Origin of the sequence: Saccharopolyspora galaxeae (assembly GCF_016526145.1) — a bacterium.
In the GTDB taxonomy this organism is placed as follows: domain Bacteria; phylum Actinomycetota; class Actinomycetes; order Mycobacteriales; family Pseudonocardiaceae; genus Saccharopolyspora_C; species Saccharopolyspora_C galaxeae.
Genome location: NZ_JADDUE010000003.1, coordinates 1 through 57,671 on the forward strand (window position 1 = coordinate 1; position 57,671 = coordinate 57,671).

50 protein-coding genes (1 of these 50 running past the window's edge) are annotated in these 57,671 nt (G+C 70.6%); 18 read left to right on the forward strand and 32 right to left on the reverse strand.

Features of this window, described 5'->3' with window-relative positions; translation table 11 throughout:
* From INP57_RS07735 to INP57_RS07765, 7 genes are all read right to left on the reverse strand, one after another.
* Positions 1–209, reverse strand: a 209-nt coding sequence (locus INP57_RS07735; RefSeq protein ID WP_200069420.1) for an adenosylhomocysteinase, incomplete at its 3' end; no start/stop codon positions are given.
* Positions 210–330: 121 nt separating this feature from the next.
* Positions 331–3,924 carry a methionine synthase gene (metH, locus tag INP57_RS07740; RefSeq protein ID WP_200069421.1) on the reverse strand — a complete coding sequence of 1,198 codons (3,594 nt, stop codon included), beginning with the start codon at positions 3,922–3,924 and terminating at the stop codon, positions 331–333.
* Between the two features lie 103 nt (positions 3,925–4,027).
* On the reverse strand, positions 4,028–5,002 hold the full coding sequence (locus INP57_RS07745; RefSeq protein ID WP_200069422.1) for a carbohydrate kinase family protein: 975 nt from the start codon (positions 5,000–5,002) through the stop codon (positions 4,028–4,030).
* 133 nt (positions 5,003–5,135) lie between these two features.
* Entirely contained in the window at positions 5,136–6,275 is a 1,140-nt protein-coding gene (gene metK / locus INP57_RS07750; protein ID WP_233627207.1) for a methionine adenosyltransferase, read from the reverse strand.
* A gap of 194 nt (positions 6,276–6,469) precedes the next feature.
* Entirely contained in the window at positions 6,470–8,176 is a 1,707-nt protein-coding gene (locus INP57_RS07755) for a glycine/sarcosine N-methyltransferase (protein WP_200069424.1), read from the reverse strand.
* A 621-nt stretch (positions 8,177–8,797) separates the two neighbouring features.
* A complete protein-coding gene (locus INP57_RS07760) occupies positions 8,798–9,667 on the reverse strand; it encodes an EamA family transporter (RefSeq protein ID WP_200069425.1) in 870 nt (289 codons plus the stop codon).
* 49 nt (positions 9,668–9,716) lie between these two features.
* A complete protein-coding gene (locus INP57_RS07765) occupies positions 9,717–10,067 on the reverse strand; it encodes a hypothetical protein (protein WP_200069426.1) in 351 nt (116 codons plus the stop codon).
* A 157-nt stretch (positions 10,068–10,224) separates the two neighbouring features.
* On the opposite strand from INP57_RS07765, the gene INP57_RS07770 reads away from it, so the two are divergent.
* Together INP57_RS07770 and INP57_RS07775 are read left to right on the forward strand one after the other, a co-directional pair.
* Positions 10,225–11,091 (forward strand): helix-turn-helix domain-containing protein, encoded by an 867-nt coding sequence (locus INP57_RS07770; protein ID WP_200069427.1) that lies wholly within the window; start codon positions 10,225–10,227, stop codon positions 11,089–11,091.
* Entirely contained in the window at positions 11,084–11,287 is a 204-nt protein-coding gene (locus tag INP57_RS07775) for a DUF397 domain-containing protein (RefSeq protein WP_200069428.1), read from the forward strand. The genes INP57_RS07770 and INP57_RS07775 overlap by 8 nt, the downstream gene beginning before the upstream one ends.
* Before the next feature lie 173 nt (positions 11,288–11,460).
* On the opposite strand, the gene INP57_RS07780 is transcribed toward INP57_RS07775, so the two are convergent.
* On the reverse strand, positions 11,461–13,179 hold the full coding sequence (locus INP57_RS07780) for an AMP-binding protein (RefSeq protein ID WP_307849957.1): 1,719 nt from the start codon (positions 13,177–13,179) through the stop codon (positions 11,461–11,463).
* A 292-nt stretch (positions 13,180–13,471) separates the two neighbouring features.
* Here INP57_RS07780 and INP57_RS07785 point away from each other — a divergent pair, with 292 nt between their 5' ends.
* From INP57_RS07785 to INP57_RS07795, 3 genes are all read left to right on the forward strand, one after another.
* Positions 13,472–15,211 carry a glycoside hydrolase family 2 protein gene (locus INP57_RS07785; protein WP_200069429.1) on the forward strand — a complete coding sequence of 580 codons (1,740 nt, stop codon included), beginning with the start codon at positions 13,472–13,474 and terminating at the stop codon, positions 15,209–15,211.
* A 59-nt stretch (positions 15,212–15,270) separates the two neighbouring features.
* Positions 15,271–16,323: an aldose 1-epimerase family protein gene (locus INP57_RS07790; RefSeq protein ID WP_200069430.1), complete on the forward strand. Its 1,053-nt coding sequence runs from the start codon at positions 15,271–15,273 to the stop codon at positions 16,321–16,323.
* A gap of 63 nt (positions 16,324–16,386) precedes the next feature.
* A complete protein-coding gene (locus INP57_RS07795; RefSeq protein WP_200069431.1) occupies positions 16,387–17,226 on the forward strand; it encodes an alpha/beta fold hydrolase in 840 nt (279 codons plus the stop codon).
* A gap of 42 nt (positions 17,227–17,268) precedes the next feature.
* Here the strand turns inward: INP57_RS07795 and INP57_RS07800 are convergent, their stop codons facing one another.
* Positions 17,269–18,204, reverse strand: a complete 936-nt coding sequence (locus INP57_RS07800) for an alpha/beta hydrolase (RefSeq protein WP_233627173.1) — start codon at positions 18,202–18,204, stop codon at positions 17,269–17,271.
* 118 nt (positions 18,205–18,322) lie between these two features.
* Here INP57_RS07800 and INP57_RS07805 point away from each other — a divergent pair, with 118 nt between their 5' ends.
* On the forward strand, positions 18,323–19,867 hold the full coding sequence (locus INP57_RS07805; RefSeq protein WP_200069432.1) for an acetolactate synthase large subunit: 1,545 nt from the start codon (positions 18,323–18,325) through the stop codon (positions 19,865–19,867).
* A 44-nt stretch (positions 19,868–19,911) separates the two neighbouring features.
* Positions 19,912–20,373, forward strand: a complete 462-nt coding sequence (locus tag INP57_RS07810) for a MarR family winged helix-turn-helix transcriptional regulator (RefSeq protein WP_200069433.1) — start codon at positions 19,912–19,914, stop codon at positions 20,371–20,373.
* A gap of 13 nt (positions 20,374–20,386) precedes the next feature.
* On the opposite strand, the gene INP57_RS07815 is transcribed toward INP57_RS07810, so the two are convergent.
* The 14 genes from INP57_RS07815 to INP57_RS07880 form a co-directional block, all read right to left on the reverse strand.
* The gene (locus INP57_RS07815; protein ID WP_200069434.1) at positions 20,387–21,883 is read right to left on the reverse strand and encodes a UbiD family decarboxylase; all 1,497 of its coding nucleotides are present in this window, start codon (positions 21,881–21,883) and stop codon (positions 20,387–20,389) included.
* Positions 21,884–21,973: 90 nt separating this feature from the next.
* The gene (locus INP57_RS07820) at positions 21,974–22,654 is read right to left on the reverse strand and encodes a LuxR C-terminal-related transcriptional regulator (protein WP_200069435.1); all 681 of its coding nucleotides are present in this window, start codon (positions 22,652–22,654) and stop codon (positions 21,974–21,976) included.
* Positions 22,655–22,763: 109 nt separating this feature from the next.
* Positions 22,764–23,372 (reverse strand): sensor histidine kinase, encoded by a 609-nt coding sequence (locus INP57_RS30270; protein ID WP_200069436.1) that lies wholly within the window; start codon positions 23,370–23,372, stop codon positions 22,764–22,766.
* Between the two features lie 119 nt (positions 23,373–23,491).
* Positions 23,492–24,625, reverse strand: coding sequence for a glycosyltransferase (locus INP57_RS07830; protein ID WP_200069437.1), 1,134 nt, complete (start codon positions 24,623–24,625; stop codon positions 23,492–23,494).
* The gene (locus INP57_RS07835) at positions 24,622–25,503 is read right to left on the reverse strand and encodes a LuxR C-terminal-related transcriptional regulator (RefSeq protein WP_200069438.1); all 882 of its coding nucleotides are present in this window, start codon (positions 25,501–25,503) and stop codon (positions 24,622–24,624) included. Before INP57_RS07835 ends, INP57_RS07830 begins: the two co-directional genes overlap by 4 nt.
* Before the next feature lie 52 nt (positions 25,504–25,555).
* Positions 25,556–26,914, reverse strand: a complete 1,359-nt coding sequence (locus tag INP57_RS07840; protein ID WP_200069439.1) for a glycosyltransferase family 2 protein — start codon at positions 26,912–26,914, stop codon at positions 25,556–25,558.
* A gap of 30 nt (positions 26,915–26,944) precedes the next feature.
* The gene (locus INP57_RS07845; protein WP_233627174.1) at positions 26,945–28,201 is read right to left on the reverse strand and encodes a glycosyl hydrolase family 18 protein; all 1,257 of its coding nucleotides are present in this window, start codon (positions 28,199–28,201) and stop codon (positions 26,945–26,947) included.
* Positions 28,202–28,211: 10 nt separating this feature from the next.
* Positions 28,212–29,186: an NAD-dependent epimerase/dehydratase family protein gene (locus INP57_RS07850; protein WP_200069440.1), complete on the reverse strand. Its 975-nt coding sequence runs from the start codon at positions 29,184–29,186 to the stop codon at positions 28,212–28,214.
* A complete protein-coding gene (locus tag INP57_RS07855; RefSeq protein WP_200069441.1) occupies positions 29,183–30,307 on the reverse strand; it encodes a glycosyltransferase in 1,125 nt (374 codons plus the stop codon). The genes INP57_RS07850 and INP57_RS07855 overlap by 4 nt, the downstream gene beginning before the upstream one ends.
* Positions 30,304–31,680, reverse strand: coding sequence for a sugar transferase (locus tag INP57_RS07860; protein WP_233627175.1), 1,377 nt, complete (start codon positions 31,678–31,680; stop codon positions 30,304–30,306). Before INP57_RS07860 ends, INP57_RS07855 begins: the two co-directional genes overlap by 4 nt.
* Positions 31,677–32,918 carry an NAD(P)-binding domain-containing protein gene (locus INP57_RS07865; protein WP_200069442.1) on the reverse strand — a complete coding sequence of 414 codons (1,242 nt, stop codon included), beginning with the start codon at positions 32,916–32,918 and terminating at the stop codon, positions 31,677–31,679. Before INP57_RS07865 ends, INP57_RS07860 begins: the two co-directional genes overlap by 4 nt.
* On the reverse strand, positions 32,918–34,240 hold the full coding sequence (locus tag INP57_RS07870; protein WP_200069443.1) for a carboxylate--amine ligase: 1,323 nt from the start codon (positions 34,238–34,240) through the stop codon (positions 32,918–32,920). Before INP57_RS07870 ends, INP57_RS07865 begins: the two co-directional genes overlap by 1 nt.
* 3 nt (positions 34,241–34,243) lie before the next feature.
* The gene (locus INP57_RS07875; RefSeq protein ID WP_200069444.1) at positions 34,244–35,614 is read right to left on the reverse strand and encodes a nucleotide sugar dehydrogenase; all 1,371 of its coding nucleotides are present in this window, start codon (positions 35,612–35,614) and stop codon (positions 34,244–34,246) included.
* A 124-nt stretch (positions 35,615–35,738) separates the two neighbouring features.
* Positions 35,739–36,506: a polysaccharide deacetylase family protein gene (locus tag INP57_RS07880; protein WP_200069445.1), complete on the reverse strand. Its 768-nt coding sequence runs from the start codon at positions 36,504–36,506 to the stop codon at positions 35,739–35,741.
* 226 nt (positions 36,507–36,732) lie between these two features.
* On the opposite strand from INP57_RS07880, the gene INP57_RS29980 reads away from it, so the two are divergent.
* Positions 36,733–37,509 carry a phosphatase PAP2 family protein gene (locus INP57_RS29980; RefSeq protein ID WP_200069446.1) on the forward strand — a complete coding sequence of 259 codons (777 nt, stop codon included), beginning with the start codon at positions 36,733–36,735 and terminating at the stop codon, positions 37,507–37,509.
* Positions 37,510–37,589: 80 nt separating this feature from the next.
* On the opposite strand, the gene INP57_RS07890 is transcribed toward INP57_RS29980, so the two are convergent.
* Together INP57_RS07890 and INP57_RS07895 are read right to left on the reverse strand one after the other, a co-directional pair.
* Positions 37,590–37,802 (reverse strand): DUF397 domain-containing protein, encoded by a 213-nt coding sequence (locus tag INP57_RS07890; protein WP_200069447.1) that lies wholly within the window; start codon positions 37,800–37,802, stop codon positions 37,590–37,592.
* Entirely contained in the window at positions 37,799–38,635 is an 837-nt protein-coding gene (locus tag INP57_RS07895; protein ID WP_255520793.1) for a helix-turn-helix domain-containing protein, read from the reverse strand. The genes INP57_RS07890 and INP57_RS07895 overlap by 4 nt, the downstream gene beginning before the upstream one ends.
* 91 nt (positions 38,636–38,726) lie before the next feature.
* Here INP57_RS07895 and INP57_RS07900 point away from each other — a divergent pair, with 91 nt between their 5' ends.
* Positions 38,727–39,032 carry a hypothetical protein gene (locus INP57_RS07900; protein ID WP_200069449.1) on the forward strand — a complete coding sequence of 102 codons (306 nt, stop codon included), beginning with the start codon at positions 38,727–38,729 and terminating at the stop codon, positions 39,030–39,032.
* A gap of 71 nt (positions 39,033–39,103) precedes the next feature.
* Here the strand turns inward: INP57_RS07900 and INP57_RS07905 are convergent, their stop codons facing one another.
* The 3 genes from INP57_RS07905 to INP57_RS07915 form a co-directional block, all read right to left on the reverse strand.
* Entirely contained in the window at positions 39,104–40,168 is a 1,065-nt protein-coding gene (locus INP57_RS07905) for a 2-oxoacid:ferredoxin oxidoreductase subunit beta (RefSeq protein ID WP_200069450.1), read from the reverse strand.
* Positions 40,165–41,991 (reverse strand): 2-oxoacid:acceptor oxidoreductase subunit alpha, encoded by a 1,827-nt coding sequence (locus tag INP57_RS07910; RefSeq protein ID WP_307850000.1) that lies wholly within the window; start codon positions 41,989–41,991, stop codon positions 40,165–40,167. The genes INP57_RS07905 and INP57_RS07910 overlap by 4 nt, the downstream gene beginning before the upstream one ends.
* A 1,195-nt stretch (positions 41,992–43,186) precedes the next feature.
* Positions 43,187–43,468, reverse strand: coding sequence for a hypothetical protein (locus INP57_RS07915; RefSeq protein WP_200069452.1), 282 nt, complete (start codon positions 43,466–43,468; stop codon positions 43,187–43,189).
* Between the two features lie 187 nt (positions 43,469–43,655).
* Between INP57_RS07915 and INP57_RS07920 the strand changes: the two genes are divergently transcribed.
* The 3 genes from INP57_RS07920 (at position 43,656) to INP57_RS07930 (ending at position 47,258) form a co-directional block, all read left to right on the forward strand.
* Positions 43,656–44,906: a helix-turn-helix domain-containing protein gene (locus INP57_RS07920; protein ID WP_200069453.1), complete on the forward strand. Its 1,251-nt coding sequence runs from the start codon at positions 43,656–43,658 to the stop codon at positions 44,904–44,906.
* A 152-nt stretch (positions 44,907–45,058) separates the two neighbouring features.
* The gene (locus tag INP57_RS07925) at positions 45,059–45,619 is read left to right on the forward strand and encodes a flavoprotein (protein ID WP_200069454.1); all 561 of its coding nucleotides are present in this window, start codon (positions 45,059–45,061) and stop codon (positions 45,617–45,619) included.
* Between the two features lie 133 nt (positions 45,620–45,752).
* Entirely contained in the window at positions 45,753–47,258 is a 1,506-nt protein-coding gene (locus INP57_RS07930) for a glycosyltransferase family 39 protein (protein ID WP_307849959.1), read from the forward strand.
* 7 nt (positions 47,259–47,265) lie between these two features.
* On the opposite strand, the gene INP57_RS07935 is transcribed toward INP57_RS07930, so the two are convergent.
* Together INP57_RS07935 and INP57_RS30190 are read right to left on the reverse strand one after the other, a co-directional pair.
* On the reverse strand, positions 47,266–49,041 hold the full coding sequence (locus tag INP57_RS07935) for a PrsW family intramembrane metalloprotease (protein ID WP_200069455.1): 1,776 nt from the start codon (positions 49,039–49,041) through the stop codon (positions 47,266–47,268).
* A gap of 145 nt (positions 49,042–49,186) precedes the next feature.
* Complete coding sequence (locus INP57_RS30190) at positions 49,187–49,657, reverse strand: response regulator transcription factor (protein WP_200069456.1); 471 nt, start codon at positions 49,655–49,657, stop codon at positions 49,187–49,189.
* A gap of 483 nt (positions 49,658–50,140) precedes the next feature.
* Here INP57_RS30190 and gad point away from each other — a divergent pair, with 483 nt between their 5' ends.
* On the forward strand, positions 50,141–51,448 hold the full coding sequence (gad, locus tag INP57_RS07945; protein WP_200069457.1) for a glutamate decarboxylase: 1,308 nt from the start codon (positions 50,141–50,143) through the stop codon (positions 51,446–51,448).
* A 107-nt stretch (positions 51,449–51,555) separates the two neighbouring features.
* Positions 51,556–52,491 (forward strand): nitrilase-related carbon-nitrogen hydrolase, encoded by a 936-nt coding sequence (locus INP57_RS07950; RefSeq protein ID WP_200069458.1) that lies wholly within the window; start codon positions 51,556–51,558, stop codon positions 52,489–52,491.
* Positions 52,492–52,550: 59 nt separating this feature from the next.
* Here INP57_RS07950 and INP57_RS07955 read toward each other — a convergent pair whose 3' ends face one another.
* Positions 52,551–53,360 carry a 5-oxoprolinase subunit PxpA gene (locus tag INP57_RS07955; RefSeq protein WP_200069884.1) on the reverse strand — a complete coding sequence of 270 codons (810 nt, stop codon included), beginning with the start codon at positions 53,358–53,360 and terminating at the stop codon, positions 52,551–52,553.
* A gap of 350 nt (positions 53,361–53,710) precedes the next feature.
* Between INP57_RS07955 and INP57_RS07960 the strand changes: the two genes are divergently transcribed.
* From INP57_RS07960 to INP57_RS07975, 4 genes are read left to right on the forward strand one after another with little or no spacing between them, the layout of a single operon-like run.
* Positions 53,711–54,607, forward strand: coding sequence for a 5-oxoprolinase subunit B family protein (locus INP57_RS07960; RefSeq protein WP_200069459.1), 897 nt, complete (start codon positions 53,711–53,713; stop codon positions 54,605–54,607).
* Entirely contained in the window at positions 54,607–55,587 is a 981-nt protein-coding gene (locus tag INP57_RS07965) for a 5-oxoprolinase subunit C family protein (RefSeq protein ID WP_200069460.1), read from the forward strand. The genes INP57_RS07960 and INP57_RS07965 overlap by 1 nt, the downstream gene beginning before the upstream one ends.
* A gap of 42 nt (positions 55,588–55,629) precedes the next feature.
* Entirely contained in the window at positions 55,630–55,869 is a 240-nt protein-coding gene (locus INP57_RS07970) for an acetyl-CoA carboxylase (protein ID WP_200069461.1), read from the forward strand.
* Positions 55,866–57,209 carry an acetyl-CoA carboxylase biotin carboxylase subunit gene (locus INP57_RS07975; RefSeq protein WP_200069462.1) on the forward strand — a complete coding sequence of 448 codons (1,344 nt, stop codon included), beginning with the start codon at positions 55,866–55,868 and terminating at the stop codon, positions 57,207–57,209. Before INP57_RS07970 ends, INP57_RS07975 begins: the two co-directional genes overlap by 4 nt.
* On the opposite strand, the gene INP57_RS07980 is transcribed toward INP57_RS07975, so the two are convergent.
* A protein-coding gene (locus INP57_RS07980; RefSeq protein WP_307849960.1) for a GNAT family N-acetyltransferase crosses the window boundary here: on the reverse strand, positions 57,210–57,671 show its 3' portion. It continues 69 nt past the right edge of the window; 462 of the gene's 531 nt are visible here — the last part of the coding sequence; the start codon falls outside the window, past its right edge; the stop codon is at positions 57,210–57,212.

Genomic DNA, 57,671 nt, shown 5'->3' on the forward strand with positions numbered 1-57,671 from the left:
ATGAGCACCGCCGTCTGCACCGTCATGTGCAACGAACCTGCGATCCGCGCGCCCTTCAACGGCTTCGAATCCGCATACTCCCGGCGAGTCGCCATCAAACCCGGCATCTCATGCTCCGCCAGCCGGATCTGGTGCCGACCGGACTCGGCCAGTCCCAGATCAGCGACGGCGAAATCGAGGCCATTGGCCGTTTGCAGCTTCGCGCTCATGATTTCCTTTCTTGATTTCCCTGCTCGGGCTTCATCCCTGTCACAGGCGATTTCCCTGCTCGGGTCGAGAGTCCTCCGGCGGGCGGGCCGCGATCAGCCAGCGCGGCCCGCCCGGCCGGGATCACGTGTTGAAGTACTTCGCCTCGGGGTGGTGGGCGATGATCGCGTCGGTGGACTGCTCCGGGTGCAGCTGGAACTCCTCGGAAAGCTCCACGCCGATCCGCTCGCTCTCCAGCAGCTCCACGATCTTGGCCCGGTCCTCGATCTCCGGGCAGGCGCCGTAGCCGAACGAGAAGCGGGCACCGCGGTAGCCGAGCTTGAAGAACTCGGTGACCTCGTCCGGGTCCTCCTCGGAGACCGCCCGGCCGCTGGAGAACAGCAGCTCCTGGCGCACCCGGCGGTGGAAGTACTCCGCCAACGCCTCGGTCAGCTGCACGCCCATGCCGTGGATCTCCAGGTAATCCCGGTAGGCGTCCTTCGCGAACAGCTGGTTGGCGTAGTCCGCGATCGGCTGGCCCATCGTGACCAGCTGCATCGGCAGCACGTCGACCTGCCCGGTCTGCTCGGCCTTCTCCCGCGAGCGGTAGAAGTCCGCCAGGCACAGCCGCCGGTCCCGCTGCTGGCGCGGGAAGGTGAACCGGGTGCGCTCCGGCGAGTCCGGCTCCTCCTTGTCCAGCACGATCAGCGAGTTGCCCTCGGAGACCACCGGGAAGTAGCCGTAGACCACGGCCGCGTGCTGCAGGATGCCCGCGGTGGACAGCTCGTCCACCCACGCGCGCAGCCGCGGGCGGCCCTCGGACTCGACCAGCTCCTCGTAGGTCTTGCCCTCGCCCTTCTTGGAGCCGCGCAGGCCCCACTGGCCGAAGAACGTGGCCCGCTCGTCCAGCAGCGCCAAGTAGTCGGCCGTGGGCACGCCCTTGATCACCCGGGAGCCCCAGAACGGCGGGGTCGGCACCGGGGAATCGGCGTCCACGTCGGAACGGGTGGACTCGTCGTAGAGGTCCGGGATCTCGCCTTCCTCGGCCTTGCGCTTCTCGGCGATCCGCAGCGAACGCTCGCGGCGCTCCTTGCGCTCGGCCTTCTTGGCCTGTTCCTTCTCGTCCTCCTCGGGGCTGTCGCCGCGCTTGATGGCCATCAGCCGGTCCATCAGGTTCAGGCCCTCGAAGGCGTCCTTCGCGTAGCGCACGTCGCCCTGGAAGACCTCGTCGAGGTCGTTCTCCACGAAGGAGCGGGTCAGCGCCGCGCCGCCGAGCATCACCGGGTACTTCTCGGAGATGCCCCTGGAGTTCATCTCCTCCAGGTTCTCCTTCATGATCACCGTCGACTTGACCAGCAGCCCGGACAGGCCGATCACGTCGACCTTGTGCTCGTCGGCGGCTTCCAGGATGGCGTTGACCGGCTGCTTGATGCCGATGTTGACCACGTCGTAGCCGTTGTTGGACACGATGATGTCCACCAGGTTCTTGCCGATGTCGTGCACATCGCCCTTGACGGTGGCCAGCAGCAGCTTGCCCTTGCCGCCGGTGTCGTCCTTGTCCATGTGCGGTTCGAGGTGCGCCACGGCGGTCTTCATGACCTCCGCGGACTGCAGCACGAACGGCAGCTGCATCTGCCCGGAACCGAACAGGTCACCGACGACCTTCATGCCGGCCAGCAGGTTCTCGTTGACGATCTGCAGCGGGGCCTTCTCCTGCATGGCCTCGTCCAGATCCGCTTCGAGCCCGTTGCGCTCGCCGTCCACGATGCGCTTCTCCAGCCGCTCGAACAGCGGCAGCTTCGCCAGCTCCTCGGCCCGCGAGGCACCGCTGGAGGCCGCCGTCTTGCCCTCGAACAGCGACATCAGCTTCTGCAGCGGGTCGTAGTCCTCGGTGCGGCGGTTGTAGACGAGGTCGAGCGCGACCTGCTTCTGCTCGTCCTCGATCTTGCTCATCGGCAGGATCTTGGAGGCGTTCAGGATCGCCGAGTCCAGCCCGGCTTCGCGGCACTCGTTGAGGAACACCGAGTTCAGCACCTGGCGCGCGGCCGGGTTCAGCCCGAACGAGACGTTCGACAGGCCCAGCGTCGTCTGCACGTCCGGGTGCCGCCGCTTGAGCTCGCGGATCGCCTCGATGGTCTCGATGCCGTCCTCGCGGACCTCCTCCTGGCCCGTGGTGATCGGGAAGACCAGGCAGTCGATGATGATCGAGGACTCGTCCAGGCCCCACTTGCCGGTGATGTCCGCGATCAGCCGCTCGGCGACGCGCACCTTCCAGTCCCGGGTCCGGGCCTGGCCCTCCTCGTCGATGCACAGCCCGACGATGGTGGCGCCGTGCTCGTGGACCATGTCCATGACCTTCTGGAACCGCGAGTCCGGGCCGTCGCCGTCCTCGTAGTTCACCGAGTTCACCGCGCACCGGCCGCCGAAGTGCTCCAAGCCCGCCTGGATGACGTCGGCCTCGGTGGAGTCCACCATCACCGGCAGCGTGGAGGCGGTGGCCAGCCTGCTGGCCAGTTCCCGCATGTCCTCGACGCCGTCGCGGCCCACGTAGTCCACGCACAGGTCGAGCAGGTGCGCGCCCTCGCGGGTCTGGGACTTAGCGATCTCGACGCAGTCCTCGTAGCGGCCGTCGAGCATGGCCTCGCGGAACTTCTTGGAACCGTTGGTGTTGGTGCGCTCGCCGACGTTGAGGTTGGTGGCGTCCTGCTGGAACGGCACCGCCTGGTACACCGACGACACCGACGGGATGACCTCCGGCGTGCGCGGCGCCGGGTTGAGCCCGGCTACCGCCTCGGAGACCGCGCGCACGTGCTCACCGGTGGTGCCGCAGCAGCCGCCGACCAGCCGGGTGCCGAAGTTGTTGACGAACCCGACCAGCGCCTCGGCCAGCTCGTCGGCCTGCAGCGGATACACCGCGCCGTTCGGGCCGAGCTCGGGCAGGCCCGCGTTCGGCATCACCGAGATCGGCACCTGGGCGTGCTGGGCCAGCACCCGCAGGTGCTCGCTCATCTCCGCGGGCCCGGTCGCGCAGTTCATCCCGATCATGTCGATGCCCAGCGGCTCCAGCGCGGTCAGCGCCGCGCCGATCTCCGAGCCCACCAGCATCGTGCCGGTCTGCTCCACGGTGACCTGCGCGATGATCGGCCGGTACTGGCCGGTCTTGGCCATGGCGCGCTTGGCGCCGACGATCGAGGCCTTCGTCTGCAGCAGGTCCTGGGAGGTCTCGACCAGGACCACGTCGATCCCGCCCTCGAGCAGGCCCAGCACGCTCTCCTCGTAGGCGTCGCGCAGGTCCGCGTACGGCGCGTGGCCGAGGGTGGGCAGCTTGGTGCCCGGCCCCATCGAACCGAGCACGAACCGCGGCTTGTCCGGCGTCGAGAACTCGTCGGCGGCCTCGCGGGCCAGCCGGGCGCCCTTCTCGGCCAGGTCCCGGATCCGCTCCGTGATGCCGTACTCGCCGAGGTTGGCGAGGTTCGTGCCGAACGTGTTCGATTCGATCGCGTCCGAACCCGCCTCGAGGAAACCGCGGTAGACGCTGGAAACCACGTCCGGGCGGGTCTCGTTGAGGATCTCGTTGCAGCCTTCGAGGTTCGCGAAGTCGTCCAGCGTCAGGTCGTGGGCCTGCAACGCGGTGCCCATTCCGCCGTCCGCGACGAGCACGCGCTCGGCGAGCGCGCTGAGAAACCCGCTCGGGTCCCGGCCCGAAGCGGATTCGCCGTTCGTGTTGACCCCATTCATGTCGCTGCCTCTTCCCACGCTTTCTTCGACCACGCCCGAACCCAGTGTCCTCCGCGCCCGGCGGCACCGGCGGCGTCTGCCGGTGCCGCCGGAGGACGGGGGTTCAGCGCAGCTTCGAGCCGATCTCGGTCGCGGCGGACTCGCCGTACGCCTCGGCGATGCGCGCGAGGAAAGACTCGCGCTCGACGTCGTACTCCTGCGGCCCGTCGGTCTCCAGCGACACCGTCGCCAGGGTGCAGCCGAGCTGCAGGGACCGCTCCAGGCCCAGACCGCCGGACAGGCCGGCCAGGAACCCGGCGCGCAGCGCGTCGCCGACACCGGTCGGGTCGCCCTTCTGCTTCTCCTTCGGCGGCACGACCTCCAGGGTCGGGGCCGAAGCGGATTCGACCTTCAGGCCCTTAGCGCCCAGCGAGGTCACCCAGCTGCCGACCTTGCCCAGCACCTCTTCGTGGCTCCAGCCGGTGCTCTGCAGCAGCAGGCCGTGCTCGTACTCGTTGGTGAACAGGTACTCCGCACCCTCGACGAGCTTGCGCACCGCCTCGCCGTCCATCCGGGCCAGCTGCTGGCCGGGGTCGGCGAGGAACTTGTAGCCGCGCTCCCGCGACTCCTGGGTGTGCCTGATCATCGCGTCCGGGTCGTTCGCGGAGATCACCACGAGGTCCAGCCCGCCGATGCGGTCGGCCACGGACTTCAACTCGATCTCCCGCGCCTCGGACATGGCGCCCGGGTAGAACGAGGCGATCTGGTTGAAGTCCTGGTCGGTCGTGCACAGGAACCGGGAGGTGTGCTTGGTCGCCGAGACGTGCACCGAGGCGGTGTCCACCCCGTGCCGCTCCAGCCACGACCGGTATTCCTCGAAGTCCTCACCCACGGCGCCGACCAGGTAGGGGGTCACGCCCAGCTTGCCGAGCCCGAAGGTGATGTTGGCCGCGATCCCGCCGCGGCGCACCTCCAGCTCGTCGACCAGGAACGACAGGGACACCTGCTCGAGCTGATCGGCGATCAGCTGATCGGCGATCCTGCCGGGGAAGGACATCAGGTGGTCGGTGGCGATCGAACCGGTCACCGCAATCCGCACTGCAATACTCCTTCACGGCGGTGGGCCGGCGACGTCGTCGGCCACCGACCTCTAAGTGTTCAGGGAACCTGGCCCGCACCGGGCCGCGGGGCGCGCGACGGCGCCCCGCGGCAGCCCGTGCGGACGTGCGCGATCAGAGACCGGCGGCGCTCTTGAGCGCGGCGGCGCGGTCGGTGTTCTCCCACGGCAGGTTCACGTCGCTGCGGCCGAAGTGGCCGTAGGCGGCGGTCTGCGCGTAGATCGGGCGCAGCAGGTCCAGGTCCCGGATGATCGCGGCCGGGCGGAGGTCGAAGACCTCGTTGATCGCGGCCTGGATCTTGACCGGGTCCACGTTCTCGGTGCCGAAGGTCTCCACGAACAGCCCGACCGGGGCGGCCTTGCCGATCGCGTAGGCGGTCTGCACCTCGATGCGGCTGGCCAGCCCGGCGGCCACCGCGTTCTTCGCCACCCAGCGGGTCGCGTAGGCCGCGGAGCGGTCCACCTTCGACGGGTCCTTGCCGGAGAACGCGCCGCCACCGTGGCGGGCCATGCCGCCGTAGGTGTCCACGATGATCTTGCGGCCGGTCAGGCCGCAGTCACCCATCGGGCCGCCGACCACGAACCGGCCGGTCGGGTTGATCAGCTGGCGGGTGTCGGCCGCTTCCAGCCCGACCCGGTCCAGCTCCGGACGGATGACGTGCTGATCGATGTCCTTGACGAGCTGGCTGTCCAGGTCGATGCCGTCGGCGTGCTGGGAGGACAGCACGACGGTGTCCAGCCGCACCGGCTGGTCGCCGGCGTACTCCACGGTCACCTGGGTCTTGCCGTCGGCGCGCAGGTACGGAACGGTGCCGTTCTTGCGCACGTCGGTCAGCCGGCGGGATAGCCGGTGCGCCAGCGTGATCGGCAGCGGCGCGAGCTCGTCGGTGTCGTCGCAGGCGTACCCGAACATCAGGCCCTGGTCGCCCGCACCCTGCTTGGCGATCTCGTCGATGACGCCCTCGACCCGGTTCTCGTGGGCGGTGTCCACGCCCTGGCCGATGTCCGGGGACTGCGCGTCGATGGAGACGTTCACACCGCAGGTGTTGCCGTCGAAGCCCTTGTCCGACGAGTCGTAGCCGATCTCCAGGACCGTGTCCCGCACCAGCTGCTGGAAGTCCACGTTGGCGGTGGTCGTGATCTCACCGGCGATGTGCACCTGACCGGTGGTGATCATGGTCTCGGCGGCGACGCGGGACCGGGGATCCTGCGCCAGCAGGGCGTCCAGGATGGAGTCGCTGATCGCGTCCGCCATCTTGTCCGGGTGACCCTCGGTCACCGACTCACTGGTGAACAACCTGCGGTTGATCTCACTCACGGCTCAACCTCACCTCTGTCGCTACTTTGGCGGCTTCGATCCTTGCGTACCGGCCGCTCCGATGTCATGGAGTTCCACTCCATGGCACCGGAGCAACCGTCCCCAACAGGGGTCTTATGCTGTTTTAATGATCATGCACGGGCGTGGATGATGCCCCACGCCAGGCTCCCGGCGTTACCGGAGTCGACCCAGGCGCGCAGCCCGCGCTTCATCTTCGTGCGGTACTCCTCGCTGATCCGGTCGGCCAGCTCGGACTCGCGGCTCTCCAGCACCTCCAGCACCCGGCCGTAGTGCACCGGCAGGTACTCGCTGAGGTCCTCGAATTCGAAGTTCTGCAGGCCCAGCCGGGCCAGCTCGCGGCGGTAGAAGCCGGGCGTGCCCATCGTGTCCAGGTTGAGCCGCTCCAAGATCGGCCCGAGGTCCTGCTTGCGGGCGTCGTCGGCGGCCATCGGGTCGGTGAACACGAACGAGCCGCCCTTGCTCAGCACCCGGGTGGCCTCTTCGAGAACCCGCTCGCGGTCACCGCTGTGCAGGATCGCGTCCTGCGACCACACCACGTCGAACGCGTTGTCCTGGAACGGGATGTCCTCGAACGAGCCGTCCTTGACCTCGATGAGGTGGTCGAGCCCCTCGGCGCGGTTGAACTCGACGTTGCGCCGGTTCTCCACCTCGCTGAGGTTCAGGCAGGCCACCTTGCAGCCGTAGGTCCGGGCCAAGTGCCGCGCAGCACCACCGTAACCGGCGCCGATGTCGAGCACGCGGGTCTGCGGTGTGATCTCTACCTTGCTCACCATCCGCTCGACGGTGCGCCGGGACGCGGCATCGATGTCCTCGTCCTTGGTCTGGTAGAGGCCGACGTGGATGTCGTTGCCGCCCCAGACGTTGAAGTAGAAGTTGTCCGCGTCCTCGGAGTTGTAGTAGTCGCGGGCGGTGTGCACCGCCGCCGAGTACATGTCGGACAGTTCGTCCTCGGCCCGGTAGTTCTTCTCCGCGACGTGGATGAAGAAGTCCGGGTCCTGGTCGGCGTGCGTTTCCTGGAAATCGCCGTAGGTGTCGATCCGCTGGAATCCGACCTCGCGCAGCAGCCGCCGCACGTAATTCTTCCGCAACGGGTACATGTTGAGGAAGAATTCACTCTTGTCCGGGAACGTGTACTTGAACCGGGCCAGGCCCTCGTCCACGTGATCGGGTTCCGCGGAAACGTCCTCGCCCGCGTAGTAATAGGTGTGCTTGCTGGAGAACCCGTCGTCCAGAATGGAGTCGTAGTTGCGCTGGTCGATGATCAGCACGCCGTCGTGCTTGAGCATCGCGTAGAACTCCGCCAGCGTCTTGCGCCGGTCCCGCTCGGAGAACAGGTGCGTGAACGAGTTGCCCAAGCAGATGATCGCGTCGTACGCGCCGTGCACGTCCCGGTTCAGCCATCGCCAGTCGGCGTGCACCACGCGCAGGATGTGCCCGCCGTAGGCCAGGCCGTTGCGGAACGCCTGGGCGAGCATCTGCGGGCTGCCGTCCGCGCTGACCGTCTCGAAGCCCTCTTCCAGCAGCCGCACGGAATGGAACCCGGTGCCGGTCGCCACGTCCAGCACCGATTCCACACCGCGGGCTTTGAGCTGTTCGACGAAGAACTGGCCTTCGCTCTCGTAGCGCTTCTTCCAGTCGATCAGGTCGTCCCACTTGTCGACGAATCCGCCGACGTACTCGTGCGTGTAGTGGTCGGATTCGCGCACTTCCAACGGGTTGTCGCCGAAGACCTGCTCCTCGCGGGCGACCAGCTCGGCCGTGTTGTCGACCGCACCGTTGCCGTCGCCGTGCGCCAGGTCATCCACGCTCTTGGCCATACTTCACTCCCACCACTCGCGTTGGTCATGCGCCTCTGCACCGCACTCGGGTCCGCGCGAATCCGCCCCGAGATCATCTCGCGGTCGTGCCGGGTCGCCAATCGAAATGGCGACGCCTGCGCACCGGCGCGGGCGGCCGAAAAAGTTCAGGCCGCAACACCTGCGCCAGTCCTCGCACTCAGTCAGCGCCTTTGCCGACCGGCTTCGACGCGAAATCCGTGCGTCGAGTAACCAAACTAGGCGAATGAGTTGCTGAAGCAACCGTGCAAAGCTGTGACACTGATCACATGGGTGGGATATTAGCGTGATTCAGCCGATCACCCTGGGTAAAAAAATGCGCTTTCACCTGCGCTTATTCCGGAGATTGCGGAGGCATGTCACGATCAGATAAGTGCACGGTCGCGCCGGAGTGTGTACCATCGCGTACGCAGCACTTACCATGACAACAACGAATAGCGCAACCGCGGATGCCTACAAAATTGCTCACGCTGGGCTCGCGGTGGGGATCGATTTCCCTTTTCCGCCGGTGAGATCGATCGGGGGGCCACGGATGTTACGATCCACACCGCAGCAGCGCCAGACTTTGGCGCAAGATCTTTTCAGTTGCCGCTTCCTCGCTGGTCAGGCCAGGTCGATCAGGACGATCCCGGCCACCACGACCCCGGCGAGCACCGCCCGGCCGCGGCCCATCCGCTCGCCCAGGAAGATCGCCCCGAGCAATGCGCCGAACACGATGCTGGTCTCGCGCAGCGCCGCAACCGGTCCAAGGGTTGCCCGTGTTTGCGCCCACAAAACGATCCCGTAGGCGGCCATCGAAACGAGCCCGCCCGCAATTCCGCCGCGCCAATGCCGGCGCAACCCGGACAGAAAACTCCGGCGCCGCGAGGCCCAGCCGGCCAGCGGCAACGCGGGCCCCTGCAGCAGGAACATCCAGGCCGCGTAGCCGAGCACACCGGTCCGGTGCACTCCGACGCCGTCGATGACCGTGTAAGTGGCGATCAGCAGGCCGGTGCCGAACGCGGCGAGCAGACCCGGCACAGCGGTGCGGCCGGGCATCCCGCCGACGAACACCAGGCTCAGCAACCCCGCGGAGACCACCAGCACCCCGGCCAGCTGCACCGCCGGGATGCGCTGGCCGAGCAGGACGGCGGACAGCAGTGTCACCACCCACGGCGAAGTGCCGCGGGCCAGCGGGTAGACCTGGCTGAACTCGCCCAGCCGATAACTGACCAGCAATCCGAATTGATAAAGGACGTGCACCGCGGCGGAAGCCAGCACCAGCGGCCAGGCTTCCGGTGCGGGCGGGCCGGTGAACATCACCACAACTGCGCCGACCGCGGTGTAGGTGACGCCGATCAGCGAGAACCCGATCATCCGGTCGGCCACCCCGTGCGCGAGCGCGTTCCACGTCGCGTGCAACACCGCCGCCAGGAGCACCGCCAGGGTGACCAATGTCCCCGCTTGTTGCGCTTCAGCGGCCACGTCGGTCATAGCGCCCCCAGATCGTCTCCCCCGACCCTAGATCAACTCGACGTCTTGATCAGCCGATCGACCGCTGCGTTCCGTCCGCTGGGACCACGTGCGCACGCACCCGGCCGCCCCAGGTGAACCCCTGCCGCACGGAGTCGGGCGAGGGCATCCCGAGCCATAGGCCGCCGCCGACGCCGATCACGTCGTATCGGCCTCCGACGGCGATCCCCCAGCCCGCGATCTCCATCGCGGCGCGCGTTCCGTACTCCTGGACGACTGCGAAGGCGCGGGCCCTGGCGTTGGCGACCTCCGCGGCCATGCGGCGGGCGAACTCCTCCTCTCCGCACATCGGCGGGTGTCCGGTCAGGTCCGGCACCAACAGATCCAGCGGGTCGCGCCTGGTTCCGCCCGTTCCGTCCATGGGTGACTCCTCTCTCCCGTGCCCGCGTGCCGTTCGCCGCGGTTGATCGGGAGATTAGAAGTTGACATCCAAGGCCGGGCATTCCCCGATCGTGCGATCTTGAATGTCAGGAAATTTCGCTAGGCTGCCGGCCGGATCAGCAGAAGGGGACGACGGCATGACGGGCTCATCGCCGCAGCTGCGCCGACTCGGCGCAGAACTGCGCAGGCTCCGGGAGGCGGCGGGGCTCACCCAGACCCAGGTCGGCGACGCCATCGGGCGCAGGCACACGACGATGGTCAATTGGGAGCACGGCAACACCAAGATCAGCGAAACCGATCTCGTGCGGCTGCTGGCGGAACTGCGCGCACCGGCCGAAGTGCGCAAGGGCCTGGAGCAGTTGCGGGCGGAATCCCGGCACGGCGCCGGGCAGTGGGCGGTCTACGGACTGCCGGAATGGCTGCGGCCGCTGGTCAGCTTCGAGGAGGACGCCTCCGAGATCCGCACCTTCGAACCGGTGCTGGTTCCCGGACTGCTGCAAACCGAGGACTACGCCCGCGCCATCCACGACGCGGGGCGGCACAAGGTCGCCCCGGAATTCGTCGATCGATGGGTGCAGGCGCGAATGCAACGGCAGCAACGGCTCACCGGGCCGAACCCGTTGCACCTGCACGCGATCATCGCCGAGGCGACCTTGCGGCTGGCCGTCGGCAGTCCCGAAGTGCTGGCCGATCAGCTCGATCATCTGCTGGACCAGAGCAAATCCGCCAACATCACGATCCAAGTGCTCACGGCGACCCATGACGGCTACGGCGGAATCGCGACGAACTTCACCCTACTGCACTTCGCGAACCCGGAGATCGACCCGCCGATGTGCTACTTCGACGGCCCGCTCGGCGGGCACATGATCAGCGATGCGGGCGACGTCGCGACCATGGACGGGATGTTCGGTGACTTGCGCCGGATGGCTCTTGCACCCGGCGAATCCCGCGAGATGCTGGCTCGGGTACTGCACGAGCTACGCGAGGAAAACGATCATGGTTGAGTCGCGCGACGTCCCCTGGCGCAAATCGAGCTACAGCGACGCCGGCGGCAACTGCGTGGAAGTGGCGACCCTGACCGGCGGCGGCTCGGCGGTCCGCGACAGCAAGTCCCCGGCCGCCGGAACCCTGCGCCTCACCGCCGCCGCCCACACCGCCTGGATCGCCGCCCTCAAACAGGGCCGCTTCGACGCACCCTGACCCCGAAGCCACCGAGTGAACGGCCCGCTCGTCCCAATAGTTTGGTCCAACGGTCCGTTCGCTCACGGTCCACGCACGTACGCGACCGGCTACCGCGGCAGGTCGAGCCGAGTGAACGGCCCGTTCGTCCCACTAGATTGGACGAACAGGCCGTTCACTCGTGGAGAAGCGGGTCAGGACTTCAGGGTCGGGAAGTGCTCCTCGCGGTACTCGCCGGGCGGGGCGGCGTCGGTGAGCTGTTCGGTCTCGCGGGTGCGGAGTTCGACGCGGCGGATCTTGCCGGAGATCGTCTTGGGCAGGTCGGTGAACTCCAGCCGCCGGATCCGCTTGTACGGCGCCAAGTGCTCGCGGGCGAACCGCAGGATCGCCAGCGCCGACTCCTCCCCCGGCTCCCATCCGGCGGCCAGCACGACGTACGCCTTCGGCACCGCCAGCCGGATCGGGTCCGGCGAGGGAACCACCGCGGCCTCGGCGACCGCCTCGTGCTCCAGCAGCACGCTTTCCAGCTCGAACGGTGAGATCCGGTAGTCCGACGCCTTGAACACGTCATCGGTGCGCCCGACGTAGGTGATGTAGCCCTCGGAATCCCGCGATCCGACGTCGCCGGTGTGGTAGTAGCCGCCGCGCAACACCTCGGCGTTGCGCTCGGCGTCGTCGGCGTAGCCGGTCATCAGGCCGACCGGCCGCGGGTCCAGGCGCAGGCAGATCTCGCCTTCCTCGGCTTCCCGGCCACCGGCCGGGTCCACCAGCGTGACCTCGAAGCCGGGCAGCGCGCGGCCCATCGATCCGGGTTTGAGCTCCTGGCCGGGCGTGTTGGCCACCTGCACGCTGGTCTCGGTCTGCCCGAAACCGTCCCGGATGGACACTCCCCACGAGCGGCGGACCTGCTCGATGATCTCCGGGTTGAGCGGCTCCCCGGCGCCGACGACCTTGCGCGGCGGAGTCGGCAACGCGCTCAGGTCCGCTTGGATGAGCATCCGCCACACCGTGGGCGGGGCGCAGAAGCTGGTCACTCCGCAGCGCTCGATCTCGCGCAGCAGCGCCGGAGCGTCGAAGCGGGAGTAGTTGTAGATGAACACCGTCGCTTCGGCGTTCCACGGCGCGAACACGTTGCTCCACGCGTGCTTGGCCCAGCCCGGCGAGGAGATGTTCAGGTGCACGTCCCCCGGTTCCAGCCCGATCCAGTACATAGTGGACAGATGGCCGACCGGGTAGGAAACGTGGGTGTGCTCGACGAGCTTCGGCTGCGCGGTGGTGCCGGAGGTGAAGTACAGCAGCAGCGGGTCGGCAGCGCGGGTCGGCCCGTCCGGGGTGAACGACTCGTCCGCGGCTTCGCTGTCCGAATAGGACTGCCAGCCGTCCGCGCCACCGACCGCGATGCGGGTGTAATCCCCTGGCACATCGGCGAATTTGGCGGCGTCGGCGGCCGTGGTGACCACGTGCTTGGCCCCGCCCCGATCGACCCGGTCGCGCAGGTCCGCCGCGCCGAGCAGCGTCGTCGCCGGGATGATCACCGCGCCGAGCTTCATCGCGGCCAGGATCGTCTCCCACAGCTCGACCTGGTTGCCCAGCATCAGGATCAGCTTGTCGCCGCGGGCCACGCCGAGGCCGCGCAGCCAGTTCGCGACCTGGTTGGAGCGCCGGGTCAGATCGCCGAAGGTGAGCTTGCGCTCGCCCCCGTCGGCCTCGACGATCCACAGCGCCAGGCGGTCCTCGCGCGCGGCGATGGTGTCGAACCAGTCCAGCGCCCAGTTGAACTCGGCGGGCTGCGGCCAGCGGAACTCCGCCCGCGCGGCGTCGTAGTCCTCGCGGTGGCGCAGCAGCAGGTCGCGGGCGGCCAAGAACTGCGCACCGGGATTTCCGACCTGCGGGGACTGGGCTTGCTGGGTCACGTGCGGGTCCTCCTCGATGCGGCACCGGTGCCGGGTGGTCTGCCGATCCAACTTAACCGGATACACCCGTTCAGATCCATGATGTTGCTCCGATGCGCGGCACACGGATGGTGCCGTTGACTTCCCGTGTGTTTCTGGTCATTGTTGTTGCTTGTTGTGGCTTCTGTTTCGTCCTGATTTCCCGGCTCGCGGCTAGAACCGATCCCCAGGAGGCAACGTGCACCGACGCGCGACCCGCCGGTTCCGATTCGCGGCGCTGATCGCCGCCGCCGGACTGGCTACGGTGACCGGCATGCCCGCTCAGGCGTCCCCGGCTCCCCAGTGGGAACCGCAGGAACCGCCGCTGACCACGCCGTGGACCGACCAGGTCGGCCCGGACAACGCGCTGCCCGAATACCCGCGCCCGCAGATGACACGGGAGCAGTGGCTCAACCTCAACGGCCTGTGGGAGTTCGCCGGCGCGGCCACTCCCCCCGCGGAGACCTCCGAGCAGATCCTCGTGCCGTACCCGCCGGAGTCCGGCCTGTCCGGGATCCAGCGCCACGACGACCACCTGCTCTACAAGCGCACCTTCGAGGTGCCGCCGGACTGGGCCGGGCAGCGGCTGCTGCTGCATTTCGGGGCGGTGGACCAGAAAGCCGCGGTCAGCGTGAACGGCAAGGAGGTCGCCGTGCACGAGGGCGGTTCCACCGCCTTCAGCGCCGACATCACCGATGCGGTCACCGATTCCGGACCGCAGGAGGTGACCGTCGAGGTGGAGGACCGCAACGACGCGAACCCCTACCCGGTCGGCAAGCAGCGCAACGATCCCGGCGGCATCTTCTACACCGGAGCCTCCGGCATTTGGCAGACGGTGTGGCTGGAACCGGTGCCGGACTCGCACATCACCGGCCTGAAGATCACGCCGGACCTGCCGGACGGGAGTTTCGCCGTGCGCGCGGACGGTTCCCGCGGCGGCCGGGTCGAGGCCGTGCTGAGCGAACCCGGCGGCGGCGAAGTGGCCCGCGCGAGCGGGGACGCGGGCGCGGACGTGCGGCTGCCGGTGCCGGACCCGCACCTGTGGTCGCCGGACGACCCGTACCTCTACGACCTGAAGGTGCGGCTGCTCGACGACGAAGGCAGGCCGGTCGACGAGGTCGGCAGCTACGCCGGAATGCGCTCGATCGGACTCGTCGACGACGAGCAGGGGCGCCCGCGGCTCGCGCTCAACGGCAAGATCCTGTTCCAGCACGGGCCGCTGGACCAGGGCTACTGGCCGGACGGCATTTTCACCGCGCCCACCGACGAGGCGCTGCGGTCCGACCTGGAGCAGACCAAGCAGCTCGGGTTCAACATGGTGCGCAAGCACATCAAGGTCGAACCGGCGCGCTGGTACGCGCACGCCGACAGGCTCGGACTGCTGGTGTGGCAGGACATGCCCGCGCTGGTGAACGGGCAGACCCCCGGCGAGGACGCGAAGCGCAACTACGAGGCCGAGATCCGGGACATGATCGACCAGCTCGGCAACTCGCCGTCGATCGTGACGTGGGTGCCGTTCAACGAGGGCTGGGGCGAGTTCGACACCGCCCGGATCGCCGAGCAGGTCCAGGAGCAGGACCCGACCCGGCTGGTGGACGCGGCCAGCGGGGTGAACTGCTGCGACTCGCTGCCGGACACCGGCGCTGGGCACATCTACGACGACCACACCTACGTCGGTCCGGGCGCGCCGGAGGTCACCGGCGAACGCGCCTCGGTGGACGGCGAGTACGGCGGACTCGGGCTCGTCGAGGAAGGGCACCTGTGGCCCGGCGAACCGTCGTCGTACGAGATCGTCGAGAACCGCGAGGAACTCACCCGCAGGTACCGCGAGGTGCACGACGACCTGGTGCGGATCATCGGCGAGAAGGGGATCTCGGCTTCGGTGTACACCCAGATCACCGACGTGGAGAACGAGGTGAACGGGTTCTTCACCTACGACCGCAAGATCCTCAAGCCCGACGCCGACGCGGTGCGCGAAGCCAACCGGGCGGTGATCGACGCGGGAACCCCGTGATCCCGAGCGAATTCGGTCGCACAGCGAGGAAAATCGAAAAGCCAGCGAGGAGGACGACGATGTCCGTTGGGCACGGTGCAGCCCGGGAGTTCAGCAGGCGCGCGATCGGCGGGGCGGCGATCGCGGCCGCCGGGGCGGCCGGGCTCACCGGCCTCGGTTCGACCACCGCGGCCGCGCGGGCGACCCGGGGATCCGACGGCCAGACGGCGAACGGCCGCCTGTACGAGCTGCGCTCCGGCCGCCACAGCCTGGTGGTCGGCGGAGTCGCGGCCACCGTCCTGTCCTGGCGGGTCGACGGCACCGAGATGCTGCTGACGCACGCACCCGACGACATCGGCGAAGGCTGGCAGGGCAAGACGTTGCTGCCGTGGGCCAACCGGATCGACCATGGCCGCTACACCTTCGGCGGCGAGGACTTGCAGGTTCCGATCAACGAGCCGGACCGCGAGTCGGCGCTGCACGGGCTGATGGGCTTCACCGAGTGGACTCCGGTCGAGCACCACCGGGACCGCGTGGTGCTGGAGCACCTGCTGCACCCGCACTACGGCTATCCGTTCACGATCGCCTTCCGGATCGAATTCACCTTGCAGGGCAACGGTTTCCGCAGCACGTTGAGCGCGCGGAACGCGGGCCGCACGGACGCGCCGTTCGGCACCGCGAACCACACGTACCTGGCGGCCGGCGGCGAGCGGGTCGACGACGTGGTGTTCGAGCTGCCCGCGAACACCTACTACGTCACCAACGACCGGCTGATCCCCACCGGCAAAGCCGATGTGGCGGGCTCGGAGTACGACTACCGCACCGCCCGGCCGATCGGTGCGACCGAAATGGACACCGCTTTCACCGACCTGGACCGGGATTCCGACGGCACCGCGACCGTCCGATTCGGACGGCCCGACGGCAGCGCCGTGCAGTTGTGGGCCGACCGCACGCACGGGTACCTGCAGGTCTACACCGACGATTCGCCGGAGACGGACCGTCCCGCGCGAGCCGGGCTCACCGTCGAGCCGATGACTTGCGCACCGAACGCTTTCGTCACTGGTGACGGAATGATCGTGCTGCGGCCCGGCCGGACCCACACCGGCAGCTGGGGCTACCGGCTGCTGGACTGATTCCGTTGCGCGGCAACGGGACTTTCCTGTCCCGCCGTCGGTGCCGCGATCTAGAGTGTGCGGGTGGCTGACTACATCGAGATCCCTACCGAGGCGGGCACCTTCGACGCGCTCAGCGCCGGTGCCGAGGGCGACCGGCCGGTGCTGCTGCTGCACGGCTTCCCGGAAGCCGCGATCGAATGGCGCGAGCAGCTCAACGTGCTCGGCGGCGCGGGTTGTCACGCGGTGGCGCCGGACCAGCGCGGCTATTCCCCCGGTGTCCGCCCGCAGGAGGTCTTCGAGTACCGGCAGGAGGCGCTGGTCTCCGACGTGCTCGCGATCGCGGACCGGCTGGGCTGGCAGCGGTTCGACCTCGTCGGCCACGACTGGGGCGCGGCGATCGCCTGGGCGGTCGCGGCCGCGCACCCCGATCGGATCCGCACGCTCACCGCGGTTTCGGTGCCGCACCTGGACGCCTTCGGCCGCGCGCTGCGCGAAGACGAGGACCAGCAGCGGCGTTCGGAGTACATGCAGGTCTTCCGCCGGACGGGCTCGGACAAGCTGCTGCTGGAGGACGACGCGCGTCGGCTCCGGCGGCTCTACGAGCACAAGATCCCGGAAACGCACATCGAGGAGTACGTGCAGCGGTTCTCCGAGCCGGGCGCGCTGGACGCCGCGCTGAACTGGTACCGCGCCGCGAAGTTCGCCGACCCGATCGGCCAGGTCCGGGTGCCGACGCTGTACGTGTGGAGCACCGAGGACCCCGCGCTCGGCTCGACCGCCGCGCTGGCCTGCGGCGAGCACGTGACCGGACCGTACCGGTTCGAGATGTTCGAGGAGATCTCGCACTGGGTTCCGGAAGAGGCCGCCGAAGAGCTGACCCGCGTGCTGCTGGAGCACCTCATCGCGCACCAGGACACTTGAGCGCCGATCGCGGTGCCCGGAACCGCCCGGGCACCGCGGCGCTCAGCCCTCGGCGGGGAAGCCCCCTGCGAGGAAGCCGACCGCGTCCACGCCGACCGAGTCGAACACCGGACCCTCGTGCCCACCCGGCACCACCGAGTAGACCGGCGTGTTCGGGTACAGCTGCGCCAGCTGGTCGGTGCCCTCCCGGAACACGTCGAACTCGCCGATCCAGATGCCGACCGGCACGTCACCGAGCTCGTCGACGCGGCGCAGCGGATCGGTCTCGATCCACTCCTGCTCGCTGGCGAACACGCCCTTCTCCTGCATGTGCTGCCAGGTCACCGGCAGCGCGGGGGCGATCGTGGCGACCGCGGCCAGCGGGCTTCCCGCCATGTTGCGTTCGGCCGCGTAGTTCAACGCGCCGAAACCGCCGGTGGACACGCCCCCGCAGGCGAACGGCAGCCCGTCCTGGCCGGCCAGCCCGCGCTCGCGCAGCCAGCCGGGAACTTCCTGCAGCAACATGCTCATCAGGTCGCCGTTGGCGGAGCCGTCGTTCCAGTAGGAGTTGAATCCGCCGTCCACGGCCACCAGCCCGAACGGCGGGATGTTGCCCGCGTCGAATTCGGGTTGCAGCGCGTCCAGCACGCCCCACGGGATCGGGCTCGGGTTCATCGCGTCGCGCCCGTGCAGGAACAGCGCCATCGGCAAGTCGGCGGTGTCCTGCAGGCCGTTCGGGTGCGCGATCACCAGCGAGGTGTCCGCGCCCCGGTTCTCGGAGTACACCGTCTCGACGTTGACCAGCGGCGGGCCGGAGTGCGACACGACGGGCGGCATGGGGGGACGTGGCAGCGGTTGCGGCTGCGGCGGCCTGTTCGGTTGCGGAGCGGAACAGGCCGCGACCGAACCGGCCACGATCATGCCGGCGGCCGACAGCAGGCTCCGCCGCCCAAACTTCATCTCGCGCATCCGCCCGCCTTCGATCCGTATCCCACTCAATGGAACATCTTATCGAACCGGATCGACCGGATTCCGAGCGGCGTGCCGCACGAACGGTTGCCGCGGCGGTGCGGGCGAGACGAGCATGTCCGCGGAACCTACGGGAAGGGGAACCGGCGTGAAGGGCGCGGAAGGACTGCTGAGCACGGCGCGGGCCGCGGGTGTCGATGTCTGCTTCGCCAATCCCGGCACCACGGAGATGCCGCTGGTCGAGGCGTTCGACTCGACCCCGGGGGTGCGCACGGTGCTCGGCCTGTCCGAGGGCGTGGTGACCGGCGCGGCCGACGGCTTCTCGCGGATGCGCGGAGTGCCCGCGATGACGCTGCTGCACCTCGGTCCGGGGTTCGCCAACGGCATCGCGAACCTGCACAACGCGCGCCGCGGCCGCACTCCGCTGATCAACGTGGTGGGCGAGCACGCGAGCTGGCACCAGGCGGCGGACGCGCCGCTGGCCAGCGACATCGACTCGCTGGCCCGTCCGGTGTCGGGGTGGGTGGGCCGCACCACGTCGGCCGAGTCGGCGGCCGCGGAGTTCGTCGCCGCCCGGCAGGCCGCCCTGGCCGAGCGGATGCCCGCGACGCTGATCGCCGCCGCCGACCACATGTGGAGCGAGGGCGGCGAGCAAGCGGACGTCCCGCAGGCACCTGAGCCCTCCACTGTGGACGCAGAGCGGGTGGAGGGGATGGCGAAGCTGCTCGCCGGGCAAGGACGGCCCGCGCTGCTGCTCGGCGGCGCCGCGCTCGGCGCCGAAGGGTTGCGGCTGGCCTCGCGGATCGCGGCGACCGTCGGCGGCACGGTCTTCGCCGAACGGAATCCCGCACGCATCGAGCGCGGCCCCGGCATCCCGGCCGTGCCCACGCTGCCCTACTTCCCCGAGGACAACCTGGCCGCGCTGCGGGACTGCACGCATCTGGTGCTGGTCGGCACCGGGATTCCGGTGTCGTTCTTCGGGTACCAGGACCAGCCGAGCGTTCCGGTCCCGCCCGAGACGCAGGTGCACACCCTCGCCGACACCGGTGAGGACACGCTCGCGGCGCTGCGGGCGCTGGCCGAGGCCACGGGTTCCGGTGCAGCGGAACTACCCGCGCACGAGCCCGCCGAGCTGCGCGCACCGCAGGGCGCCTTGCACGCCAAGGCGATCGCGACCGCCATCGCGCTCACCCAGCCGGAGCACTCGATCATCGTCAACGAGGGCGTGTCCTCCGCGGCCGCGTACCCGGCGGTGGCCGCGGCCGCTCCGGCGCACACCGAGCTGGACCTGCCCGGCGGGGCCATCGGCATGGGCGTGCCGCTGTCCACCGGCGCCGCGCTGGCCTGCCCGGACCGGCCGGTGATCGACTTCCAGGCGGACGGCAGCGCGTTCTACACGCTGCAAGGGCTCTGGACGCAGGCCAGGGAAGGGCTCGACGTCACCACGGTGATCTGCGCGAACTCGCGCTACCGCATCCTCGACGTCGAGCTCGGCCGCGCCGGGGTGCAGCAGCCGGGTCCGGCCGCCGACGGGATGACCAGCCTCGGCAACCCCGGCGCGGACTGGGTCTCGCTGGCAGCCGGGTTCGGCGTGCCGGGTTCCCACGCCACCACCGGCGACGAACTCCGCGCCGCGCTGCAGCGCGCCCACGCCGAGCCGGGCCCGCACCTGATCGAGGCGGTCATGACCTGAGTCGCGGCGTAGTCCGATCGCGCAGCGTGTGCCAGGCTCGCCGGATGGACCACATCGCCGGGCAGCTGTCCTCGACGATCGGGCCGCTGCGGCGGCGGCTGCTGCGGTTGACGCGTGCGGCCGCCGGGCTGCCGGAGATCCCGGATGCGAGCGTCGAGCTGATGCGGGTCGTGGACCAGCTCGGGACGCCGACCGTCGCGGAGGCCGCGGCCGCGTTGAACACTGCCGGTTCGACCGTGAGCAACCTGGTGCGCGCGCTGGTGCGGGACGGGCTGGCCACCCGCACCACCGGCGAAACCGACCGCCGGATCTCGCACATCGCGCTCACCGAGCGCGCCCGCGAGTTGCTCCAGCGCTACGACGGGGCCAGCGAACGGATCGTGGCCGCCGCCATGTCCAAAATGGACAGCGAGCAGCGGTCCAGCCTGGAGCAGGCGGCGCCGGCGTTGCGGTCGCTGCTGGAAGCGCTGCAGGAAACGGAAGCAGCGCAGTCCGAAAAGGACTGAACGGGCGCGGCCGTCACCGATCCCAGTGCTGCTCGACCCAGCGCTGCACCTGCTCCGGGTAGATGTGCCGGAACGAGCTGCGGCGCTCGCGCCCCGCGCCTTCGGCGGGCAGCAGGCAGTCGTGGACCACCTTCGTCCCGCGCTGCGCGTGCCGCTCCTCGGGGGTGTAGCAGGTCAGCAGCGGCAGGATCTCGCCGTGGCGCAGGACCCGGAAGTCCTCCGGATGGCACCGCGTGGCCAGCGCCCAGGTCAGTTCGGCCGTGTTGGACGGTTCGACGTCGGCGTCGAGCACGAAGGTGCGCGGGATCAGGTGCTCGGAGCGGAATCCGCCGATCGTCTCGGAGATCCGCCGCGTCAGCTCCGCGCTGGAGACGCCGGGCAGCTGCGCACGCCAGTCCGACCGCGCGCTGACCACCAGCACGTGCGACGCGCTCTCGAACGGCGACCACGCGGTGACCACCGGCAAGCCCGCCCGCCGCAGCAGTGCGTAGACCTCGGCGGCCATCGTCAGGCCGGTCGCGGTGTGGAACTCGTCGACCGGTTCGCCTTCGACGACGGTCGGCCAGATCGGCCGGTCGCGGTGCGTGATGGCTTCGATGGTGTAGGTGGGCTGGCGGGTCGTTTCGGCGGGGGCGTAGCCCGCGTACTCGCCCATCGGGCCTTCGTCGGCGTTGCGCTCGACGCTGACGTGCCCCTCGATGACGATCTCCGCGCCGGCCGGGACCTGCAGGTCCACCGTCTCGGCTGGGACGACCTCCATCGGCTCGCCGAACAGCGCGCCGAGGAATCCGGGCTCGTCGACGTCGTCGGGAAGCGGCATGCCGGAGATGAACGGCAACGCCGGATCACCGCCCTGCACCAGCGCGAACGGCATCGGCTCGCCCCGCTCGGCCCACATCCGCCACGCCTTCTCGATGTGCTGCGGGCGCATCACCAGACCGGTCAGGTGCTTGTCGTCGAGCATCATGATCCGGGCGATGGACCAGTTCACCCAGTCCCCTTCCGGGGAGCGCACGACGATCGTGCCCCAGGTGTTGACGTACGGGCCGCCGTCGCCTTCGTGCAGCAGCGGAGTCGGGAACTTCGCCAGGCTCGCATCCTCGCCGAGCAGCACGTGCTGCTTGCACGGCGCCGATTCCACCTGCTTCGGCGCGATCGGGTCGCGGTCCCTGGCCTGCGCCAGCTCCTGCACGATCTCGCGGGCACCCGCGTCCGGGGACATGCCCAGCGACAGCGCGATGCGGGCGAGCGGGCTGCCCGGGACCGAGCTGAGCGCACCGGGCGCGCCGAACAGCCGGAATCCCGGCTCGGTTCCGCTGATGTCGTTGAACAGCGGCGCCGGGGCGCGGGTTTCGTAGCTGCGCCGGATGAACGCGCCGATCTCCAGCCCCTGCGGCACCTCGGTGTCGACGTGGCGGACGTCGCCGAGCTGTTCCAGCGCGGCGATGTACTCCCGCGAGTCCTTGGCGCGAGCCATGATCGCTGCTACCTCCTCGCCGTCCGGCGCCACTTGTGTTTGTTACAAACCTATTTTCCGGCGAGCCCGTTGCACGAGCAAGGACCGGGCGGCGTGAGAACGCTCTCGGACGGTGCGCGCGGCTCAGCGCGAGCAGGTGGCGCGCCAGGCGTCGAACGAGCCGCCGAGCAAGTCGTGCCGCATCGCGAACGAAGCCGCCTCCAGCCGCGAATGCACACCGAGCTTGGTCAGCACCGCCTGCACGTGGGTGCGCACCGTCGTCGTCGACACCCCGAGGATCTTGGCCATCGCCGCGGTCTGCGCGCCCTGCACCAGCAGGCTCAGGCATTCCCGTTCGCGGCCGGTGAGGTAGGAGGCCAGCCTGCGGGCGTCCGCGCGCTGCCCGCGGTGGTCCTGCGCAGGCACCCGAGCTTCCGGCAGCTCGACGGCCGTGCGCCCCGCCACGACCGAGCGCATGGCCTGCACCAGGACGTCCAGCCCGCACATCTTGTTCACCCATCCCGCCGCACCGGTCGCCAGCGCGGTGCGCACGGCGCGCGCATCGGTGTCGGCGGTGAGCACCACGACCTTCGTCGCCGTGCCCCCGACGACCTCGCCGAGCCGCGCCACCCCGTCGCCGTCGGCGAAGTAGCGGTCCAGCAGGCAGATCTCGGGTTCGAGGCGGTGCACCGCGGCGGCCGCACCGGTGATGTCCGATGCGGTCCCCACGATCCGGAAACCGCGCGGCGGCAACGCGGTGACCAGCGCGTCCACGAAGATCGCATGGTCGTCGCCGAGCAGCACGCGCGTTCTTTCGTCGTTCATCGAGGTCCCCCATAGCTGTGCGGCGCCCAGGGCGCGTCCGTTCCGGAGCCCGTTGCCGAAGGATCGCGCGGCGGAAGGTCCACCGGGATCGATTTCCCGCGCAGTGCGCTCAAGAACGCGGGAACACCAGCCGCGCGCAGGTCCCCCTCGGCCCCGCCGCGTCCAAGTGCAGCTCGCCCCCGCAGGCGCGCGCGAGCCCGGTCACGATGCCCAGGCCCATAGACGCCGTTCCCGCGGGTCCGCCTCCGATACCCGGGCCGTCGTCGGTGATCTCCAACCGGACCGCACCGGCGTCGTCGGCGGCCGCCAGCTCCACGACCCCGCCGGGTCCCGCGGCGCGGACGGCGTTGTCGACCAGGTTCGAGACCATCCGCCACAGCAACGTCGGGTCGGTGCACAACATGACCGGCTCGCCCGGACGCAGCGCCAGCACCGGCGAACCGCAGTCGCGGGCCGCGGCGACCTGGCCGAGCAGGACCCGCACGTCGACCGGCTCCGGCGGCGCCGGATCACCGGCCACCAGGTCCAGCAGCCGCGCCAGTTCCCGGCCCATCAGCTCCAGCCGGTGCCGCGCGGTACCGGACAGCGCCGGGTCGGTGCGCATGTCGTCGGCCAGGTAGGACACGGTCGCCAAACCGTGCCCGAGGTCGTGCAGCAGGCCGCGCCACCGCCGATCCGGATCGGACCGCGCGGGCGCGGGCGGGGTTTCGGTCCGCACCACCGCTCCCTTCCGTGCTCCGAGCCGGCCGCTGCTCGCGGCCGTGCACTCTGCTCGTCGCGCGGCCGGTGCAGGTCCGTTGCAGTCTCATCCGTTCAGGGTGCTTCGACTACCGCAGGTCACAGTTGTGCGGCGGACAGCGCAGCGGGCAGCGGACCCGGCCGGTAGGCGGCGGCGAGGTCGGCGGCCAGGTCCGCGCCCGTGTGCCTGCCGCGCACGTGCGCCTGCGCGGCATCGGCGAGCGCGGCCGCTTCACCGGGATGGTCCAGCAGGTGCCGGACGGCGCGGGCCAGGGCCGCGGGCCGGGCCGGAGGGGCGAGCAGCCCGGTCACGCCGGGCAGCACCACGTCGCCGAGGGCGTTGACCGCCGTGGCCACCACCGGCACCCGGCAGTGCATCGCCTCCACCACCGCCAGCGGCAACCCTTCGTACCGGCTGGGCAGCACGAACACGTCGAACGCGGGCAGCAGGCCGAGCACGTCGTCGCGCCTGCCCGGGAGCACGAGCCGCACGCCCTGCCGGGCCGCGGCGGTACGCACCCGCTCGGCGCGGTCGCCGTCGCCGATCCACACGCCGATCACGTCCTGGCCGAGCAGCCCCAGGGCGCTGACGAAGTCCTCCGGCGCCTTCTGCCGCACCAGCCTGCCGACGGAACCGATCACGGTCGCCTCCGGCGGCAGCCCGAGTTCCCGGCGCGCGTCGCCGGCTGCGCCCGGCGTGCGCACTGCGACTCCGGTGGTGCGGACCCGCTCGGGCGGGATCAGCTCGCGGCGGATAGCTTCGACGGCGACCCCGGTGCCCACGCACAACGCGACATCGGTGAGCCCGCCGAGCGAGCGCTCCACGGCGATGTAGGCGTTGCGGCGCGCGGCGCTCTGGAACTCGTGGAACGGGAAACCGTGGTATGTGTGCACGACCCGCGGCACACCGACGCGGCGTGCCGCGATCCTGCCCAGCGCTCCGGCTTTGGCGCAGTGCGTGTGTACGACGTCGAAGCCGCGGCGGCGCAGCAACGCGGTGAGCCGGTGCAGCGCGCGGGCATCGGCCAGCGGGGAGATCGGAGCGCGCAGGGCCGGTTCGACGACGGTCGGCAGGCCCGCGTCGCCGGCTTCGGCGAGCAGCCGATCACCGTTGCCGGTGATCAAAGTGACGGCGAACTCGCGCGGGTCCAGCGCGCGGGCACCGCGCAGCGCCATCGCGCCTGCGCCGCCCTCCAGCCTGGTGATCAGCGTGGCGATCCGCAGCGGCCTCATCGCGCTTCCGGCTCCGCGTCGTGGTGGTCGTCGGGCCGGACGGCCGGATCGTCGGCTCCGATCTCCGCTTCGGGCGCGACGGACTGGTCCGGGATCACTTCGCCGCCGACGTTGGCGCTCGCCTGCGCATGAGCGCCCCGATCACCGTCCGCACCATCGGAAGCGGCCCGATCGGTGCGCGTGCCGCGCGCCCGGACCGCCTTCCCGGTTTGACGACCGGAGGATCCCGCGCGCAGCCCCGCGGCGCTGGCCACGCTGACCGCCTCCAGCTGCGAGTGCACCCGCAGCTTCGACAGGATGCTGCGGGTGTGCGTGCGCACCGTCTCGGTGGAGATCGCCAGGTCGCGCGCGATGCGGGCACCGCGCTTGCCCTCGACCATGCCGCGCAGCACTTCCCGCTCCCGGACGCTGAGCACGTCCAGCGGCCCGTCGCGGCGCCCGGCCAGCCGCACGTCCTCCCGCAACGCCCGCAGCACCACTCCCAGCACCTCGGGCGGGAACCAGGCGTGACCGTGGCACACGCCGCGCAGCACGGCGGTCAGCTCCTCCACACCGCTTTCCTTCGGCACCCATCCGGTCGCCCCGGCGCGGGCCGCTTCCACCGCGCGCTGCGGGTCGAGACCGCCGGTGAGCACCACGACCGCCACGGACGGCAGCGCTTCCAGCATCGCTTCGACCAGTTCCCCGGTGGAGGCGACCGGATCCACGTCCACGGTGATCACGTCCGGGCGCAGCCGATCCACCATCGCCGCCAGGTGCGGGTCGCCGGTCGCGCACCGCCCCACCACCCAGAGGTCCGTGGCCTGCTGCAGCCGCGATCCGAGCGCTTCGGTGAGCATGAGGTGGTCGTCCACCATCAACAGCCGCAGCACGTTCACCTCCCCACCTTCCCCCGCCGTCCGCGGTGAGACCTCATCCAACTGCGGGAGTTCACCCGGCACGCGCACCCGGATCCGGTTCCGGCCCGCCCGGCTCGACCGCGTGCCGCTGCGGGCTGCTCCACCGGCCGGTCGAGCGCGACAGCCAGGCCAGCGGCAGCGAGTACAGCGCGATCGCCGAATCCAGCACCCGCAGCGGCAGGTACAGCCAGGCGTAGAGCAGGAACCTGGGCTGGCGCCGGGTGATCGTGACGACCAGCGTCAGCAGCAGGTCCGGCAGCACGATCCCCAGCAGCAGCGCGGGAATCGTCATGTACCCGGCGACCGCCTCGTGCACGTCGGCGAACCACGGCCACTCGAGCGTCCCGTCCGCGATCAGCGGCAGCAGCAGCACCAGCAGCACCAGCGGAAGCAGCACGAGCATGATGCTGCTGGTGAGCAGTTCGAGCAGCAGCAGCGCCAGCATTGCGGTGAACAGGTTCAGCCGCGGCGGGTGCCTGCGCACCGTCTGCCACAGGCCCAGCGACCACCGCTTGGACTGGCGCACGTAGTCCCGGATCCGGCCCGGGTCCTGGGTGGCCGCCACCGCCGATGGCGTGAACCCGACCTTGCCGAGCCGCTTCTGGTAGACCTCGAAGGTCATGTTGAAGTCCTCGATCACCAGCCCGGGCGGGTTGACCTCGATGCTCGGCAGCACGCTGGTGCGGTAGAGGCTGGCGAAGCCGGGCACGATGTGCGTGGCGTTCATCCGCCGCCAGGTCTGGCCGAACTTCAGCAGGTACTGCGTCATCGAGTAGATCCGCTGCCGGTGGAACGCCACCAGCTTGCCCGCGAACGACAGGCCCCGGTCCCGCCAGGCGGTGCGCACGCAACCGGCCACCGCGACCACCTCGGGGTCGTCGAACAGCGGCAGCGCCGCGGCGAAGTAGCCGGGTTCCACGCGGGTGTCCGCGTCCAGCAGCATCACCAGCCGGTACCGGCGCACCAGCCGGAACCGCCGGATGCCCACTTGCAGGGCCCCGGCCTTGCCGAGGTTGCCTTCGGTGCCCACGACGTGCACGCCCGCCCGGCGGGCCAGTTCGACCGTGCGGTCGGTGGACCCGTCGGAGACGACGTGCACGTTGCGGGCCGGGACCAGCGCGGTGATCGCCCGCAGGCTTTCGCTGATGACCACTTCTTCGTTGTGCGCGGCGATGAGCACGGCCACGTCGTCGACGCCCAGCGCGCCCGGCCGCCGCGGCCGGAGCTTGCCGTGCCGGTGCGCCGCGAGATCAGCGACCGGTGCGGCTCGCCGCGCGCCGCGCAGCAGCGAACCGCGCCAGCCGTCGAGCACGCGCACCATCCCGATCACGCCCCAGAGCGTGAAGTTCGCGCCGAACACGACGATGGCCAGCACCCACCACGGGATCATCGCGCCCGCCCCTCATCTCCCCGACCGCGCTCAATCCCCGACCGGCAGGCTCTCGGCGAGCCGGGTCCAGGTGGCGGTGTCCTCGTAGCCGTACATCCACAGGTAGACGCCGCGGATACCGGCGCCGCGGGCGACCTCGAACTTCGCCTTCGAGCTGACCGAGTTCTCGAACCACACCTCGTGCTGCTGCCCCTGCTCGTCGGTGTAGCGGAACCACGGGGTCTGGCTGACCGGGTCGTAGTGCGTCTCGGCCCGGTGCTCGGTCGCGAGCTGGAACGCCTGCAGCCAGGTCAGGTTCGACCCCCGGTCACCGACCCAGTCGTAGCCGTACAGCGGCACGCCCAGCACGATCCGCTCCGGCGGGATCTGCGACTTGGCGTAGTCGACGATCTCGCGGACCCAGCCGATCGGCGCGATCGGCCCGGGCGGCGAGGTGCCCCAGTGGTAGTCGTAGGCCATCAGCCGGACCTGGTCGGCCGCCCTGCCGATCGCGGCGTAGTCCTGCGCGACGTTGCGCTCGTCGTAGCCGGCGTCGCTGGCCTTCGCGAACACCGCCACCGACAGCGTTTTGTCCTTGGCGTGCAACGCGTTGCCGAGGTCGGTGACGAAGCGGCTGAACACTTCCCGGTCACCGGCCCGCAGGTTCTCGTAGTCGATGTCGATGCCTTCGTAGTCCTCGCGCTCGACCAGCTCGACGATCTCCCGGACGTGCCGGTCGCGCAGCCGCGGGTCGTGCAGCACCCGCGCGACCGGTTCGTAGGACCAGCGGCCGTCGGTGATGTTGGCCAGCGAAGGCACCAGCGGAACCCCGGCGTCGCGGAGCTTCTCGACCTGGCCGGCCACCTCCGCCGCGCGGTCCGGCGGGTATTGCCGGGTGACCGATCCGTCCCCGCCGAGACCGTAGATCCACGGCGAGACCTCGTTCACCGAGTCCTTGTTGGACACCACCGTGCTGGTGCCCGCCTGCAGGTTCCAGAACGGCAGCGACGCCACCACCAGCGTCTCCGGCCGCGCCGGTGCGGTGATCCGCGGAATGGCCATCACGACCACCAGCAGGGCCGCGAGCGCGATGAGCCCGATGAACCAGATCGAGCCGCCGAGGTGGCGCATCCGGCGGGCGCGGGGACTGTGCGCGTGATCGGCGTCCTCGTCCGGCGGCTGCGGTTCGCCGGGACCCGCCCTGCCGCGCCACCACGCGGCGAGTGGCGCGAACAGCCGGTTCCGGCGGCGTTCCGGCTCGGTGACCTCGACATGTCGTTCTCCCTCCCGAACCCCGTCGTCGTGCATGAGGCCCCCGCTACGCCGAGACGACCGGGGCCGCGCTGGTCTGCTCGTCGATCACGGCCCGGATGATGTCCTCCAGGCTCCGGGACGGTTGGAAGCCGATGAGTTCCCTGGCCCTGGCGCAGTCCGGCACCCGGCGTTGCAGGTCCTCGTAGCCGGGACCATAAGCGTCCTCATAGGACATTCGCGTGATTCCGGCCGTGGTGCCGGTGAGTTCGATGACCTTGCGCGCCAGGTCCATTATGGACACTTGCTCGTTGCTGCCGATGTTCAGCGCGGTCCCGGTGATCTCGTGCATCCCGGCCAGCCGAACCAGCGCGGGCACCACGTCGGCGACGTGGCAGAAGCAGCGCACCTGGTGGCCGCTGCCGAACACGGTCAGCGGGCGCCCGGACAGCGCCTGGCCCACCAGCCGCGGGATGACCATCCCGTAGCGGCCGCTCTGCCGCGGGCCCACGGTGTTGAACAACCGCACGATCACCGCGCTGAGCCCGAGTTCGCGCACGTAGCAGTAGGTCAGGCTCTCGTCGATCGCCTTGGCCTCGGAGTAGGTCCAGCGGGTCTTCAGCGGTGCGCCGACCAGCCGGTCGTCGTCCTCGTTGAGCCCCGGTTTGCTGTTCTTGCCGTAGACCTCGCTGGTGGAGGCCACCAGCACCCGCGCGCCCCGGCGGTGCGCGGAGTCGAGCACGTTCTCCGTGCCGTGCACATTGGTCAGCAGGCTGCGCAGGGTGCGTTCCTGGATGACGAAAGCGCCGACCGCGGCGGCCATGTGGAACACCACGTCCACTTCGGACACCAGGTCGTCCACCAGGGTGCCGTCCAGGATGGTGCCGGAGGTGAAGCGGAATTCCGGGGAATCCGCGGGCAGGTTCGCGCGGCTGCCGGTGCTGAGGTCGTCGAGGCCGAGCACCTCGTGCCCGTCCGCGAGCAGGTGCTCGACCAGGTGCGAGCCGATGAACCCGGCCGCGCCGGTGACCAGTGCCTTCATCGCACACCACCGCCCTCGCGCGCGGCGACCGGCGTCCCGGACCGCGCGCCGAGCCGCTCGTAGAGGTCGTCGATGCGGCCGGTGACCGCCTCGATGCCGTAGAGCTCGCGGATCACCGGCACGTCCATCCGGGACCGGCGATCGGTGACCTCCGCGGTGATCTCCTTGCGCAGCGCGTCCACCTCGCCGGGCACCTGCCGGGCGCGGTCGGTGCGGACGCCGGCCAGCGCCGGGCAGGTCGTGTAGAGCACGGGCATCCCGTTGCCCAGCGCCTCCAGCACCGACAAGCCGAAGGTCTCCTGCGCGGAGGAAGCCACGAACAGGTCGAACGCGGAGAACATCGCCGAGACGTCGTGCCGCTCCCCGGCGAAGATGACGTGCCTGCGCACGCCGAGCTGCTCGGCCAGGGCCTCCAGCCGCGCGCGCTCGGCGCCGTCGCCGACCACCAGCAGCTTGCCGCCCTCCCCCAGCAGCGGCGCGGCCGCCTCGATCACCATGTCGAAGCGCTTGTTCGGGTCCAGCCGCCCGAGCAGGCCGATGACGTGCGCGCGGTCGTCGATGCCGTGCTCGCCGCGCACCCGCGCCCGCGCGGCCGGGTCGAACGCGACCCGGTCGAAGTCGACCCCGTTCGGAATCATCGTGATCTTGCCGCGGCGCACGCCCCAGGCGGCCAGCCGGTCCGCGACGGTCGGCGAGACCGCGATGGTGGCTTGCGCGAACAGGTCGGTGCCGAGGTAGAGCGCGCGCACTCCGGCGGTCATCCGCCGCCGCTCCAGGTGCGTCTCGCCGATGGAGTGCTCGGTGCCGACCACCACCGGCGTCCCGGCCAGCTTCGCGGCGAGCTTGCCGTACACGCACGCCCGGTACAGGTGGGTGTGCACCACGTCGTAGCCGCCTTCGCGGATCAGCGCGCGAAGCTTCGGCAGCGCGCTGAGCTGGGTGTTGCTGCTCATCCCCAGATCGCGCACCCGCGGCCCGTCGCCGGTGATCATGCTCGCGACGTCACCGGCGTTGTAGAGCGCGAGCACCTCGGCGTCGTGCCTGGTGTGCTGCAGGATCGAGCGCAGCTGCAACTCGGCGCCACCGACCGCCAGGCCGGTGATCACGTGCAGAACTTTCATCGTCGTACTCCCCCCATCGCGGCGGCCAGCACCGCAACCGCGGTCCTGGCCACTACCATTACGTCCAGCCACGGCGACCAGTTCTCGATGTAGCGGTTGTCGAATTCGGCGCGGTCGGGGATCGAGGTGTCCCCGTGCAGCCCGTGCACCTGCGCCCAGCCGGTCATGCCGCCGGGAACCCGGTGGCGGTCGGCGTAGCGCGGCAGTTCGCGGCTGAAGCGCTCGGCGTAGCAGGGCCGTTCCGGGCGCGGCCCGACGATCGACATCCGCCCCCGCAGCACGTGCGTCAGCTGCGGCAATTCGTCGAAGTGCGTGCCGCGCAGCCACCGTCCCAGCACGCTCGTGTCCTTTTTGGACACGGTCCAGCCCTGTCCGGCTCCGCGGGCCACGGTGCGGATCTTGACCACTTCGGTGCTGCGCCCGGCTCCGGTGACGCGGCGCTGCCGGAAGAACGCGGTGCCGCCACCCAGCCGCACCGCCAGCGCCGAGGTCAGCAGCAGCGGCGCCAGCAGCACCAGCAGAGCTGCGGCCAGCACGACGTCGAAGATCCGCTTGGCCACCTTCGCCGCAGCGCTGTGGGTCCAGCGCCGCAGCGGCACCACCGGCACTCCCCACACCTCGTCCAAGCTGGCCTGCGGCAACGCCACGCCGAGTTCGTGCAGCCGCGGGACCACGCACACGTCGGCGGGCAGCGGGCGGCAAGCACGCACGATCGCCACCAGGTCCGCTTCGGACTCGCACAGCAGCACGCGGGTGATGCGGTGCCTGGCGACCACTTCGCCGAGCTGGGCAGCACGCCCCAGCACCGGAACATCGCGCCGCGGGCCGTCGTCGAGGAAACCCTCCGGCAGCAGTCCGAGTTCGGGGTGTTCGCGCAGCGCCCGGTAGATCCGCAGACCGAGATCCGATGCACCGACGATCACCGTCGGCTGCAGCAGCAACCCGCGCCGGTGCACCGACCGGAGCACTCCGCACACCGCGCCCCGGAACACCACGAGCACGCCTGCTCCGGTGCAGCCGAGCCACATCGGCGGCGTCCACGGCAGCAGCAGCACCGCCGGGCACGCCGCCGAGATCGCCAACCGCGGAATCTGGTCGCCGACTCGCAGGCAGATCCGGCTGCGGTGCTGGCCCTCGGCCGCCAGCACCGCCAGCACCGCCACGCCGTAGACGACGCCGGTCCACACCGCGGCCCCGGAGACGGCGACGGCCACGACCAGCGCCACCGCGTCCGCCGCGGGCAGCAGCACCAGCGGCAGCAGTCGCGGCATCCGGCCGGACGCCTGCTCCGGGCAGGTCACCCGGCCGGTCGGCGACCGCCGCACCCGAATCGGGTCGGCGACCGCCGCGGTCCGCGGCTCGGCAAGACTCATCCGGTCAGCCCTCCCGTGACCTCCGGAGCGCGCGAACGCCCGCGCACGCCCGCGGCCAGCTTGCCGCTGACCCGGCGCACCGCGTGATCGGCGCCGTAGACGAACCGCATCACCGGGCCGTGGCTCGGCGCGACGGCCGCACCGACGAAGAACAATCCCGGCACCGAGGACTCGTAGTGCGCATCCACCCGCGGAGTCCGCGCCAGCGTCCGCACCTGCGAGCGCAGCCGCGAGTTGACGAACCCGAGCCGCTCCAGATCCGGCGGGTAGCCGGTGGCGCAGATGACGTGCTCGGCGGTGAACTCGCGCCCGCCACCGCCGAACGTGCGCACCCCCACCGTCACCGCGTCGCCGTCCGGTTTCGCCCAGTCCACGGTGTGTCCGACGTGCACCGGCAGCACACCTTCGACGCGGCTGCGCAGCCACCACGCCCCGGCCGGGCCGAGCGCGGTGCGCGCCCGGAACACCCGGGTGCTTTCCGGCAGGTGCCGGAAAAGGTCGGGGTGCTCGGAGTAGAACCAGGTCGACAGGCCGGAGCCGAGACCGGCTTCCGGTTCCCTCATCCGGCGCCACAGCGGGCGGTCCGGCAGCAGCGGCCGCCCGTTCCACGCCACGCTGCGGGCGCGCGCGATCAGCCGCACGTCGGCGCCGCCTTCGTGCAGCAACGCGGCGGATTCCAGCGCCGACTGGCCCGCGCCGACCACCAGCACCCGGCGTCCCTCGAAGCCGGCGAGGTCGGCGTGCTCCGAGCTGTGCGAGCACAACTCCGGAGGCAGGTCGGAGAAGACTTCCGGAATCCGCGGGAAGTGCTGCACTCCCGCGGCCACCACGACCGCGCGGGCGCGCGCCCGGCCGCCGTCGGCCAGTTCCAGCTCGAACGCCCCGCCGCGCCGGTCGATGTCGTCGACCAGCACTTCTTCCACGTCCAGGCCGCGCTGTTCGCGGAACCAGTCGGCGTAGGCGATGAAGTTGTCCAACGACACCGGAACCCCGTAATCGGCGTAGCCGCGGCCGGTCTCCTGGCAGAAGTTCCGCAGCGTGTGCGAACCGTCCGGATCGGACAGGTTCGAGGCGAAACCTTGGGATTTCAGGTACATCCCGCGCGGCATCTTGGTGCGCCACAGGTCCATCGGGTGGCCGAACTGCCGGTACCGGACCCCGGCGGCGCGCAGGTGCGCCGCCAGCGACAGTCCGTACGGCCCCGCGCCGACCACGGCGACGTCGACGGTTTCGTTCATCAGCGATCCTCCTTGACTGCGTACGGCGTCCGTCCCCGATGCCGGCTGCCGCCATCGCGTCCGCGTTCCTCGTAGCGCGGCGGGTCCACCAACCGCTTCCCCGGCTTCGCGCCGAACCTCCGGGTGAGCGCGCGCCTGCCCATCCACACGCACATCAGCGCGAACGGCGCGAGGTCGTCGCGGGCGAACCACGCCACTTCGTCCACCCGCCGCAGCGACCGCAGCCAGTCCCGCAGCCGCAGGTCGCCGCGCCGCCAGTAGCTCAGCGCGCCGAGCGGGTCGTAGTTCTCCACCAGGAAGCTGCGGCCCACCGGCGGCAGTCCTTCCGCGACCCGCTGCCCGGTCAGGTCCAGGTAGGCCGCCAGCGCCACGTCGATGCCCGCGGAATCGCGGAACAGCCGGAACTGCGCGCCCAGCCGCGGGTTGAAGTCCAGCAGCTTGTAGCGCCCGTCCCGGTGGTCGAAGCGGAAGTCCAGATCCGCGATCCCCCGGAAGTCCAGCCGCTTCAGCAGCTCGGTCGCCTGCCCGCGCAGCAACGTGTTCGACGTGCAGCGCCCGAAAGTGGTCAGGCCGGCATGCGCCGGGTAGGACCGCGCCTTGACCCCGGTGAACGCCGGGCGGCAGCCGGCGGAGCCGCGGTATCCGTGGAAGAACCAGTCGTTTCCCGCGCCGCCGGGCAGGAACTCCTGCAGCATCAACCGGCCTGCGCGCTGCTGTTCGCATTCGCGGGTGAGCGCGAGCAGCTGCGCGCGCTCGCGCACGATCGTCGTGCTGCGCACCTTCATGGCACCGGTCCACGGCGTGGCCAGTTTGGCGATCAGCGGGAACCCGGCCTCGACGGCGAACTCGATGGCCTCGGCGGTGGTGCCGATCAGCTCCGCGCGGGGACTGGGCACCTCCAGCTCCCGGCAGACCTGGTGCAACGTGAACTTCCCGGCTACCCGGCGCGGCAATCCGGCGGGCGGCTCGGGGAAGACGAACGAGCCGCGCAGCGACGAGCCGTGCTCGGCGAGGTGGATGGCGGCGGCGTCATCGGTGGGGATCAGCACCGCGGGCCGTCCGAGCCGCTCGGCCAGCGCCGCCAGCCCGATGTTGATCCGCTCCGGGTCGTCCGGATCCGGGCGCCAGAGCCAGCGTCCCCGCACGTGGCGGGAATGCGCGGCCGGAGCCGCCGGGTCCTCGTGCACCGCGTACACCGGCACCCCGGCGCGGCCGAGGCTGCGGATCACGCCGAGTCCGCCGTGGTGCAGCACGTTCGGGTCCAGCTTGAACACCACTGCGGGCGTGCTGGTGTCGAAGGCAACCGGGTCCGGGACTCGCATGGCTCACACGACCTGCCGGTGCGGGGCCAGGTCGAACTGGTACGTCGCGTCCAGCACCCGCGGGCAGTCCCCCGCCCAGCCGTAGTCGAAGCCCGGGTGCACGGTGTGCACCACCACCAGGTCCCAGTCCTGGCCGCGCGGGGCGGGTTCGCTGCGCAGCCGGGAACCGTCGGGCAGCTCGACCTCGTCGATCAGCGGGTCGTGGTAGCGCACGTCCGCGCCCATCCGGTGCAGCTCGGTGATGATCGGCAGCGACGGGGATTCGCGCAGGTCCCGGACGCCTGCCTTGTAGCTCACCCCGGCCAGCAGGACCCGCGCGCCCGCGACTTCGCGGCCGGACTCGGCGAGCAGCTGGCCGGCCCGGTGCACCACCTTCTCGGGACGCTGCTCGATGGAGTGCATCGCCTGCTCGATCACCGGCGCGCCCAGCCCCTGCTCGCGCAGCTGCCACAGCAGGTAGTGCGGGTCGCACGGGATGCAGTGCCCGCCGACACCGGGTCCGGGGAAGCTGCCGAGGAAGCCGTAGGGCTTGGTGCCCGCGGCGATGGTCACCTCGATGGGGTCCAGCGCCATCGCGCGGCAGACGTCGGCGACCTCGTTGGCCAGCGCCAGGTTCACCGCGCGGAAGATGTTCTCGTAGAGCTTGGTCAGCTCCGCGGCTTCCGGCGAGCCGACCAGGTACACCGAGTCGGTCAGGTCACCGATCACCCGCGCCGCCCGTGCCGCGCACTCCGGCGTGACTCCGCCGACGATGCGCGGGGTTTCGCGCTGCACGTGGTCGTGGTTGCCGGGGTCGATGCGTTCCGGGCTGAACGCGACGTGGATTTCCTTGCCCACCGTCAGCCCGCGCCGCCGCAGCGGCTCCACCAGCAGGTCCCGCGTGGTGCCGACGAACGTGGTGGAGGTGAGGATGATCGTCTGGCCGGGCCGGGCGTGCGCCACCGCCGTCGCGCAGGCGCCGCGCAGCGCGGAGAGGTCCGGTACCCGGTCGCCGTCCACCGGCGTCGGCACGCACACCACGATCGCGTCCGCCTCGCCGAGCACCGAGGGGTCTTCGACCAGTCGCAGCGAGCCGTCGGCGAGCGCGTCGCGCACCAGCTCCCGTTCCGGTTCCGGCAGATCCACGTCGCCGTCGGCGATGGCCCGCAGCCGCGCTTTGCTCACGTCGACCCCGACGACGCTGGAGCGGCGCGCGGCCAGCCCGCACGCGGTGGGCAGGCCGACGTAGCCCAGACCGAGCACGACCACGGTTTCCTGCCGTACCGGCGGCGCGTCGCTGACCGGGACGCCCGCCGGTTCGCGGTAGGCGACCAGCCGCTCCGACAGGTGGCGTTCCCGGCCGTTGATCGCCAGGGCCAGTTGCTGCTGGGTCACGTTGCCCTCCCCCGAGATTCACCTGGTCGCCGCGGCCCCCGCGCCGGGCTGCCCGCGCCTTCGCGGCTGACGACACAGTCGCAGCTCAGGGCCGAAGGACCCTCCCGCAACAGCGGTAGTGGCCCTACCGGAAACGCAGGAACCTCGATGCCTCGCGCCGGTCGGAAAGCCGGTGCCGAGCCCGTTTCGCGTCCAGCCGCAGCGATCCGTCCCGGTCGCCGATGTAGGTGCGCGGCAGGGCGTGCGGCCCGGACAGCGCGGAGCGCCAGATCGCGCAGCCGTAGCCGTAACCCGCGTTGCGCACCGCGCGCACCGCCTGCTGGTCCAACTCGCCGTACGGGTAGCAGAACCCGGTGACGTCCTGCCCGGAGATCTTCTGCAGCTGCATCCGGCTGTGCGCGGTCTCGCCCGCCAGCTCCACCGCGTCCAGTCCCGGGAGCCTGCGGTGCAGCGCGCCGTGCGAGCCGATCTCCATGCCGCCGGCGGCCACCTCCGCGACCTGCGCGGCGCTCATCAGCGGTTTCCGCGGCCCCTCCGGGTCCCAGGTGTTCTCCCCGCCGAGGCGTCCGCTGAGCACGAACACCGTCGCGGTCCAGCCGAAGCGGCGCAGCAGCGGGCACACCGTCTCGGCGAAATCGGTGTAGCCGTCGTCGAAGGTCAGCCCGACCAGCCCGCGCCCACCACCGGCGCGCCGCGCGGCGAGCAGGTCCCGCATCGAAACCCCCGTGCACCCGCGCGAACGCAGCCAGCGCAATTGCCGCTCGAACCGTTCCGGAGAGACCGTGACCAGGTACGGATCCTCGGTGTACGCGGTCACCGAGTGGTACATCAGCACGTACGGGAACGGCCGCGGCAACTGCGACCGAACGCCACTTTCCGCCGTCTGGGTCATCACCGGCCGCCTTCCTCGGCTCGCGGGTCCTCGGCGGACGATCGCACCCGGATCGGCGACGTGGTTCGGGCACGAAGGTGAGTCCGCCTACCGCATCCGCATCAGATGGCCGCCCGCCGCGGTAGGCGAAACTGCGGCGCGCAGCCCGGTCCGAACGATGATCGACTCTCCGGCGGTTGAGTAGACTCGGCCGGGTTCGCCGCACCCGGACCCTTGGAGCACCGCAGTGACCCCGGCAACGCAGCCCGAGCCTCGAACGGACACCGAGCAGGCCGGAGTGCGGGACCTGGTCGCGGCTTACCCCTGGCTGCCGGTGGTGCTGGGGCTGCTAGTCAGCGCGCTGGGCGTGTGGTGCTTCAGCGGGTTGGCCGAGCAGGTGCACCAGGGCGGGCCGCTGCTGCGGCTGGACGAGCACCTGCTGCGCGTCTCGCTCGGACTGCGGTCGGCGCCGCTGATCGCCGCCCTGTCGGTGCTGACCTGGCTCGGAGATGTGCTGGTGGTGCTGCCGGTGAGCCTGCTCGTGGGTGTGCTGATCGGGCTGACCAGGCGTACTTGGGCGCCGCTGGTGCTGCTGGCGGTGTCTTCGGCCGGAATGGGCCTCGCGGTGAACCTGATCAAGATCATGATCGCGCGGCCGCGGCCGCTGGTGGTGAACGCGCTGGTCGTCGAGGACGGTTTCGGCTTCCCGTCCGGGCATTCCGCGCAGTCGGCCGCGCTCTACCTGCTGCTCGGCGCTTTCGCCCTGCGGCTGCTGCGCGCCCGGTGGGCGCGGGCGTGGGTATTCACCGGCGCGGTGCTGGCGATCGTGCTCACCGGCTTCAGCCGCGTGCTGCTCGGGGTGCACTCACCCACCGACGTGCTGGCGGGCTGGATCCTCGGCGCCTCTTGGTCAACCCTGCTGCTGAGCCTCTGGCTGTTCGCCGAACAACTCCCCCGCCTGATCAACACCCTCGTCGCCCGCAAATCCGCACCGGCTTCCGGTCCCCCGCAGGCTTCTGAGTGAACGGCCTGTTCGTCCAATCTAGTAGGACGAAAGTTCCGTTCACTCCGAACGAACGGGTGCCGGCCCGGCCGATGGCAAGATCAACCGGCCAGCGCGCCCGAACGCACCGACGCCAAGAAGGCCGACCACGCGCGACCGGGCACGGCGAGCAGCCCGCTGCCGCGATCCTTCGAGTCCCGCACCCCGACCACATCGGCCTCCACCGCGAAACCGACTTCGACGCACTGCCCGCCCTGACCGTTGCTCCGGCTGGAAACCCGCCAGGCCGCGTAGGTGAGATATAAGTCCGTCATCGTGGGATACCTTCCCCTAACTCGTTGTGCAGTGACCGAGCCGCTTCGTCGAGGGCCGCGCGAGATTCCGCCACTCCCATCGACACCTCGGCGAGCTGGTCGAGCATGACCGTATAACGGTCGATGTCTCCCGGGTCCTCCTGGTAAACGGCGCCTCTGTCGTTCTCGATGTACGCGAACGCGGGAGAGTCATCGTCCGGGAACTGCATAAGCACGAAGGACGAAGCCATCGCGGCGTGCGCACCGGCGGAGAACGGAACCACCCGAACTCGGGTGCGATCTTCCCGGGAAGCCGCGACCAACTGGTCGAGCTGTTCCCGCATCACCTGTGGGCCGCCCACTACCCGCCTCAGCACCGCCTCGTTCAAGTACACGTTCAGCCGGGGCGGTTCGGCGCCTTCCAGCAGAGCTTGGCGCTCCCGCCGAACACGCACCACCTTCGCCAGCTCGTCGTCACCGATGTCCGGACGGGAGGCCGTGGTGATCGCCTCGATGTAGGAGCGGGTCTGCAACAGACCCGGGACGAACTCGCTTTGGTACTCCCAGAATTCGACGGCGTCGCCTTCCAAGCCCACGAACTGGCGAAACCACTCCGGCAAGGTGTCCCGATAAGCAGTCCACCAGCCTCGCTGGTTCGCTTCCCGCGCCAGTCGCAGCAGTGACTCCCCGGTACCGGCGTCGACGTCGTAGAGCTGGCAGAGCAGCCGCACGTTCGGAGCTTTGATCGCCTGGCGTCCCAGCTCGATCTTGCTCACGGTCGGTTCGCCGACCTCCAGCCAGTCCGCGGCGTCTTTGCGGGTCTTGCCCGCGTTCTCCCGCATCCCGCGCAGCATCGCGCCGAGTTGTCGTCGCCGAACACTGGCCGGGGCACTCTCCCGCCCCGGCCGGTGGTGCCCGACTCACCGACGGAAGCCGATGCGGCGAATGGACATTCCCCGAACGCACCGAACCGCCCCGGACCCGATCAGCGAAAACCGCCCGGTCGGCGAATGCCGCCCGGGCGCTCTGCGGCCCTGCGGGGCCGCGATCATCAAATACGCGCGGTACGCGGTCGGGCTGCGCGGGCCTCGGCAAGTGCACCTCGTCGGGGAGGACGCGGTGCAGGGGCGGCTCGACGAACGGAGCGTGGTGCAGACGCTCTGCGGCCGCCTCGGCTGGGGGCCGCTGAACGACCCGCCGCACGGCTGGCCGCTGCATCCGGACTGCCGGACCCGGGCATGTCCGGAGTGACTCCGTCCAAGCTCCCCGCGACATGAAAAGACCGCCGCCCCGGCTGGAGCGGCGGTCTGCGACCCGTCGGGTCAGATCGTCCAGGTGTCGTGCCCGGTGAGCAGGCCCTGCAGGTCCGGCGGGTTCGTCTCGGCCGCCGTGGCGGTCTGCTCGCGGGCCTGGTCGTCGTAGGTGGGCCGCGGAATCGAGCGGAACACGCCGGTCACCGTCGGATCCAGGTGCTGGCCGCCGAGCCGGGACAGCGCGTACGCCAGCGAGCTGTCCTCGCGCTCGGCGTCGTGCACGACGATCTCCGAGGAGTCGACCTCGTCGAGCTTTGCGACCTTGAGCTCGCCGGACGAATCCCGGACCACACCGCGACGTTCGTCCTCCGGCCCGAACACGATCGGCTCGCCGTGCGCCAGCGGGATGATCCGGCGCTGCTTCTCGTCCTTGTCCTTGAGCACATCGAACGCGCCGTCGTTGAAGATCGGGCAGTTCTGGTAGATCTCCACCAGCGCACTGCCGCGGTGCTCGGCCGCGGCCTGCAAGGTCTCGGTCACGTGCTTGCGATCCGAGTCCAGCGTGCGGGCCACGAAACTGGCCTCCGCGCCCAGCGCCAGCGACACCGGGTTGAACGGGGTGTCCACCGAACCCACCGGCGTCGACTTGGTGACCTTGCCGACCTCCGACGTCGGCGAGTACTGGCCCTTGGTCAACCCGTAGATCCGGTTGTTGAACAGCAGGATCTTCAGGTTCACGTTGCGCCGCAGCGCATGGATCAGGTGGTTGCCGCCGATGGACAGCGCGTCGCCGTCACCGGTCACGACCCACACGCTCAGGTCCGGCCTGGTGGTGGCCAGCCCGGTCGCGATCGCCGGGGCGCGGCCGTGGATGGAGTGCATCCCGTAGGTGTTCATGTAGTACGGGAACCGGCTGGAGCAGCCGATGCCCGAGACGAACACGATGTTCTCCCGCTTGAGCCCCAGCGTCGGCAGGAAGCTCTGCACCGCGTTGAGCACGATGTAGTCGCCGCAACCGGGGCACCAGCGGACTTCTTGGTCGGACTTGTAGTCCTTGGCGGTCTGCTTCTCGTCGGTGGTGGGCACGCCGTGCAGGCCGCCCACTTCCGGCAGTCCGAGGTCCGTGGTCGTCACGCCGCAACCCCCTGCACCACATCGGTGAACACGTTCTGGAGTTCTTCCGCTTGGAACGGCAGGCCCGCGATCTTGGTGTGGCTGTGCACGTCCACCAGGTAGCGGGCGCGCAGCAGCATCGCGAGCTGTCCCATGTTCATCTCCGGCACCACGACCTTGTCGTAACGCCGCAGCACCTCGCCGAGATTCCCGGGCATCGGGTTCAGGTGGCGCAGGTGGGCCTGCGCGACCGCCATGCCCTGCCCGCGCACCCGGCGGCACGCCGCGCCGATCGGGCCGTAGGACGAGCCCCAGCCCAACACCAGCACTCCAGCCTGCCCGGACGGGTCGTCGACCTCGATGTCCGGCACCTCGATGCCGTCGATCTTGGCTTGGCGCAGCCGGACCATCTTGTCGTGGTTGTCCGGGTCGTAGGAGATGTTGCCCGCGCCGTCGGCCTTCTCCAGCCCGCCGATGCGGTGCTCGGTGCCCGGCGTGCCCGGCACCGCCCACTCGCGGGCCAGCGTCTCCGGGTCGCGCACGTAGGGCCAGAACTCGCCGGAGCCGTCCGGCGCGTTCGGCTCGGTCGCGAAGCTGACCCGCAGGTCCGGCAGCTTCGTGACGTCCGGGATCAGCCACGGCTCGGAGCCGTTGGCCACCGCGCCGTCCGAGAGCAGCAGCACCGGAGTCCGGTAGCGCAGCGCGATCCGCGCCGCGTCCAGCGCCACGTCGAAGCAGTCCGCAGGCGACTTCGGCGCGATCACCGGGACCGGCGACTCGCCGTTGCGCCCGTAGAGCGCCTGCAGCAGGTCGGCCTGCTCGGTCTTGGTCGGCAGCCCGGTGGACGGGCCGCCGCGCTGGATGTCGCAGATCAGCAGCGGCAGCTCCATGGTCACCGCCAGCCCGATCGTCTCCGACTTCAGCGCAAGGCCCGGCCCGGACGTGGTGGTCACGCCCAGCGCACCGCCGAAGGAGGCGCCCAGCGCCGCGCCGACGCCCGCGATCTCGTCCTCGGCCTGGAACGTGGTCACGCCGAAGTTCTTGTGCTTGGCCAGCTCGTGCAGCACGTCGGAGGCCGGGGTGATCGGGTAGGTGCCGAGGAACATCGGCAGCCCGCTGCGCTTCGCCGACGCGACCAGCCCGTAGGCGAGCGCGACGTTACCGGTGATCTGGCGGTAGGTGCCCTTCGGCAGCGTCGCCGGGGCGACCTCGTAGGTCACGGCGAACGCCTCGGTGGTCTCGCCGTAGTTCCAGCCCGCGCGGAAGGCGAGCACGTTCGCCTCGGCGACGTCGGGCTTCTTGGCGAACTTCTCCCGCAGGAACCGCTCGGTGCCCTCGGTCGGGCGGCTGTACATCCAGGACAGCAGGCCGAGCGCGAACATGTTCTTGGTGCGCTCGGCGTCCTTGCGGCCGACCCCGGCGGGTTCGGCGGCACCGCGGGTCAGCTCGGCCATCGCCACGTGGTGCACGACGTACGGGTCGAGTTCCCCGCTGTCGAGGGGGTTCTGCTCGTAGCCGACCTTGGTGAGGTTGCGCTTGGTGAACTCGTCGGTGTTCACGATCAAGGTGCCGCCGCGCGGCAGGTCGCGGATGTTGGCCTTGAGCGCGGCCGGGTTCATCGCGACCAGCACGTCGGGGCGGTCCCCGGGCGTGAGGATGTCGTAGTCGGCGAAGTGCAGCTGGAAGCTGGAGACCCCCGGCAGCGTGCCCGCGGGAGCGCGGATCTCGGCCGGGAAGTTCGGCAGCGTGGCCAGGTCGTTGCCGAACGCGGCCGCTTCCGAGGTGAAGCGGTCACCGGTGAGCTGCATGCCGTCGCCGGAGTCCCCGGCGAAACGGATCACCACCCGGTTGAGCTGCTGGCTTGCCGTCGCCGAGCTTGTCGTGGCCGAGGCGGCATCGGAGCCTGCCGCCGTGGCCGCACCCGCCCCCGGACGCTCCGGCGGCTGGTGCCCGTTCGTCGTCACCAATGGACCCGTTCCCTTTCCAGCTCGCGGGCGCCCGCGAGCCACTCCTCCGCCCTGTGGCGAACGATACAGCCCACCTCGGTGTTCCAGGTCCGATCGCACCCGGCGCGCGGCCATTCGGCAGCCCGGAAAGGGGTGCCGGTTCGGCCGCTGCGGCGATTGTCCGCGGCTTTTCCGCGCGGACGGCCGATGCGGGCGGCCGAATGGGGGCCGACTCGTCGGCGGACGCCTGCCACCGGAGCAGTCGGGAAAACTTTCGAGCTGTTTTCGCAGTTTGCGGTGCGGGGTTCACGTCGTCCGCCACCGACTCTACCAAAAGCGCTGTCGGCACTTTCCGGAGCGAACGTTCTCTCCGGCTGCGGTGACCAACCGCGACGAGGCGGATTCACGCACGCTGGCGCACGCCGATCGGACCGGCCGCGCACCGCGGAATTGCGCTCGTGGAGCGGAAACGCGGGCCCGGCGAGCGGGTGAGCCGGGCCGACGCCGATCTCCGCGAGCCTCCCGCGCTCGGCGGATATGCTGCGCACAGCGCCGGTGGGCACCAGAAGGACACCTGCACCGGAGCGCCTCCCACCCGGCGCCGTCGCCTGCACACCTCGCGGGAGAACCGTCCGGACACGCACTGGAAACGCCTTGTTCATACGGCACGCCTCCGACTACCGAACGTCCCGGAAACCGGCTATCGCGTTTTCCGGAGTGACCAATGGCACCAGTCGAAGCCGCGGCGGAAACTCCCTCCGGAAACCCGGGACGAGCACCGCCGAAAGCAGCGCCGTGATCAACACCACGGTCGCCCGGCGAACCGGCGAACGCCTCCCCCGGGCAACTCGGCAGCAGCTTCCGGACAACCCCTTCGAAACGGGAGACAATGGCACGGCTGCATCAATCAAGCGACCCGCGCGCGACCGCCGAGCAAACTCGGCACTGTGATCTCGCTCATAAGAATTCGCGGAATCGTCAATTGCGCCGGCGGGACCGGCGCGCACTCGCTGCACCGGCCCCGCCCCATTCACCCGGATCCCGGGCCTGCCCGCCGCGGGAACCCCGGACCCCCCAGGTCGAGCTGCCCCGGTCAAGCGCCCGGCAGCGCCAGCAGCGCCGCCACGCACGTGCTCAGATCCCCAGTGCGCCCCCAGACCGTCTCCCCCTGCGCGCCCGTCCCGCGGATCCGCGCCGCGCGGCACTCGTCCCGGTCGAAGATCCACAGCGCGTCGGTGCCCGCCGGGCAGTCCCGCCAGCCGACCAGCCCGGCGATGTCTCCGTCGGCGCCCGGGAAGGACCGGAAGGACCATCCCGCCGCGCGCAGCTCGGCCAGCCCGGCCAGCTCCGGGTGCTCCGCCAAGGCGGTCCGCACTTCTCCGCCGGCACCATCGGCCGGGGAATCCGGCGAAGCGCGCCGATTTTCAGGTGCTGATCGCATACGCTGACAGTGGCCCGGAAATCGCTCAGCGGAGTGCCACACAATCGCCACACCCGTCCCGATCGGATTGCTCCGGGTACGCGAATCAGGCTGACTGGACGCGTAAGAGGGGGTAGGAACCATGCTGCACGAAACACCGGGGGAAACCGAAAATCCCGAGCAGGCCGAGACCGCGGGCGAACAATCCGCGGAAAGCCCCGCCCGGATCGGGACCCGCATCGCCGAACTGCGCAAGATCCACGGCGTGACGCAGCGCGCGTTATCGGTGCGCGCGGCCGTTTCCTACTCGCTGCTGCGCAAGGTCGAACGCGGTGAGCGCACCGCCAGCCACTCCTTCGTCGCCGCCGTGGCCCGCGCGATGTCGATCAACATCACCGATCTCACCGAAGAACCACCGCACGGCCGCGGCCCCGGACCCGCCGCCGAGCAGTGCGGTGTTCCCGCGCTGCGCCAGGCGCTGGTCGAAGGCGCGGACCCGGAGCTGGACACCGATCCGCGCCCCGTCGAGGACCTGCGCGCCGACGTGGCCCGGATCAAGGAGTGGGACCGCCGGACCCGGCACGCCGAGGCGGTGCAGGCGCTGCCGGACGTGCTGCGGCACCTGCACCACGCGGCCCGCGAGCGACCGGACGACCACCAGGTGCACGAGCTGCTGGCGGCTACCTACTCCTACGCGATGATCGCGCTCTACCGGCTGGGGCATCTGGACCTGTGCCACTTGGCGGATGAGCGCTCCCGCGCCGCGGCCGCCCGCGGCCGGGACGCGGTGCGCGGGTCGGTCGCGGAGTGGAACCACGCGCTGGTGCTGCTGTTCGACGGCTCCTACACCGCCGGGCTGCGTTCGCTGGACCGTTCGCTGGAACTGCTGCCCGCACCGGAGACACCCGCCACCGCCGCGATGCGCGGCGCCGTGCACCTGCGCGCGGCGATCCTGGCCGCCCGCACCACCGACGCCGAGCTCGCCGACGAGCACCTGCGGGAAGCGCGGGCGATGGTCGCCGACGGCCAGGACGAGGCCAACCACTACGGCACCAAGTTCGGCCCCACCAACGTCGACATCCACTCGGTGGCCGTGCCGGTCGAACTCGCCGACGGCACCACCGCGGTGACCAGGGCGAGCGCGGTGCGATTACCGGAGACGACGGCACCCAGCCGCAGCGGGCACTACTGGATCGACCTCTCCCGCGGCTGGCTGCTGCACGGCGACCGGCGGCGTTCGCTGGAGTGCCTGCAACACGCGCGGCGGATCGCTCCGCAGCTGACCCGCTACCACCCGCAGGTGCACGAGACGGTGCAGTCGCTGGCGGCCAGCGACGCCCGGTCCACCAACAGCCTTTCGCACTTCGCCGCCTGGTGCGGCATCCGCCGCTGACCCTGGTGCCGCACCGCCGCTGACGACCCCTGCGGCACCGCCGAGGCCCCTGGCGCGGCCGACGGCACCGATGGCTTCAGCGCGGCCAGCGCCGCCAAGGGCCCTAGCGCGGCCAGCCGCCGAGAACACCGAGAACGACAACGGGGGACGCAGTGCACGAGAACGGTCAGCCGGTGCTGTACGCGATCGCGATGGGCTCACCGGCGGCGCGCGACGTGGGACGGCTGGTGGAACTGGCTCAGGCCGACGGGTGGATGGTGTGCGTGATCGCCTCACCGGACGGTGAGCGGTTCCTGGACACCGAGGCGCTGTCGGCCAAGACCGGCTACCAGGTGCGCACCCGGTACAAGCAACCGGAGGCACCGGACGCGCTGCCGCCGGCCGACGGCATGATCGCCGCCCCGATCACCTGCAACAGCCTGGCGAAGTGGGCGGCCGGGATCTCCGACACGCTGCCGCTGGGAATGCTGGTGGAGGCGGTCGGCAAGCAGCAGCCGGTGGTGGCGATGCCGTTCTCCAACCGCGCGCAGATCGCGTTCCCTGCGGTGCAGGAGGCGATGCGGCGGCTGTCGGATTGGGGCGTCGCGGTTTTGGCCGGGGACGATGTCTACGAACAGCACGAGCCGGGTACCGGCGATGCGTTCGTGCACCGCTTTCCGTGGCATTTGGCTTGGGACGCCTTTCTGCGGCATCGGTGGTCTCCCGAACGCTGAATGCACGTGCACATTCCCGCGCATTCGCGCAACGCCGTCCATTCCCGCCCCACCTTCACCCGGAAGGGCGCCGATACCGATTCGCGTCTCGTAAACTTCCCCGCGATCCGACGACGACGGCGAGGGGAAGCCGGTGCCAGCACCGACCGAGCAGATCGGCACCACCGCACCGGCGGCACCGCACTCGGCACCACCGTTCGCGCGCGGGCCGGTGCTGCTGCTGGCCGGACTCGTCACAGCGTTGTTGCTGCTGATCAGCAGCCGCTACGGGTACCTGTCCGACGAGCTGTACTTCATCGCGGCGGGCAAGTACCCGGACTGGGGCTACATGGACCAGCAGCCGCTGGTGCCGCTGCTGGCCGCCGGGCTCGACGCGGCGTTCCCCGGTTCGCTGCTCGCATTGCGGACTCCGGCCGCACTGGTCACCGCGCTCGGGATCGTGCTCACCGCGCTGATCACGCGCGAGCTGGGCGGCGACCGGCGCGCCCAGTTCCTCGCCGCCTGCGCGTACGCGCTCTCGCCGTGGCTGCTGCTCAGCGGGCATTGGCTGGCCGCGGCGACGCTGGAACCGCCGCAATGGCTGCTGTTGCTGTGGCTGGTGGTGCGCTGGACGCGAGTTCGTTCGGACGCGTTGCTGCTCGCCGCCGGAGCCGTCGCAGCGGTCGGTGTGCAGACCAAGTTCCAGATCGCGCTGCTGTGCTTCGCGCTGGTGCTGGGTGTGTTGATCGCCGGACCGCGGGAGATGCTCAAGCGCCGCCTGCTGTGGACGGGAGTCGGCGTCGCGGCCGTCGCCTCCGCACCGGCGTTGGCCTGGCAGGCCGCGAACGGCTGGCCCGCGCTCGACATGGGCCGGATCGTCGACGCTGAGAACGCGCGGCCGCTGTTCCTCCCGACGGCGTTGCTCTATTCCGGAGTGGTCGTCGGCGCGGTGCTGTGCTGCCTCGGGGTGTGGTTCCTGCTGCGGGACGAGCAGCTGCGGCCGGTGCGGTTCCTGGCGTGGGTCTCGATCGCGCTTCTCGCGTTCTACGTGATCGCCGGTGGGAGGCCGAACTACCTCGCCGGGCTCTACGGGATGCTGTTCGCGGCCGCTGCGGCAGGGCTCGGGAACCGGCGGGCGCGCGGCGGGCGATGGTCGTGGGTGGCGTGGCCGGCCTACCTGCTCTCGGCGCTGCTGCCGCTGGCACTGCTGCCGATCTACCCGTTGCCCGTGATCGCGCGGCACCCGCAGCTCGCGGCTTTCAGCAGGATGTACGAGACGGGCTGGCCGGAACTCACCGAGACGGTCGCTCGCAGCTACCACGCGCTACCACCGGACGTTCGGGAACGCACCGCCATCGTCGGCGAGAGCTACACCGTCACCGGGGCCATGGACGCCCTAGGTCCGCGGTACGGGCTGCCCAGGGTGTACAGCCCGCACCGCGGCTACTGGTTCTTCGGCGCTCCCCCGGACAGCGCAACGGTGGTGCTCTACGTGGGCAGCACTCGGCCGTTGCAGCGCTACTTCGCCCATGAGCAGCAGTTGGACACCGTGCGGACCCGGCTCGACGTGGTCGACATCGCGCAAGGCATCGCCGTCACCCGCTACGACGGGCCGATGATGCCGTGGTCGCGGCTGTGGCCGCTGATCCGCGCGGGGTGAGTCCGGCTCAGCGCGAAGGCGGGTGCTGCGGTGGCGGGTTCTGGGGCGGCCGCTGCTGGCGATCGGGTTGTGGACCCGGCGCTGGTGGTTGCGGCGGACGCCCGCCCGCGGGAGGCGGACCGCCGGGCGGCGGGCCAGGAGGCCGGTTCGCCGGAGGCTGACCCGCCGGAGGCTGGCCTGCTGGAGGTTGGCCCGCTGGAGGCTGGCCGGGCTGCGGCTGACCTGCCGGGGGTTTGCCCGCCGGAGGCTGTCCCGTCGGCGGCTGCCCACCCGGCGCAGCGCCCGTCCGTCCCGCGGGCACCGTGGTTCCCGGCGCCGTGGCCGGATCGCCCTGCGCCGGATTCGCCTGACCTGAACTCCCCGGAGACCCAGTACCAGGAGACCCAGTACCAGGAGCAGGAGTCCCAGAAGCAGGAGTGCCGGGCGCCGCGCCCCCACCTGGAGCACCGCTCCCGGCCGAGCCACCGCTGTGCCCGGCCCAGTCCCGCCGCGCGGACATCCGCATGGTCCGCAGCCGGGTGGTGCTCAACGCGGTCGGCAACTGCCTCGTCTGCGCACTCGGCTGGTAGGTGGGCAACCGCGCGGTTTCGAGGTTCGACAACGGCCGGAAGAACCCGGACTGCTCGCCCTGCGGCGTCCACGGCGGAGCCGCCACCTTGGGCGCGCGCTGGAAGAACGCGTCCCGCGCCACCCGCATCAGCCCCAGGATCGCGTTGCGCCGCTCGTGGAACTTGTCGACCGGGATCGTGGCCCGCACCGCATGATCGTGCAGCAGCGCCAGCTCAGTGGCCGCCAGCTGGTAGTCGGACATCGCCCGCGCACCCATCAGCCCGGACTGCGACCGCGCCCACGTGCGGGCCTGCTTGCGCCCGCGCATGGTGCCGAGCATCTGCAGATCGGCCTGCTGGACCAGACCGCTCGGGATGTACGGCGGCAGGTAGGCACCGATCAGCGCCACCAGCCGCCTGCGATCCCGCAGCAGGATCGTCACCAGCACGATGAACACCGCCAGCTCCACCAGGTAGGCCAACGCGAGCCCGCCGTTGCCGAACGCGGTGGAGAAGTTCCACATCGCGTGCAGCAGCACCGCCGCCGACCAGCCCAGCGCGACGGCCACGCCCCGCCCGAACCCGCGGTGCGTCGCCGCGTGCGAGATGCCCAGTCCGGTCATCGCGGTGTAGATCGGATGCCCCAGCGGCGAGATCACCCCGCGCATCAGCACCACCGGCGCGACCTGCTCCCCGGACAGCAGCGGATCCTGGTAGTAGAGGACGTTCTCGACGAACGCGAACCCGAGCGCGCACAGCGCCGCGTAGACCAGCGCATCGGTCGGCCCGTCGATCTCGAAGCGCCGGAACAGCAGCAGGAGCAGCAGGAACACGCCCTTGAAGGTCTCCTCCACCACCGGCGCGATCACCGAGCTGGACAGCAGCTCGGCCATGTCCGGCCCGTACACCGGCACCAGCAGCGAGCTGCCGAACGTGTTCACGATGAACGACCCCACGATCGCCACCCCGGCGCCCCAGGCGAACGCCAGCACCAGCAGCATCCGCGGTTCCGGTTCGAGCCGGTCGATCAGCAGCACCAGGCCGACCAGCACCACCACCGTCGGCAACGCCAGCAGCCCGCTCAGCAACGTGCTGCCCACCCCTCCGGTGAGCACGTAGTAGGCCAGCGCCACCAGCGAGCACGAGCCGCAGACGACGAGCCCGATGATGAACGGCAGCGGCGTGCGGTCGCTGTTGCGGCCTTCCAACACCGACTTCGGGCTGAGCGGGACCATGCCGTGGAGCGTAGAAGATCGACCCGAGCACCGAGGCCGATCCCCCGAAACGGCCGCGGCCGACAGGACTATCCCTCGCGTCCCGATCCCTGCGCGGGTCCGCAGCGCCTGTTCCGGGCCGCACGACGACTTCGAGGACAAGCACTCAGTTCCGCTCCGCCGCCGGTTTGCCGTTCAGTTCGGCCCACCCGTTGTGCCCCGGCGCGCGCCCCGCGGTGAGCGCCTTGACCGCCGCGGAGGTCCGGTCGGCCACCTCCAGCTTGGTGAAGATCGCCCGCAGGTGGTTCTTCACGGTGCGCTCCGAGATCCCCAGCGACCGGGCGATCTGCCGGTTCGAGCTGCCCCGCACCAGGTGCCCCAGCACCTCGTGCTCGCGCGGGGTGAGCCGTTGCAGCAGCGGCACCACCTGCGTGCCCCCGGCCGCACCGGCGGCGCGCTGCAGCGCGTCCCGGTACACGTCGCCGGCCACCGGTCCGGTCCGTCCCAGCTTGACCCGCAGGGTCACGAGCTGGTCCACCTGCCCCAGCACCAGTTCCAGCGCCGCCGAGTGCTCCACGGCCTCGCGCATCATCGCGGTGATCGCGGTGTCCAGGGCTCTCCGGTACGAATTGGCCATCAGGTGACTCCCACAGGGTTCGGTGGCATCGCCCGCGCGGAACCGCGGGGCGGCGTTGCCCCGCTCGCCGCGGCGAGCTCGTTGGCGGCGCGGACCAGGGCACTGCGGCGCACCTCCGCCGTGTCCGGGCCTTTCGGGCCGTTCGCGTGACGACACTTCCCCACCGGGCATGGCCTTCCCACCAGCGCCGGACCGGTCGTTACACCCACTGGCTATGTCGTCACGACCGCACCCCGAAGTGACCGACCGGCCACCGATTTCGCCCGGATGTCGCAGCGGGCGCCACGGACGGCGCAGCGCGGAGGGCTCCGTTCGGTCCAGTCCGAGCGGAGCAGGACTTTCTGACCATGTCGGGCGCCGAGCCGCGGAACCTAGGTTCGACGAAGCGGCGCCACCCCGCGGACGACCTGCCGGGCCGCCCCGGAGGCCTCGCAGCGAGCTCCCTACCGACCGATCCAGTCCCGCACCAAGGAGGTCCACGCCATGTCGTGTCCGCAGGCGGCCAGCCGCGCGAGCGCACCACCCACGACCACCGCGCGTGCGCCCGGCGTCCTGCCCGCCCAAGGCTGGACCGCGTCGGCGGCCGCGAACGCCGTCCGGATCAAGCTGCGCGACGACATCAGACCTGCCGCGAACCTGGCCACGTTCCTCACCAGCACCGTGGAGCCGGAGGCGGAGAAGCTGTTCAGCGACTACCTGACCTACAACATCATCGACCGGGACCAGTACCCCGGCGCCACCGAACTGGAACGCAACTGCGTGCACACGCTGGCGAACCTCTGGCACGCCGATCCGGCCGAAGCGGTGGGCACCGCGACCACCGGCTCCAGCGAGGCCGCCCTGCTGGCGGGCGCGGCGCTGCTGCGCCGATGGCGCCAGCGAGTCGGCGAAGGCCGCAGGCCGAACCTGGTGCTGGGCGCCAACGCGCACGTGTGCTGGTACAAGTTCTGCCGCTACTGGGACGTGGAGCCGCGGTTCGCCCCGGCCGGGCAGGACCGGCTGCACCTGACCGCCGAGCAGGTCCGGGAGCGCTGCGACGCGGACACGATCGGCGTGCTGACCGTGCTGGGTTCCACCATCGACGGCAGCTACGAGCCGGTCGGCGAGATCGCCGCCGCGCTCGACGAGGTGCAGGCCGAGACCGGCCTGGACGTGCCGATCCACGTGGACGCGGCCTCCGGCGGGTTCGTCGCGCCGTTCCTCGACCCGCAACTGCAGTGGGACTTCCGGTTGCCCAGGGTGCGGTCGGTGAACACCTCGGGGCACAAGTACGGCCTGGTACCCGCCGGGCTGGGCTGGATCGTGTGGCGGGACGCCGAATCCCGCACGAACTGGCTCAGCTTCGACACCAACTACCTGGGCAGCACCCGGGCCAACCACGAGCTGAGCTTCTCCCGCTCGGCCGCGCCGGTGGTCCTGCAGTACTACAACTTCCTCCGCCTCGGCTTCGAGGGGTACCGGGCCGCGCACCAGCGCAGCCGCTCCACCGCGACCGCGCTGGCCACCGCGTTCGCCGGGATGGGGCCGTTCCGGGTCGTCGGTGACGGCGGTGATCTGCCGGTGGTCGTGCTCGCGCAACGGGAGGGCGACCGCGGCTGGACGTTGCGCGACCTGGCCGCCCACCTCGCCGGGCGCGGCTGGTCGGTGCCGGTCTACCCGCTGCCGCCGGACCGCCAGGAGACCGACGTGCTGCGGATCGTGGTGCGCGGCGAACTCACCGAGCGGCACACCGAGGACCTGCTCGACTCCGTGCGCGGCTACCTCTCCGGCGCCATCGCCACCCCTGCCTGAGCACCCCGCATCGGCACTTTTCCCGGCACGACGGGCTTTTCGCCGACTTCGCCGCCCGACCTCACCGACCGGTTCCGAGAATCCGCACCACTGCAAAGGAGAATCCGTTGCACCCCATCCGGATCGCCAGCAAGCTCACCCGCCCCGAACCCCCGCAACCCGGCACGGGTGTCCGGCTCGCCCTGTTCCAGGGCGAGAACCCCGTCGGCAGCCACGAAGCCGTCACCGCGAACCTGCACCGGATGCGGGAGGTCGTGGAGGTGGCGGCCCGCTACCGCGCACAGCTGTGCGCGTTCCCGGAGTGCTACACCACCGGTTACTCGCTCGGCCCCGAGGAAGCCCGCGCGCTGGCCCAGCCCAAGGACGGCCGCGCGATCAAGGCCGCGCAAACCCTGTCGCACACCCACGAAATCGGCATCGTCGTGCCGTACGTGGAGATCGACCGGCTCGCCGACACCGTGCACGACTCGATCGCGCTGGTGCTGGGCGGAGAGCTCGTGGCGAACTACCGCAAAACCCACCTCTACGGCGCGGCCGAGCGCGCCAACTTCACCGCGGGTACCGAGCTGCCGCCGGTGGTGAAGGTGAACCAGTTCCCGGTGGGCCTGCTCAACTGCTACGAGTGCGAATTCCCGCCGCTGTACCAGAGCCTGGTCGGCCGCGGAGCCCGGCTGATCGTCGGCCCGACCGCCGCCGATCACCACTTCGTGCTGCACGACGGCAATCCGACCCAGGTGCCCTACCCGGACGCCACAGAGCACATCATCCCGGCGATGGCCGCGGTGTGGCGGGTGTTCGTCGCCTACTGCAACCGGCGGGGCTGGGAGACCTCGCAGCGCGGGCAGTGGCAGTACCGCGGCAACTCCGGCGTGTGGGCGCCGGACGGCGCACCGATGATCGCGGCCGGGCCGGACGAGCGCAGCGACGACACCTTGCTGGTCGCCGACTGCGTGCCGGACGACGTGGCGCCGTTCAGCCCGGAAGGCGACCACTTCAGCGACAACCGGGTCGCGCTGCGGGAAGATCTGCTCCCCACCACCTGAGCAGTTCCGGCGAGGTGGCGCGTCCGGACGCTCCGTTTCCTCCGGCCGAGCAGGGTCGGTCAGGCCGGTGCGGCCTCCCCCGTCGCCGTGGCCGCACCGCTGGTCCCGCGGCGCACCACCTCGCTCATCACGGCGAGTTCCACGCCTTCGGCGGCGAAGGCGTCGCGAACCGCGCCCGCCACCTCGACCGCGTTCGGCCGGTCGCCGTGCAGGCAGATCGTTTCGGCCCGGACCGGCACGGCGTTGCCGTTGACCGAGGTGACTTCACCGCGCAGCACCGCCAACGCCTGCTCGGCGCACCGCTGCGGGTCCTTCGCGACCGGGTTCGGTTCGATGATGATGTGCCCGGCGTCGTCGTAGTCGAGGTCGGCGAACGCCTCGCGCACCACCGGAATCCCGCGCTCGGCGACCTGATCCGCGGTCTGCCCGGCCAGCAGCACGACCGGAACACCGGGCGCCGCGGCCGCCACCGCTTCCCCGACCGCCTGCGCCGCGGCCGCGTCCCGCAACGTGAGCCCGTAGAGCGCACCGTGCGGTTTGACGTGCGTGATCGGCACACCCATCTCGTCGGCCAGCGCCCGCAGCGCGCCGAACTGGTAGAGGCACGCGTCCGCCGCCTCCCGCGGGCTGAACGAGATCGCGCGCCTGCCGAACCCGGCCAGGTCCGGGAACCCCGGGTGCGCGCCCGCCGCGACCCCGGCCTCGCGCGCGATCCGCAGCGACGCACGCATCGTGGCCGGGTCCCCGGCGTGCCATCCGCACGCGATGTTCACCGAGCTGACCAACGGGATCAGCCGTTCGTCCGCACCCAGCTGCCACCTGCCGAAGCTTTCCCCGGCGTCCGCGTTGAGATCGACGAGAACCTGCAACCGACCCACCTCCCGCAGCGTCTGCAGCGGCCGAAACCGGGCCTTGCCCTGCGATGATCCGCCGGCCGCGTGCCGATGGTACGAGCCATGCTCCCGCAGCCACCGGTCGAGCACAGTGCTCCGTTCGGCCGCTGCGGGCGCGGCCGTGCCGCGCATCGCGCCGCCGTTCGGCGCAACCGGGTGCCTGCGTTCGCGCGTACCGGCCGCCCGGGACCGGCCGCTATGGTGACCCGAACGTGCGATTTTCCCAGCGCCGTCCATCGAGTTCACAGCCGTGCCCCTGCGCGGCCAATGGCTTCGGCGCATCCTCGATGCACGGCAGATCACCTCCGAGGCCCGAGGAGGTCGACATGGCAGCGACGAGCACGGACCTGCCTCCCGCTCGGTACGAGTTCGGCGGCGACGAATTCATCTTCGTCGAACTCGATCAGGAAATGAGTCTCCAGGCGAATTTCAAGGCGATGGCGATCACCGGCGCGCTCCGCGAGCAGAACGTCGACGGCATCGTGGACATCTGCCCCTCGAACGCCTCCTACATGGTCCGGCTGGACCCGGACCGGCTGCACCCGGTGGAACTGGCCGACGAGCTGCGCAGGCTCGAGCACTCGGCGGGCGAGCTGCCCGCGGACTACGTGGTGCCGACGCGGATCGTCGACGTGCCGGTGCTGTTCGACGATCCGTGGACCCGGGAAACACTGCTGCGGTTCCGGGACAACCACCAGGACCCGTCGGTGACGGATTTGGAATACGCCGCGCGGATCAACGGATTCTCCGGTGTTCCGGAGCTGATCGACGCGATCACGGGTGCGCCGTTCATCGTCACGATGCTCGGATTCGTGCCCGGTCTCCCGTTCTGCTACCAGATGGTCCCGCGCGAGCGGCAGATCGAAGTTCCGAAGTACGTGCGGCCCCGAACCGACACCCCGGAACGGGCATTCGGCTACGGCGGCGCGTTCGCCGTGGTCTACCCGGTGCGCGGCGCAGGCGGGTACCAGTTGTTCGGGATCGCCCCGGCGCCGGTCTTCGACCTGTCCCAGCGGCTGCCGGATTTCGCCGAGCACATCGCCTTCCCCAAGCCGAGCGACATCCTGCGCTACCGCGCCATCGACCGCGCCGAGTACGACCGGCTGCGCGGCGAAGTGGAGGCCGGGACGTTCCGCTACCACACCCGCCCGGTGGAGTTCTCCCCGTCGGAGTTCCTGGCCGATCCGGACGGGTTCAACCGCCGGCTGCTGGAGGTGCTGTGATGAGCGAGGTCATCGTCCGCTCCGGAGGGCTGTCCACGACGGTGCAGGACCTGGGCCGCGACGGGCAGTACGCCATCGGGATGCCGCCGTCCGGCGCGCTGGACCAGTTCTCCTACCGCGTGGCGAACATGCTGGTGGGCAATCCGGTCGGCGCGGCCGCGCTGGAGGCCACCTACATCGGTCCCGAGCTGGAGTTCACCGACGAACGCCAGATCGCGATCACCGGCGCCGATGCTCCCGCCCGGATCAACGGAGAACCGGTGCCGCCGTGGGAAACGCTGCTGGTGCGCACCGGCGACGTGCTCGGCTTCGAGATGCTGCGCTCCGGCGCCCGGCCGTACGTCGCGATCAGCGGTGGCGTGGCCGTGCCCGAATACCTCGGCTCGCGGTCGACCTACACGCTCACCGGCATCGGCGGGTTCGAGGGCCGTTCGCTCGCCCAGGGCGACCGGCTGCCGCTGGGTGAGCGTCCGGCCAGCAGCCCGGCACCCGGCACCGCGGTTCCGGTCGAGCTGCGCCCGGACTTCAGCGGCGAGGCCGAACTGCGACTGGTGGTGGGGCTGTGCTCCTACCGGCTCACCGCGGCCGCGCTGGAGTCCTTCGGGGAAACGACGTGGAAGGTCACCAAGGACGCCGACCGGGTCGGCTACCGGCTGCGCGGCGGCACGATCGACTTCGTCGAGCGCGAGCAGCCGTTCGGGGCGGGCAGCGACCCGGCCAACGTGGTCGACCTGGGCTATCCGATCGGCTCGGTGCAGGTGCCCGGCGGAAACGAGCCGATCGTGCTGCTCGGCGACGCGGTCACCGGCGGCGGCTACGCCACCGTCGGCACCGTGATCTCGGTGGATCGGGACCGCATCGCGCAGGCCCGCACCGGGGACCGGGTCGGCTTCGTACCGGTCGACGTGGAGGCGGCGATGGCCGCGCGCCGGGACCGCACCGCGCGGTTGGAGAAGGTCCGCGCCGCCGTCTCCGGATGAACCCGGCCCGGCAAACCAACCCGATATCGACGAGGAGGTCCCATGTCGACCGTCAGCGCAGCACTCCCCGGCGTGTTCTACCGCCGCCCCTCGCCTGACCAGGACCCGTTCGTCGAGGTCGGCGGCGCGGTCCGGGAAGGCGAGACGATCGCGCTCATCGAGGTGATGAAGACCTTCACCGAGGTCAAGGCCGAGTCCGCGGGAACCATCGGGCGCTTCCTGCTCGACGACGGCGACGAAGTGGAAGCCGGGCAGGAACTGATCGAGGTCGTGGAAGCATGACGGGGCCGGGGCGGGTCCTGGTCGCGAACCGGGGCGAGATCGCGGTACGCATCATCCGCGCCTGCCACACCGCGGGTGTGGAGGCCGTCGCGGTGTACTCCGACGCCGACAAGAACTCCCGGTGGGTCCAGCTGGCCGACCACGCGGTGCACATCGGCCCGTCGCCCGCCGCGAAGTCCTACTTGGACTCCGCCGCGCTGCTGGAGGCCGCGCGCAGCACCCACGCCGACGCCGTGCATCCCGGCTACGGCTTCCTGTCCGAGAACGCCGCGTTCGCCCGCGCGGTGCAGGACGCGGGACTCGTGCTGATCGGCCCACCGGCCTCGGCGATCGAGCTGATGGGCGACAAGGCCACCGCGCGGGCGACCGCGCGGGCCGCGGGCGTGCCGGTGGTGCCGGGCAGCGAACCGGTGACCGACCTGGCCGCCGCGCAGGCCGCCGCCGCGGAGATCGGCTACCCGGTGCTGGTCAAGGCTGCCGCCGGCGGTGGCGGGCGCGGCATCCGCCCGGTCTCCTCGGCCGAGGAGCTGGCCGACGTGCTGCCGGCCGCGCAGGCCGAGGCCCGTTCCGCCTTCGGTGACGGCACGTCGTACCTGGAACGGGCGCTGGCCCGGCCGCGGCACGTCGAGGTGCAGGTCCTCGCCGACGATCACGGCAACGTGGTGCACCTGTTCGAGCGGGACTGCTCGGTCCAGCGGCGCAGGCAGAAACTGCTGGAAGAAGCGCCCGCACCGGGCTTGCACGAACGGACCAGGGAACTGATGACCGACGCGGCGGTGCGGCTGGCGCGGCACGTCGGCTACCGCAACGCCGGGACCGTGGAGTTCCTGGTCGACGAGGACCGAAACTTCTACTTCATGGAGATGAACACCCGCATCCAGGTGGAACACCCGGTCAGCGAGCTGGTCAGCGGGGTCGACCTGGTCGCCGAGCAGCTGCGGGTCGCCGCGGGCAAACCGATCTCGTGCACCCAGCGGCAGCTGACCCGCAACGGTGCCGCGGTGGAGCTGCGGATCAACGCCGAGGACCCGGACCACGACTTCGCGCCCTGCCCCGGCGAGGTCACCGCGTTCGACCTGCCCGGCGGGCCGGGCGTGCGGGTGGACACCGGGCTGACTCGCGGCGACCGGATCAGCCCGTTCTACGACTCCATGATCGCCAAGCTGATCTGCTGGGGAGCCGATCGGGAGCAGGCTTACTCGCGGGCCAGGCAGGCGCTCGCGGAGTTCCGGATCGAAGGGGTCGCCAACACGATCGGACTGCACCAGCGCCTGGTCGACGACGACAAGCTGCGCAGCTGCCCGGTGCACACGACGTGGCTGGAAGAGCAGCTGGACTGATCAGTCCCGCACGACCTCCTCGCGCAGCACGCTGTAGCGCACGCAGTCGCGCCAGCGGCCGCCGCGGAACAACCAGCCGCGCAGCACGCCCTCGCGGGTGAAACCGGCCTTGTCGAGGGCGCGCTGCTCGGCGAAGTTGTCCACCTCGGTGCCCGCCTCGATCCGGTTGACCTGGGTGTGCGCGAACAGGTACTCGACGAGTTGGCGCTGCGCCTCGGTGCCGTGGCCCTGGCCGCGCGCGTCCGGTAGCAGGTTGATGCCGATGTTCCAGCAGAACGAGTTCTGCCCCGTCTTGCTCTTGTCCCAGGACACGAACCCCAGCCGGTGGTCCGGGTCCTGCTCGTAGACCACCAGCAGCACGCCCTCGTCGGCCGAGAGCAGCCCGGATCGCTCCCACCGCTTGCCGAAGTGCCCGGAGCCTTGGTAGCCGAACCAGTTGTAGGGATGGCTGGCTTCCCGGGA

Bases quoted from the DNA above. Each gene is read 5' to 3' on its own strand.
- INP57_RS07850 (WP_200069440.1), bottom strand. From the start codon at position 29,186: ATGAAGGCACTGGTCACCGGCGCGGCCGGGTTCATCGGCTCGCACCTG.
- metK (WP_233627207.1), bottom strand. From the start codon at position 6,275: ATGGCGGACGCGATCAGCGACTCCATCCTGGACGCCCTGCTGGCGCAG.
- INP57_RS30190 (WP_200069456.1), bottom strand. From the start codon at position 49,657: ATGGCCAATTCGTACCGGAGAGCCCTGGACACCGCGATCACCGCGATG.
- INP57_RS07765 (WP_200069426.1), bottom strand. From the start codon at position 10,067: ATGGACGGAACGGGCGGAACCAGGCGCGACCCGCTGGATCTGTTGGTG.
- INP57_RS07870 (WP_200069443.1), bottom strand. From the start codon at position 34,240: ATGCGAGTCCCGGACCCGGTTGCCTTCGACACCAGCACGCCCGCAGTG.
- INP57_RS07785 (WP_200069429.1), top strand. From the start codon at position 13,472: ATGCCCGCTCAGGCGTCCCCGGCTCCCCAGTGGGAACCGCAGGAACCG.
- INP57_RS07865 (WP_200069442.1), bottom strand. From the start codon at position 32,918: ATGAACGAAACCGTCGACGTCGCCGTGGTCGGCGCGGGGCCGTACGGA.
- INP57_RS07810 (WP_200069433.1), top strand. From the start codon at position 19,912: ATGGACCACATCGCCGGGCAGCTGTCCTCGACGATCGGGCCGCTGCGG.
- INP57_RS07855 (WP_200069441.1), bottom strand. From the start codon at position 30,307: ATGAAAGTTCTGCACGTGATCACCGGCCTGGCGGTCGGTGGCGCCGAG.
- INP57_RS07920 (WP_200069453.1), top strand. From the start codon at position 43,656: ATGCTGCACGAAACACCGGGGGAAACCGAAAATCCCGAGCAGGCCGAG.
- metH (WP_200069421.1), bottom strand. From the start codon at position 3,924: ATGAATGGGGTCAACACGAACGGCGAATCCGCTTCGGGCCGGGACCCG.
- gad (WP_200069457.1), top strand. From the start codon at position 50,141: ATGTCGTGTCCGCAGGCGGCCAGCCGCGCGAGCGCACCACCCACGACC.
- INP57_RS07895 (WP_255520793.1), bottom strand. From the start codon at position 38,635: ATGCTGCGCGGGATGCGGGAGAACGCGGGCAAGACCCGCAAAGACGCC.
- INP57_RS07975 (WP_200069462.1), top strand. From the start codon at position 55,866: ATGACGGGGCCGGGGCGGGTCCTGGTCGCGAACCGGGGCGAGATCGCG.
- INP57_RS07790 (WP_200069430.1), top strand. From the start codon at position 15,271: ATGTCCGTTGGGCACGGTGCAGCCCGGGAGTTCAGCAGGCGCGCGATC.
- INP57_RS07755 (WP_200069424.1), bottom strand. From the start codon at position 8,176: ATGGCCAAGAGCGTGGATGACCTGGCGCACGGCGACGGCAACGGTGCG.
- INP57_RS07830 (WP_200069437.1), bottom strand. From the start codon at position 24,625: ATGAGGCCGCTGCGGATCGCCACGCTGATCACCAGGCTGGAGGGCGGC.
- INP57_RS07890 (WP_200069447.1), bottom strand. From the start codon at position 37,802: ATGACGGACTTATATCTCACCTACGCGGCCTGGCGGGTTTCCAGCCGG.
- INP57_RS07770 (WP_200069427.1), top strand. From the start codon at position 10,225: ATGACGGGCTCATCGCCGCAGCTGCGCCGACTCGGCGCAGAACTGCGC.
- INP57_RS07820 (WP_200069435.1), bottom strand. From the start codon at position 22,654: ATGAACGACGAAAGAACGCGCGTGCTGCTCGGCGACGACCATGCGATC.
- INP57_RS07935 (WP_200069455.1), bottom strand. From the start codon at position 49,041: ATGGTCCCGCTCAGCCCGAAGTCGGTGTTGGAAGGCCGCAACAGCGAC.
- INP57_RS07860 (WP_233627175.1), bottom strand. From the start codon at position 31,680: ATGAGTCTTGCCGAGCCGCGGACCGCGGCGGTCGCCGACCCGATTCGG.
- INP57_RS07760 (WP_200069425.1), bottom strand. From the start codon at position 9,667: ATGACCGACGTGGCCGCTGAAGCGCAACAAGCGGGGACATTGGTCACC.
- INP57_RS07960 (WP_200069459.1), top strand. From the start codon at position 53,711: ATGGCAGCGACGAGCACGGACCTGCCTCCCGCTCGGTACGAGTTCGGC.
- INP57_RS07845 (WP_233627174.1), bottom strand. From the start codon at position 28,201: ATGCACGACGACGGGGTTCGGGAGGGAGAACGACATGTCGAGGTCACC.
- INP57_RS07775 (WP_200069428.1), top strand. From the start codon at position 11,084: ATGGTTGAGTCGCGCGACGTCCCCTGGCGCAAATCGAGCTACAGCGAC.
- INP57_RS07840 (WP_200069439.1), bottom strand. From the start codon at position 26,914: ATGATCCCGTGGTGGGTGCTGGCCATCGTCGTGTTCGGCGCGAACTTC.
- INP57_RS07880 (WP_200069445.1), bottom strand. From the start codon at position 36,506: ATGACCCAGACGGCGGAAAGTGGCGTTCGGTCGCAGTTGCCGCGGCCG.
- INP57_RS07970 (WP_200069461.1), top strand. From the start codon at position 55,630: ATGTCGACCGTCAGCGCAGCACTCCCCGGCGTGTTCTACCGCCGCCCC.
- INP57_RS07965 (WP_200069460.1), top strand. From the start codon at position 54,607: ATGAGCGAGGTCATCGTCCGCTCCGGAGGGCTGTCCACGACGGTGCAG.
- INP57_RS07900 (WP_200069449.1), top strand. From the start codon at position 38,727: ATGGACATTCCCCGAACGCACCGAACCGCCCCGGACCCGATCAGCGAA.